43 protein-coding genes and 1 tRNA gene are annotated in these 50936 nt (G+C 43.1%); 38 read left to right on the top strand and 6 right to left on the bottom strand.

Annotated elements, in window-relative coordinates; genetic code table 11:
- Positions 1-880, bottom strand: an 880-nt coding sequence (locus WC715_05850) for a Clp protease N-terminal domain-containing protein (protein MFA6171940.1), incomplete at its 3' end; no start/stop codon positions are given.
- 430 nt (positions 881-1310) lie between these two features.
- On the opposite strand from WC715_05850, the gene WC715_05845 reads away from it, so the two are divergent.
- From WC715_05845 to WC715_05835, 3 genes are all read left to right on the top strand, one after another.
- Complete coding sequence (locus tag WC715_05845; GenBank protein ID MFA6171939.1) at positions 1311-2501, top strand: WecB/TagA/CpsF family glycosyltransferase; 1191 nt, start codon at positions 1311-1313, stop codon at positions 2499-2501.
- Between the two features lie 15 nt (positions 2502-2516).
- Positions 2517-3677, top strand: coding sequence for a glycosyltransferase family 1 protein (locus WC715_05840; GenBank protein MFA6171938.1), 1161 nt, complete (start codon positions 2517-2519; stop codon positions 3675-3677).
- Between the two features lie 63 nt (positions 3678-3740).
- Positions 3741-4247 carry a hypothetical protein gene (locus WC715_05835; GenBank protein MFA6171937.1) on the top strand — a complete coding sequence of 169 codons (507 nt, stop codon included), beginning with the start codon at positions 3741-3743 and terminating at the stop codon, positions 4245-4247.
- A gap of 39 nt (positions 4248-4286) precedes the next feature.
- Here the strand turns inward: WC715_05835 and prmC are convergent, their stop codons facing one another.
- A complete protein-coding gene (gene prmC / locus WC715_05830) occupies positions 4287-5219 on the bottom strand; it encodes a peptide chain release factor N(5)-glutamine methyltransferase (protein MFA6171936.1) in 933 nt (310 codons plus the stop codon).
- Positions 5220-5294: 75 nt separating this feature from the next.
- Here prmC and WC715_05825 point away from each other — a divergent pair, with 75 nt between their 5' ends.
- The 3 genes from WC715_05825 to WC715_05815 are packed head-to-tail and all read left to right on the top strand — an operon-like array spanning position 5295 to position 6744.
- A complete protein-coding gene (locus WC715_05825; GenBank protein MFA6171935.1) occupies positions 5295-5822 on the top strand; it encodes a hypothetical protein in 528 nt (175 codons plus the stop codon).
- 31 nt (positions 5823-5853) lie between these two features.
- On the top strand, positions 5854-6294 hold the full coding sequence (locus WC715_05820; protein MFA6171934.1) for a hypothetical protein: 441 nt from the start codon (positions 5854-5856) through the stop codon (positions 6292-6294).
- A gap of 30 nt (positions 6295-6324) precedes the next feature.
- Positions 6325-6744 (top strand): hypothetical protein, encoded by a 420-nt coding sequence (locus WC715_05815; GenBank protein ID MFA6171933.1) that lies wholly within the window; start codon positions 6325-6327, stop codon positions 6742-6744.
- Positions 6745-6869: 125 nt separating this feature from the next.
- On the opposite strand, the gene prfA is transcribed toward WC715_05815, so the two are convergent.
- The 3 genes from prfA to WC715_05800 form a co-directional block, all read right to left on the bottom strand.
- On the bottom strand, positions 6870-7904 hold the full coding sequence (gene prfA, locus WC715_05810; GenBank protein ID MFA6171932.1) for a peptide chain release factor 1: 1035 nt from the start codon (positions 7902-7904) through the stop codon (positions 6870-6872).
- 159 nt (positions 7905-8063) lie between these two features.
- Positions 8064-8384: a 50S ribosomal protein L31 gene (gene rpmE, locus WC715_05805; GenBank protein MFA6171931.1), complete on the bottom strand. Its 321-nt coding sequence runs from the start codon at positions 8382-8384 to the stop codon at positions 8064-8066.
- 117 nt (positions 8385-8501) lie between these two features.
- Positions 8502-8846: a helix-turn-helix domain-containing protein gene (locus WC715_05800; protein ID MFA6171930.1), complete on the bottom strand. Its 345-nt coding sequence runs from the start codon at positions 8844-8846 to the stop codon at positions 8502-8504.
- Positions 8847-9483: 637 nt separating this feature from the next.
- Between WC715_05800 and WC715_05795 the strand changes: the two genes are divergently transcribed.
- The 29 genes from WC715_05795 to WC715_05655 all read left to right on the top strand — a co-directional run bounded on the left by WC715_05795 (position 9484) and on the right by WC715_05655 (position 48143).
- Positions 9484-10134, top strand: a complete 651-nt coding sequence (locus WC715_05795; GenBank protein MFA6171929.1) for an RNA polymerase sigma factor — start codon at positions 9484-9486, stop codon at positions 10132-10134.
- A gap of 4 nt (positions 10135-10138) precedes the next feature.
- Positions 10139-11068 (top strand): DUF5667 domain-containing protein, encoded by a 930-nt coding sequence (locus WC715_05790; protein MFA6171928.1) that lies wholly within the window; start codon positions 10139-10141, stop codon positions 11066-11068.
- A gap of 266 nt (positions 11069-11334) precedes the next feature.
- Positions 11335-15033 carry a hypothetical protein gene (locus tag WC715_05785; protein MFA6171927.1) on the top strand — a complete coding sequence of 1233 codons (3699 nt, stop codon included), beginning with the start codon at positions 11335-11337 and terminating at the stop codon, positions 15031-15033.
- Positions 15034-15187: 154 nt separating this feature from the next.
- Positions 15188-17383, top strand: coding sequence for an O-antigen ligase family protein (locus tag WC715_05780; GenBank protein ID MFA6171926.1), 2196 nt, complete (start codon positions 15188-15190; stop codon positions 17381-17383).
- A 31-nt stretch (positions 17384-17414) separates the two neighbouring features.
- A complete protein-coding gene (locus WC715_05775; GenBank protein ID MFA6171925.1) occupies positions 17415-17840 on the top strand; it encodes a M23 family metallopeptidase in 426 nt (141 codons plus the stop codon).
- An 82-nt stretch (positions 17841-17922) separates the two neighbouring features.
- Positions 17923-19308 (top strand): cell envelope integrity protein CreD, encoded by a 1386-nt coding sequence (gene creD / locus WC715_05770; GenBank protein MFA6171924.1) that lies wholly within the window; start codon positions 17923-17925, stop codon positions 19306-19308.
- A 20-nt stretch (positions 19309-19328) separates the two neighbouring features.
- Complete coding sequence (locus tag WC715_05765; GenBank protein MFA6171923.1) at positions 19329-21473, top strand: S1C family serine protease; 2145 nt, start codon at positions 19329-19331, stop codon at positions 21471-21473.
- A gap of 127 nt (positions 21474-21600) precedes the next feature.
- Entirely contained in the window at positions 21601-22200 is a 600-nt protein-coding gene (locus WC715_05760; GenBank protein MFA6171922.1) for a hypothetical protein, read from the top strand.
- Positions 22201-22264: 64 nt separating this feature from the next.
- Positions 22265-24418 carry a CARDB domain-containing protein gene (locus WC715_05755; protein MFA6171921.1) on the top strand — a complete coding sequence of 718 codons (2154 nt, stop codon included), beginning with the start codon at positions 22265-22267 and terminating at the stop codon, positions 24416-24418.
- A 69-nt stretch (positions 24419-24487) separates the two neighbouring features.
- Entirely contained in the window at positions 24488-26758 is a 2271-nt protein-coding gene (locus tag WC715_05750; protein ID MFA6171920.1) for an O-antigen ligase family protein, read from the top strand.
- A 293-nt stretch (positions 26759-27051) separates the two neighbouring features.
- Positions 27052-27417 (top strand): hypothetical protein, encoded by a 366-nt coding sequence (locus WC715_05745; protein ID MFA6171919.1) that lies wholly within the window; start codon positions 27052-27054, stop codon positions 27415-27417.
- A gap of 620 nt (positions 27418-28037) precedes the next feature.
- A complete protein-coding gene (locus WC715_05740; protein MFA6171918.1) occupies positions 28038-28724 on the top strand; it encodes a lysophospholipid acyltransferase family protein in 687 nt (228 codons plus the stop codon).
- A gap of 99 nt (positions 28725-28823) precedes the next feature.
- A complete protein-coding gene (locus WC715_05735) occupies positions 28824-29780 on the top strand; it encodes a class I SAM-dependent methyltransferase (protein ID MFA6171917.1) in 957 nt (318 codons plus the stop codon).
- Positions 29781-29827: 47 nt separating this feature from the next.
- Complete coding sequence (locus WC715_05730; protein MFA6171916.1) at positions 29828-31978, top strand: ATP-binding protein; 2151 nt, start codon at positions 29828-29830, stop codon at positions 31976-31978.
- A 22-nt stretch (positions 31979-32000) separates the two neighbouring features.
- Complete coding sequence (locus tag WC715_05725; protein ID MFA6171915.1) at positions 32001-32381, top strand: response regulator; 381 nt, start codon at positions 32001-32003, stop codon at positions 32379-32381.
- 40 nt (positions 32382-32421) lie between these two features.
- Positions 32422-32745: a ribosome-associated translation inhibitor RaiA gene (gene raiA / locus WC715_05720; protein ID MFA6171914.1), complete on the top strand. Its 324-nt coding sequence runs from the start codon at positions 32422-32424 to the stop codon at positions 32743-32745.
- A gap of 78 nt (positions 32746-32823) precedes the next feature.
- Complete coding sequence (locus WC715_05715; GenBank protein MFA6171913.1) at positions 32824-33588, top strand: alpha/beta fold hydrolase; 765 nt, start codon at positions 32824-32826, stop codon at positions 33586-33588.
- Between the two features lie 130 nt (positions 33589-33718).
- The gene (locus WC715_05710; GenBank protein ID MFA6171912.1) at positions 33719-35545 is read left to right on the top strand and encodes a CAP domain-containing protein; all 1827 of its coding nucleotides are present in this window, start codon (positions 33719-33721) and stop codon (positions 35543-35545) included.
- Between the two features lie 55 nt (positions 35546-35600).
- The gene (locus tag WC715_05705) at positions 35601-36440 is read left to right on the top strand and encodes a Bro-N domain-containing protein (GenBank protein MFA6171911.1); all 840 of its coding nucleotides are present in this window, start codon (positions 35601-35603) and stop codon (positions 36438-36440) included.
- 96 nt (positions 36441-36536) lie between these two features.
- Positions 36537-37694, top strand: a complete 1158-nt coding sequence (locus WC715_05700) for a glycosyltransferase family 4 protein (protein MFA6171910.1) — start codon at positions 36537-36539, stop codon at positions 37692-37694.
- A gap of 28 nt (positions 37695-37722) precedes the next feature.
- The gene (locus WC715_05695) at positions 37723-38844 is read left to right on the top strand and encodes a glycosyltransferase (GenBank protein MFA6171909.1); all 1122 of its coding nucleotides are present in this window, start codon (positions 37723-37725) and stop codon (positions 38842-38844) included.
- A 29-nt stretch (positions 38845-38873) separates the two neighbouring features.
- Positions 38874-41342: a type IV secretory system conjugative DNA transfer family protein gene (locus WC715_05690; protein ID MFA6171908.1), complete on the top strand. Its 2469-nt coding sequence runs from the start codon at positions 38874-38876 to the stop codon at positions 41340-41342.
- 232 nt (positions 41343-41574) lie between these two features.
- Positions 41575-42927: a threonine synthase gene (gene thrC / locus WC715_05685; GenBank protein MFA6171907.1), complete on the top strand. Its 1353-nt coding sequence runs from the start codon at positions 41575-41577 to the stop codon at positions 42925-42927.
- A gap of 202 nt (positions 42928-43129) precedes the next feature.
- A complete protein-coding gene (locus tag WC715_05680) occupies positions 43130-44023 on the top strand; it encodes a hypothetical protein (protein ID MFA6171906.1) in 894 nt (297 codons plus the stop codon).
- A 60-nt stretch (positions 44024-44083) separates the two neighbouring features.
- Positions 44084-45709, top strand: a complete 1626-nt coding sequence (gene dnaX, locus WC715_05675; protein MFA6171905.1) for a DNA polymerase III subunit gamma/tau — start codon at positions 44084-44086, stop codon at positions 45707-45709.
- Positions 45710-45733: 24 nt separating this feature from the next.
- Positions 45734-45804: transfer RNA gene (locus WC715_05670), tRNA-Gln, on the top strand.
- Positions 45805-45829: 25 nt separating this feature from the next.
- Entirely contained in the window at positions 45830-46789 is a 960-nt protein-coding gene (locus tag WC715_05665) for an aminoglycoside phosphotransferase family protein (protein ID MFA6171904.1), read from the top strand.
- Positions 46790-46808: 19 nt separating this feature from the next.
- Positions 46809-47327: an isopentenyl-diphosphate Delta-isomerase gene (gene idi / locus WC715_05660; GenBank protein MFA6171903.1), complete on the top strand. Its 519-nt coding sequence runs from the start codon at positions 46809-46811 to the stop codon at positions 47325-47327.
- A gap of 33 nt (positions 47328-47360) precedes the next feature.
- The gene (locus WC715_05655; protein ID MFA6171902.1) at positions 47361-48143 is read left to right on the top strand and encodes an amidohydrolase family protein; all 783 of its coding nucleotides are present in this window, start codon (positions 47361-47363) and stop codon (positions 48141-48143) included.
- Here the strand turns inward: WC715_05655 and lexA are convergent.
- Positions 48140-48754 carry a transcriptional repressor LexA gene (lexA, locus tag WC715_05650; GenBank protein ID MFA6171901.1) on the bottom strand — a complete coding sequence of 205 codons (615 nt, stop codon included), beginning with the start codon at positions 48752-48754 and terminating at the stop codon, positions 48140-48142. The two genes, WC715_05655 and lexA, sit on opposite strands and share 4 nt — an antisense overlap.
- A gap of 234 nt (positions 48755-48988) precedes the next feature.
- Here lexA and WC715_05645 point away from each other — a divergent pair, with 234 nt between their 5' ends.
- The 3 genes from WC715_05645 (at position 48989) to WC715_05635 (ending at position 50883) form a co-directional block, all read left to right on the top strand.
- Entirely contained in the window at positions 48989-49234 is a 246-nt protein-coding gene (locus WC715_05645; protein ID MFA6171900.1) for a hypothetical protein, read from the top strand.
- Positions 49235-49370: 136 nt separating this feature from the next.
- Positions 49371-50546: a hypothetical protein gene (locus WC715_05640; protein ID MFA6171899.1), complete on the top strand. Its 1176-nt coding sequence runs from the start codon at positions 49371-49373 to the stop codon at positions 50544-50546.
- Positions 50512-50883, top strand: coding sequence for a hypothetical protein (locus tag WC715_05635; GenBank protein ID MFA6171898.1), 372 nt, complete (start codon positions 50512-50514; stop codon positions 50881-50883). Before WC715_05640 ends, WC715_05635 begins: the two co-directional genes overlap by 35 nt.
- Positions 50884-50936: the final 53 nt, after the last annotated feature.

Raw genomic sequence — 50936 nt, 5'->3', positions numbered from 1 at the left:
TCGCCCCTTCCGAGGCCCCGGCGCCGACTAAAGTATGCAGTTCGTCGATAAATAAGATTACCCGGCCCTCCTGGGATTTCACTTCTTTAATTACCGCCTTTAAACGCTCTTCAAATTCTCCCCGGAATTTCGATCCGGCCAAAAGCGAGCCTAAATCCAGGCTTAGAATTTCTTTGTTCTTAATGGTTTCCGGAACATCGCCTTCGACAATGCGCTGGGCCAGCCCTTCAACAATCGCGGTTTTTCCGGTTCCGGCTTCGCCGATCAAAACCGGGTTATTTTTAGTCCGCCGGGACAGAACCTGCATTATCCTCCTTATCTCGTTATCGCGCCCGATTACCGGATCAAGCTTTTTTTCGCGGGCGAGCTTAGTTAAATTATTGGTGTATTTTTCCAAAACCTGGAATTTCGATTCCGGCTCCGGGTCGCTGATACGCGCCGACCCCCGAAGCTCGGACAAAACCTTCAATACTTTTTCATATTCAATGCCGTGGCGCAGTAAAATATCCTGGGCTAAAGACTTGACGCCGATTAAAGACAAAAATAAGTGCTCGGTCGAAATATATTCGTCTTTTATCTGGTCGGCTTCTTTTTTAGCCCGGTCTAAAACTAACGCGACTTCCGAAGTTCCCTGGACCATGCCGATTTTTCCGGCCACCCTTACTTTGGGCAGGCGGTCCAATTCCCGGTCAACATCCGAGATTGCGTCCTGGACGGAAATTTGGAGCTTTTCTAAAATCGGGATAATAATGCTGTCAGTCTGCTCCAGGAGGGCGGAGAGCAGGTGCAAAGCCTCAATATATTGCTGGCCGTTTTCCTGGGCTATAGTCTGGGCGCTTATTATGGCTTCCTGGGATTTGTGGGTAAATTTATCAAACATAGTATTTGGTTAGTTATTATAATTTATCCGAATCTATTTATTATTACGCGGAAATTAAGATTTTTGATTAAGCTTACTGTTTTAGCACTCTCTAAGTTAGACTGCTAATTAATATATCTATTTTTAAACTCGATGTCAAGTATTATCAAAGGTTTCTTTAGGCTGTCAATTCCTATATTATCCCGCGTCATTTAAGACGCAAGAAAAGCCCCGTCCTTTCTCATCATTTTAAGGCTCAAGATTTTCAAAAAATAAACCTGGATTGCCTGTCTATAATTTAGCAAAAAAACCCGGATTTGGAAAGGAAAATTGAAAAAAATAAAAAGATGTATTATAATGAAAATATGCCTAATATTAAATCAAAAAGCCTTTTTATCGCTTTTATCCGCCTAAAAACGCTTTAGGACGCCTAAATTCTTTTATTTGGCCTATGGAAAAGATTAAAATTTTGGGAGTAAACATTTCCAAGTTAACCGGCGATGCGGCAAAAACAATCGGCGGATTATTAGAGGATGGCCGCAAGCATTTGGTTGTTACCGTTAATCCCGAGATGCTGTTAGCCGCCGCCAAAGACGAAGAATTCTATTACATCCTTAACCGGGCCGATTTAGCTTTGGCTGACGGCGTGGGTTTGGTTTTCGCGGCCTGGGCGATGGGAAAAAATATTAAAAGAATTACCGGCGCCGATTTGGTTAAAGATGTATTTAAGCTGGCGGAAGAAAAAAAATTAAAGGTTTCCATCCTGAACTGGGAAAAATCCTTATCCAAAAATAATGATATCGAAAAAACCTTAAAGGACCGCTATGGAAAGCTGGCGTTTGAAGTGATAACCGTAAACCGCGATCATAATAAAATGGACAAGGAAGCGTCCGGCGAAATTATTTTTACCAATCTCGGCGCGCCGTTCCAGGAAAAATTAATTTACCACCACCTAAAAAATTGGAAAAACGCCAGGCTGGCAATCGGCGTTGGCGGCGCTTTGGATTTTTTAACCGGAAAAATAAAAAGGGCGCCGAAAATTATGCGCCTCTTGGGCCTGGAATGGCTTTGGCGGCTCGCAATCGAGCCGAAAGCGCGGTTTAGAAGAATAATTAATGCCGTAATCGTTTTTCCTTTCAGGTTCATTGTCTGGAGATTTGTTAATCCGTTCCGCTACCGGCCTAATGTTGCTTGCCTGGCTTATAAAAAAGAAAATGGCGGTTATAAGATAATAATAGTAGAAAGGACCGGAGAACCCGGGCATTGGCAATTGCCCCAGGGCGGGATAGATAATATGAAGATAGAAAATGCGGCCTTAAAAGAGCTTTATGAAGAGCTGGGTTCGGAAAAATTCAAAGTAAATAAAATCTATAAAAATATTTATCGCTATAAATTCGGCCAACGGAAAGAAGAGCCAAAGGAATATGCTTTAATGTCCCAGAAGCATCGCGGACATAAAGGCCAATCGCAAAGCCTGGCAGTAGCCGAATTTATCGGCTCTGACTCTGACATTAAAATCAACTATTGGGACCATTCGGCCTGGAAGTGGGTAAGCCCGGAAAAACTTGTAAAAGAAGTTTTTATTTCAAGAAGGGAAGCGACCGGGATTTTTTTAGAAAAGTTTAGGGAAACGGCAAAATAAAGCGGGGATAAAAATATGAAAATCGGAATTGATATAAGAACACTAATGGATGAGCGGCCGAGCGGAGTTTCTCTTCATAATTTTAATTTACTTCAGGAACTTTTTAAAATCGATGCAGATAATAAATACCGGCTTTATTATAATTCGTTCAAAGATGTTAAAATGCCGGAATTCGCCGAAGGCAATAGTCTGACGGTTCGCGGCCGCTATCCGAATAAAGTATTAAACTATATCCTGTTTAAAATTTTTAGCTGGCCGAAAATTGATATAAAGCTTGAAGCCAAGGCCTTCCTGATGCCTCATATTAATTTTATCGGTTTGTCGGATTTTAAAAAGCGGCCAGCCGGGCAGGGCAAGCGAGTTTTAGTAATCCACGATTTATCATTTATGCGCTATAAGGAATTTTTTTCCTGGCGAAAAAGGATTTGGCATTACTTCATCAACGTTAAAGAGCTAGTAAAAAATTTTGACGTAATCGCGGCCGTCAGCGAAAGCACAAAGCGCGATATAATGGAATTGTGCGAAGTCCCGGGAGAAAAGGTTAAAGTTATATATCCCGGGCTAGAAAGAGAATACCGCGTGCTTCCAAAGGCTGACGTTGGGCTCGAAAAAATAAAAGAAAAGTACGCCTTGCCGGAAAAGTTTATCCTTTTTTTAGGTACGCTTGAACCGAGAAAAAACATCGAAGGGATAATCCGCGCTTACGACGCCTTAAGAAAACGCGGGGAAATCGGGGAATACCAGCTCATTATCGCCGGGGGAATTGGCTGGAAAGCCAAGGGGATATTTAAGGAATACAAAAGGGCGGAATTTAAAAAAGACATAAGCTTTCTCGGCTACGTTCCGGAAGGGGACAAGGTTTATCTTTACAATCTCGCTTCCCTCTTCGTCTTCCCTTCTTTTTACGAAGGAATCGGCTTTCCGCCGTTGGAAGCTATGGCTTGCGGAGTGCCGGTAATCACGAGCTTTTGCTCCAGCCTGCCGGAGATCGCCGGAGACGCCGGGCTCTTAGTTGACCCCTATAATTCAAGTGATCTAGTTGAAGCCATTAAAAACGCCTTAAACAACCAGGGGCTTAGGGAGGAGCTTATTGAGAAAGGGCTTAAAAAAGCGGCGGGCTTTAGCTGGGAAATTGCCGCCAAAAGATATTTAGAAGTTCTAACCAAAAATTCTTAGTTTGTAAGTTGGCTGTTTGCGCGGCCTCTGGTATAATTACAGGAAAGAAACCCCTAAATAATTATGCTTGAGAGGGTAAATTTGAATAATTTTGATCTGCAAAGGATGGTTGTAATCGTCTTCATAATCTGTTTGACGGTTTTTTCATTTTTCGCGTTTAATAATTCCCGGGAAAAGTCCCGGGACGTAAAAAGAAAAGCCGACCTGCAGGTTTTACTGCTGGCGCTCGATATCTACCACGATAAGCACGGATTTTATCCGGAATCAAAGGATGACGTACAGGGCTGGGACGTAAGCTACGCGGCTGGCGGAAAGGCAGATGATTTTTTGGCGGTCTTAAAAGAGGAGAATTTAATTGACCGGGAAGTGCGCGACCCCTTGAATAATGATAAGTTTTTTTACCGCTATAAAAAATATCCGGCCGGAGTCTTTGGCTGTTCAAAGCCTTTTTACATCCTCCAGATTATAAATTTTGAAACCCAAATTGACGGCCGGGGCATGGGAAAATGCAATAGCTTTGACTGGACCAAGCAGGCTCCCTACGGCTATACTCTGCAAGGCTATGACTAAAGACTTGATAGGAGGTGATGAGGATGCGTAAAAGAAGGTTTATTTAGTAAAATCGCCTAGTTTAATTACGGCCAGCCGGCTATGTCCGCGCAGGTCTTTTTTTATTTGGACTTGGGCGGATGGCAGAATTTTTTTTGCCAGGCGCTGGATAGATATTTTTTGGCCCGGGTCGATTTCACAGAAAACATGGACAGAAGCTCGAGCTTGAATGCCGTTCACTGTTAACATGCTCCTTAGTTGCTGAAATAATTCCCGGTAATATTTTAACCCGTCAATTCCGGCCTCAAGCGCCAATCGCGGTTCATGTTTTATTGAAGGCGAAGTCTTAATCTGCTTCGGAGTTAAGTAGGGAAGATTGGCAGTGATGATTATCTTTTGATTTTGGCTTAGGTGATTGTGATTGGATTTTAGTTTAATTATCGGTTCGAGCAAATTTCCGTGATAAAATTTTATTTTATTTGCTACATTATTATGCTTCGCGTTCTTTTTCGCAATGTTCAAAGCTAGTTTTGAAATGTCGGCGGCAAAAAATTGAATGTCCGCGGTCTTGTTTTTTTCCATTAGCATTTTAGCCAGAGAAATAATAATGCATCCCGAGCCGGTGCCAACGTCAATGATGGCGAATTTTTTATTGCCATGGATATTTTTTTCTTTGGCCAATTCCAAAACTTCGTCTACTATTAGTTCGGTTTCCGGGCGGGGAACTAGCGTGTGTTTATTAACTATGAAATCAAAACCATAAAACTCTTTATGCCCTAAAATATACGCCAAGGACTCCCCTTTTTCGCGGCGTTTTAGCATGGCATCAAGCCTTTTAAGCTGGGTCGGGCTAAGCTTAATTTCCGGATGAGTTAAAACATATTCCCTTGATTTTTTCAAGAGATGTGCTAGTATTAGCTCCAGCTCAAAAGGGGGCAGTTTTTTTGTCCTTTGAAAATATATTATAAATTTTGTTTTTTTATCTATACGCATAGTGTAGGTTTATCTGGAGCGCCCGAGAATAGCTCTCGGGCTAAACGCAACGTTATTGAATTGAAAGGAAAAGAGATGAAAGAAAAGGCAGATGCGCATCTACAGTTGGCCCCCGGTTCAGTGGTTTTTGTCCCGCAATCGCCGAGCCGTGTTTTTCCGATAACGATTCCGGCCATTCTGGGAATCGTTCTGGATGCTCACGGGGTGGCGGAGGCGGGAATAAAATTACCGTCCGCAAAACCTAATACACGCATAATCAGGATTTGCGGACGCAATCCCGGCGCTAATCAGCACTTCTGGACGAATTATGATTTTCTTTTTCCAGGCCAAGGTTTCCGCACGGTCTGGGCTCCGGAAATGAGGGTTTCGGCCCTCAATACTCTTCTTCACAGAATTGGCTTTCATAAGGCCATTCTGGAGAATATCCGAAGCGGCGGAGAAGGCAGTTTTACCCAGGAAAGAGCCCGGGCTTGCGGGTTCGAACTGACGCCCCTCACGGTACACCACTCGCAGAGACAAGGGGAAATGCTTCATCTTCGCGTGAGCGCTAAATACCCTGGCACTGACGCGCTGATCAGGATTTTCGAGAAGTGTATCCCGTAGCCTTTCTGAAATTTTTTTCTAGGAGGGAAAAATGACTTCAAGAAAAAGGATTGCATTTTTTGGCCTTTCGGATAAGACCGCCTCGGCGGTCTTGAATTTGTTTATTAACGCCCGAACCGGCTACATAATTGATCGCTTTGCGGGCAATGAAGCAGAGCTCTTGAAAGCTGAAGACAGGCTGGGGGACTACGATCTGGCCTTGATCAATCCGGAAGTGTCCGGGTGGTACGGACGCGGGCCCGGAAGTTTTAGACTGTGCCACCAAATTATCTCCCGTTGGCGAAAGGCGCGGATAGAAATTCCGATATTCGCCGTCGCCGAAGTTGACGCTGAAGAGGAAGCTGGTCTCATTTGGGCCGGCTTGACAAAGGTTATTGACAATAAACCCTTTGAGATAGTCGATGCCGTAAGGCAATTGTTCCACGACAATGTTGTCAACGGAACAAAGGCCGCGAAACCCCAATCGAATTAAACTCCAATTGCCAACCAACGGAGGAAAATCATGTCTTTCGAAATACTTTGCGCCCTTGATCTTGAAAAATCCTGGGCGGCAGTCATCCAGGAAATGCTTAAGCGGGAGGGATACAAAGTTTTACTCTGCCGCAACTGCGCGGATGAAATATTTGACATCGATCTGGATCAGTTTAATCTCCTTATCATCGATCCGGTGATGACAGGAAGCAGATCTGATGCGCGTTCCGGGGGACTTCCTGTGGGTATTCATGCGGCCAGGTGCCTGCGGGAAAACGGCTGCAGAGTGCCAATCATGGCCTTTGCCGACGTTGGCAGAAAGGCTTTTGAAGAGCTTCTGGATGCCGGAGTTGATACGGTGGTTGATCTTAAGTGCTACCCTGAAACCGTAAACAAATACGTGCTTTCTGCGGTAGAGCGCTTAATAAAGATTGGCTGGGCTCTTCGGTAGAAATAAGCGAGAGTCGGCCGGAGTAAACCAAGCGTAAGCAAAGATATAACGGGCCGCCAACCTTCGGGATGGCGGCTATTTTTTTTGTTAAAAAACTTTCAGACCATCTTATTTTCACCTTGTTTTCAATTCCCTAACTCCTTTTTTAACTCCTCAATAACCGGCAGAAGATCGCCATCCATAATCCGGTCGATTGAGTGCCAGGATTTTTTTATCCGGTGGTCGGTTACCCGGTCCTGGGGAAAATTATAAGTGCGGATTTTTTCCGAGCGGTCGCCGGAGCCGACTTGATCGCGCCGTTCGGCCGCTTCCCGGGCGTGGCGGTCTTCTTCCATTTTTTGCAGAATCCTCGAGCGTAAAACCAGCATAGCCTTATCTTTGTTTTGGCGCTGGGATTTCTGGTCCTGGCACTGAACGACGACTCCGGTCGGGAGATGAGTAATCCTTACGGCCGAGTTGGTGGTATTGACTTTTTGGCCGCCCGGTCCGGAAGCCGCGTAGGTGTCAATCCGCAAATCTTCCGCCTTAATCTGGACGTCAACTTCATCGGCTTCGGCTAGAACCGCGACTGTAACAGCCGAAGTGTGGATCCGCCCGGCTTTTTCGGTTTCCGGAACCCTTTGCACCCGATGCGTACCGGCTTCGAATTTTAAATTGGAATAAACATTTTTTCCTTCAATGGAAAAAGTTATGTCTTTAAATCCGCCAATTCCTATTGGCGACGAATCAAGGATATTTATTTTCCAGCCGCTGCGTTCGGCAAACCGCGAATACAGGCGGTAAAGCTCGGCGGCGAATAAAGCCGACTCGTCGCCGCCGGTGCCGGCCCGGATTTCCATAATAATATTTTTTTTGTCAAAAGGGTGGGCTGGCGATATTTCGCTTTTGATTTGGGCCTCCAATTTCCCTTTTTTTTCTTCCAGTCCGGCCAGTTCATCTTTGGCCATATCAGCCAGTTCGCCTGATTCGCTATTTATTATTTCCCGGCTTTGCGCGATTTGTTCGATAGCGCTATTTAATTCCATTATCAAACCGGCCGCTTCCTTTAGGTCTGAATGTTCCTTGGAAACGGTTTTTAACCTTTCCGGATTAGAGGCGATTTTCGGGTCAGAAAGCTCTTTTTCCAGATTTTTGAATTTTTTCAAAATTTCTTCAAACATATTTTTAGCTGGCTTAAAGCGGAAGACTGATATGGCTATCGAGATTTTAAGGAGATGGGTTTAAGGCAAATGGCCGGCAAGGCGCAAAAAAACTATTCTTTTGCCCCTATACATATTTTACATGTAAAAAGCATTAAAAAGAATAGCCTTTTAGTATTGTTATTTTTTGGTTTTTTTGGCGGCAGTTTTTTCCGGTTTGGCTGAAGAGGCGGCGGATTTTTTCGCCGTACGGGCGGCTTGCTTGACCTTTTTTCCTTTTCGAGAGGGCGAAACTTTGGACTTTGCCGCTACGCGCGCGTGGAATTTTTCTACCCGGCGGGCGGAATCGACGATCTTTTGCTTGCCGGTATAAAAAGGATGGCAGGCCGAACAAACCTCGGTCCTAATCTCCGCCAGGGTCGAGCCGGTTTCAAAAGTATTTCCGCAGGAGCAGATTACCTTTACCTTGTCGTTATATTTTGGATGGATGTCATTTTTCATATGATTCTATCGCTTTGTGGCAGTCTAAAAGAATTATAAAAAGCCAGGCGTCCTGACTAGAATAAATGTAGCATAAGACAATGTTTTTGGCAAGATTAGGGCGTATTCGAAAAAAAACTAGTCTTGGCCAGAGTTAGTAATCTCTTTAGCCATCTGCTCATGTTTGGTTATTGCGCTTCCATGGCGCCAGCTTTCGATGTATTGGCCGAGCCCGTATTCGTTAAATTTATTGGCCAGTTTAGTGCGGCTGTGGATAAAAATTAAAAGGGAAGAGAAGTCTATGAAATATCTTTCGCCGACTATTTTATATTTTATCACTTGTTCGGAAATAGCCCGGCGGATGGTTTTGTTGTTTACGCCAAAAACTTTCGCGGCCTCGGATACGTTAAGCCAAATCGGATGAAGGGCCGCATTTTTTAGTAATAATTCAGAAGGTCTTTTTGGCTTGTCATTCTTGGTCATAAATGATTTTAGCAGAGTAAAGTCCAAGGTGTTGTGGACTTAAAGTAGATAATTGGCTAATAATAATCAAATATACGTTTTAAGTCCAAGGTGTTGTGGACATTGCGTGAAGAATTTGACAAAGATTTGAAAAGATATTTTAGGCCAAATTGTGGATAAGCGGGTGAGTTATGTCCACGCTACTGTGGACTTATCTCATATTTAAGACCATTTTGTCATAGAATTTTTTAAAACGCAAGAGCAAAGAATAGGAACTAAATAACCTGATCGTATATGTGAACTTATACATGAACCTATTATGAGATAATCTCTGCGGACGAACCGGATAATTTGAAGGATGTGAGAATGGTCCAGGTGATTTTCTATTGCCTGCTGGTTTGAAATATGCTAGATTAAAGGTAATATAGGGTATAGAACCCGCATTGAAAAATTGGCCTCATAAATATATTAGAAGATAAGCTAATCTTAGCTTTCTTTAGACTAACTTCAAGGTTAATTGTCAAGCGGGGTAGTGGTGCGAATAACCTTTATACAAGCTTTAAGAAGAAGCTAATTTTTTGGTTTAGACAAAAGATGTTATGATTTAATAAAGCGTACTTATTAGAGGTGTAATCAAGCGCAATAAGTTTCGTATATTATGTCAGGTAAGATAAAGGAAAAATTACTATTTTCAAGACTGGCCAGGAAGAACAAAGACGCATTCCGCGAATTTTATAATCTCTACCTGGACCGGATTTACCAATACATCTATTTCAAGGTCAACAGCAAAGAAGACGCCGAAGATTTGACTTCAGCCTTTTTTTTAAAAATTTGGGGCTGTATCCAGGAAGGAAAAATCAATGACCCAAAAACCTTTAAGCCTTTCCTCTATACTGTCGCCCGGAATCAGGTGATTGACCACTACCGAAAAATGGCCCAGCAAAAAACCGTATCTTTAGATATTCAAATCGGACGGGAACAGGAAGGCGGAAGCGAGAACAATAAGACGATGAAAGATTTGTGCGTTGACGAAAAATGCAACCCGGAAGAGAGCGTAATAAAGGCACTTGAGCTCGGACGGATAAAAGAAAAACTATTTTGCCTGAAAGACGAATACCGGGAAGTGATCGTTTTAAAATATATCGACGGATTAGAACCGAAAGAAATTGCCGCCATCCTCCAAAAGTCAAAAGGCAACGTAAACGTGCTGTCGCACCGGGCCGTAAAAGCGCTGAAGGATTTAATAGATAAGGATTTAGAGAATTTAGAAAAAAAAGGCTTGGAAAAAGAAATAGAGAATTCAAAATAAATCCATGACTGAAAAAGAACTCATCCAAAAATTAAATAGCCTGAAAGTTTCGCCTGATTCAAGCTGGAAAGAAAAGAATCGGGATATTTTGATGTCCCAGCTTTTTCCGGGCGAAGATTCCGGCGAGCGCTCGGGAATGAAAACTATCGAGCGGCTGGATGTCTGGTCCGAGGTTTTTGTCCCTTTTGACCTTATCCATAAAATGATGGCTCGTCCGGTTTTGGTAACTATTATGGTTATGATCGCGCTTTTGGGCGGAGGCGGAGTTGCGAGCCTCAAGGCCGCCAAAAACTCAAAGCCCGGCGATTCATTATATATAGCCAAGATTATAAATGAGAAAGCCCAGCTGGCCTTAACGTTTAATGAGAAGGAAAAAGCCAAGCTAGGAGTTGAATTCGCCGGCAACCGGGCCAAAGAAGCGGTTCAGGTAATGGAAGAAGGAAAAAACGAAGCCGATAAATCCGAGAAAGTCGGAAAGCTGGCCGAAGAATTTAAAAACGAAATCGATAAAGCTAAAGGCCGTTTGGAAAAAATCGGAGTGAAAGACGTAGCGGTTAATAACGGCGAGAAGGATAATGCCAAAGGAAGCGAGGACCAGGATAAATTGTTCGGCGCTAACGCAGGCCGGAACGGAGAAGGAATCCAGATTTCGGGAGAGGGCGGAAAAAAAGAAGAGGCGCCGAAAGTTACTGCCGGCCAAGGCGAGACTAAAGCAACGAGCACGGCCGGGAACGCCAAGACTTTAGAAAAAAAAGCCACCCCGGAAAATATTTTAGATGAGGCCCAGGAGCTGTTTGAAAAGAAAGATTATGGCGGAGCCGCCGATAAGCTCGAAAAAATGTACAAGATAATCGATGATATAAAAGAGGGAGCTTCGATAGATTCGAACGCTACGTCCACCAGCGGTAAAATGGAGATGACTGCGAAGCAATAAAGTAAAAAATAATTAGAAATTGTCCGCCCCGGCAAGATGAAAGCGCGGGGCAAATAAATTCATCTAAATCGAGCTTGGCCGCAAAGGTCGGTTCCGCCTCTAGAGGCGGGATGTCGCGCTCGTTAGAATATTAATAAAAAAAATGTTCTTAGCTAAAAAAGAATTTTCCCGTCGTCCTGCTTGCAAGCGGGGTCGGGGAGGCCCGGTCCCAAGATTTGGGATGCGGGAGAACGAAATTTTAGCGGAACTAACAATCAACCATTTCTATGGAAAGATTTAAAAAACTGTTTGCAGGCGTTGTGATGCTATCAACAGTTTTATCAATGAGCATGGTCGCTGCCCCGACGGTTTCCGCCGCGGCCACAGCCGGCGATTTGATAAAAATGAACGGACTTTCATCCGTTTACTACCTGGCTGGCGACGGCAAACGTTATGTATTCCCGAATGAGTCTTCTTATTTCAGCTGGTACGGCGATTTTTCATCCGTGAAAACTATTGCCCAGTCTGAATTAGAGTCTTATCCTTTGGGAGCTAACGTAACCGTACGGCCTGGTACAAAGTTGGTAAAAATTACAACTAACCCAAAAGTCTACGCGGTAATCGCGGGAGGCAAATTACTTGCTATCCCTGACGAAGCTACTGCCACGACTTTATACGGCGCTAATTGGGCTAAGAGAGTTATCGACGTTTCTGATGCTTTCTTCACCAATTACACCATCGACACAGCTACCGTAAGCGCAACCGCCTATCCGCAAGGATCATTGATTAAGACTGCGGCTGACGCATCAATCTATTACATCAACGCTGACGGTACTGCCAGTAAAATTACAACTGAAGCCGCTTTTAACGCCAACCGCTTTAAATGGGCTGATGTAATTACCACTACCCTAGCTATTCCGACTGCCGGAGCTGATATTACCGGCGGAGTTTCGACCATCACTGACACTTCGTCAGGCGCTGGCGGAACGATCGGAGCTGGAACCGGCTTAACCGCCGCTTTGGCTTCCGACACACCGGCTTCTACTACTATTTTGACCGATAGCACTGCGGTTACGAACGGAGAATATTCACAAGCGTTAATCCCTTTCACTAAGGTTAATTTTACTGCCGCTTCTGACGGTGATGTAAAAGTTACATCTGTAAAATTCAACCGGATCGGTGTTACCAGTGATGGTGACATTGGAAATCTCTATCTTTATGACGGAGATACCAAATTAGCCGAATATACTTCCTTCTCTTCGAAGGTTGCTACTTTCACTGATTCAGTCGGCTTATTCACTGTATCAAAAGGAACAACCAAGACTATCACTTTAAAGGGAGACTTAGCTAAAACCAGTGGAGGAACCGGTGCTGGTGAAACCATCGGCTTTAGCTTAAACGCCGCGGCTGACGTTGTTACCAACGGTGCAGCCGTTTCCGGTTCTTTCCCGATGTCCGGTAATTTAATGTCGACCGCCGCAGTTGATGATCTTGGCCATTTTTACTTTGCCGGAGCCGCTGGTTCGAACGGAACCATTCCGACTACCGTTAAAGCCGACGAAGCCGGAAAAGAATTATGGAGCGTTAACGTGACTGCCGCTTCCCAGAACATGATTATTAAAAGCATCAAGCTAACCATGGTAGGCACTATCGCAACTACTGACATCGACAATATCGTATTAAAACTGGCTGGCGAAAAGATTGCCGGTCCGGCTACGATTGCTTCTGACAAGACCGTTACTTTTGATCTTGGCGCCGGAGTAACTCTAAATTCCGGTCAGACCAAAGCTTTATCCATAGTCGGCGATATGAAGGGCGGTTCCGGAAGAGTATTTAAATTCACTATCCAGAAATCCGCTGATGTTGTAGTTTACGACAACGGTTATGGCGTTTACGCCACTCCGAGCGTAAATACCACCTCAACCGCTTTCGGCGTAGTCCAGCAGACTACCGGAAACGGAACTTCTGTTGATTCCGGAACAATTACTTTAGGCGTTGCGACTGACTCACCGACCGGCAATATTCCCGATGCCGCTACCGGCATTATCCTGGCTAAGTTCAGTTTTGCCGCTGCCGGTGAAGCCGTTAAAGTTGACAACCTTTCAGTAACTTGCAACGGCAGTGATGCTACTGACCTTCTGGCAAACGTGAAATTACTTTTGGATGGAAGCCAGGTAGGAACAACTGATACAAGCTTGCTGTGCGATAACGCTTCCGCTGCTAACGGAACTTCGAGCTTCACTTTCGGCAACACTTTTGTTATTCCAGCCGGAACAACTAAGTATGTAACCGTAGTAGCTGACACTTCCGATACAAGTGTCGCGACTGACGCCACTTACGCGCTTTCTTTGGTAACCGGATCTGCTAACGCCCTTGGCCAGGTTACTATGAGCTCTTTGAGCACAACCGCTCAAACCGCGAGAACTTTAACAGTGAAAGCCGGAACAGCGAACGTTGTCGAAAATACCGCTTTCGCGGATCGTTCAACCACCAACCCGACCGGAACTGTTAACGCGACTGAAGCCCAGATCGCTTCATTTATCATCACTGCCGGATCCGGAGAAGCAATAACCGTTTCCCAGATTGCTTTGGCTGATGACGCGACTTCTCAAGTTGGCGATAACTTCCAAAACTTGAAAATTAAGAACAATGGAGTCCAGATCGGGACAACTATCGCGTCTTGCAATACTACCGACGGAACCTACGCATTTTCTCCGGCTACTCCGATTGAAATCGCGGCTGGAGCCCAGTATGTTGTTGATGTCTTTGCTGATATCAAGAGCTCTCCCGCTGATTCCGGAACTGCCGCCGCCTTACTTTCTCCGGTGATTGAATTCGGAAGCATAACCGCGACCGGAAAGACTACCGGATCAAGCGCGAGCTATGATCCGACTGATTTTGATCTTCAGAACGGATATATTTCCTCGCAAGGCAACTTAACCATTACCTTAGACGGCGCTACCCCGATTGCCCAGCAAATGGTAATGGGCGCGACTGACCAGGAAGTGGCCCGCTTTAAATTAGCGGCTGATGTTTCTGAAAACATTACGATTTCAGAAATCTACATGGCGGCTAACGTAAAAGCTACCGCTACCGGTACCTTCAAAAACATCAAATTGTATGTTGACGGGGTACAGGTCGGATCCGCTTCCAACTTCGGTTCAACTTCTACTTCTACTTATGCTGTTGCTCCGTTCACCGGTTTGGCTTTGACCATCCCGAGGAACTCCAACAAGGTAATAGTAGTTAAAGCTGACGTTTCCGTTTCAGGAGATGCTGACAGCGCTGACACAGCCGCTTTCTCCATCATCCACGATTACGATTCAGGCACAGCCGGAGTCCAAGAACCGATCACAGCTAAAGGAGCTTCTTCCGGACAAAGCATTACTGGAGCTTACCTTGACTTAACTGCTTCACCGGATGTTGACTTTAGCGCCCAGACGATGACTGTTTACGCCTCTAAAGTTACCTTGGCATTTGCCTCTGATACACCTTCAGGCGCCCAGTCAATCGGCAATGACGCGATTGTAGCCAAGATCATAGCTACCAATTCCGCCAACGCGGGCAACTACACTTCGACCATCAAGTACATGAACTTTGACATTTCTCAAAGCGGTACTTCGAAGGCGGCTGGCGCAGCTGTTGAAATCAAGGTTTACAAGAATGGAGCAATTAATTCTTCAAACCTTGTTGCTACGACTTCTTTCGCCGCCGCGGAAAGCCGCAATATCGGCGATACCGAATATACCAACGGAACTTCGAACACCACCAACTTTGTTGACACTGAAATTTCAGCCGGACAATCCATGACTTTCATAGTCACTATGGATACCGACCAGGTAGAAATTTCAGCCGACACGACTGCTGAATCCATTGGTATCGGTTTAGCGTCTGACGACCTTGGATGGAGAGACGGAGTGATCACAACTGATATTGTGACCTGCGATTCTCTACCGTTGTCCTCCAAGACCCTTACCTATAACTAATCTATTTAGTTAAAGGTATTGAATCAAGTAAATACGGTTAGTATTGCTTGACATAGATCTCCGCCCCGTCCCGCATTTGCGGGACGGGGCGGGATTGTTTTTTGGAAAAAATATGGTAAGATTAAATAAATTGCGAATATAAAAAATAATTGCCATGACAGAAAAAATCATTAAAATCGGCGTAGGTTTATCGTTTTTACTGCCTTTAGTTTTCACATCCTGGACAATGTATCCGGCCCATTTCGGGAAAACCATATTTTTTCAGATGTTAATCGCCGTCTTGGGGTTAATCGGATTAGGCTGGATAGCTCTTAAGAAAAAAACTTTATTTAGATTCAAAGCTCTGGATTGGGTGGTACTGGCATTCTTCGGCTCAATGCTGGTTAGCGCAATTTTTGGCAACAATTTTAACCGGAGTTTTTGGGGCGACCAGTCCCGGGTACAAGGAGTATTCACCTGGATCCATTTTATAGTATTTTATTTTTTAATCCGGCAGTTTTTCGCTGTCCGCGAAGACTGGAAAAAAATCCTCGGCGCGGTTCTCGGCATAAGTATTTTATCTTCAATTACTGCCTGGGCCGGGCCGCACATTCCTTTTATCGCCCAATATATTGAAGCCGGACCTAGGCTGGCCGGCCTTATCGGCAACCCGATATTTTTTGCCAACTACTTGATGCTTCCCATGTTTTTGGGAATTTTTTATTACTTTTATTTTAGCGAGAACGCCTGGAAATATCTTGGAGCCACGGCCGCGGTTTTAAGCCTTATAACCATCATGGGCACCCGGACAAGAGGCGCGTTTGTCGGACTGGTTTTTGGCTTTGGCTTGTCATTTTTTTTATATCTCATATTCGGAAAGAGTAAGAAAATTAGAATAAGCCTGGCCGCGGCAGCTATTTTGGCAGCTGCCGTTTTAGGAAGCGGATTTGTTTTTAGCGGCGTAAAAAAAGCTATGCCGTCCCAGGTTTCTTTTATCTATAGCATCAGCTTAAATGATACGACCGCGAAAACCCGGCTTATGGCCTGGCAAATCGCCTTAAAAGGCTTTCGCGGCGCGCCGATTATCGGAAACGGGCCCGAGAGCTACCAGTATATTTTTGACAAATATTATAATCCGAAATTTTTGGAATTTTCTTTTTCCGAGACCGTCTGGGACCAGCCGCACAATTTCGTTTTGGAAATTATGAGCGCTATGGGGCTTTTGGGCCTTGCCGCCTACTTAAGCCTTATAGGGATTATATTTTTCCAGCTGATAAAAAAAATTAAAGGCGGGGAGAATTCTAATGCGAGCCTGGCCGCAATATTTTTAGCCGGCGGGGTCGGCGCGTATGTTGTCCAATTGCTTTTTTCTTTTGAGACTTCCAATTCGCTCCAGGTATGGTTTTTAGCTTTGCCGCTTGTTGGCTGGCTGGCGTTAAAGGAAAACAGGGAAGAAGTCCCGGTTCGGGACCGGTACCTTAATCCGGCCATTATCATATACCTGGTTTTTTTAATTGTTTCTTTTACCATGGGCGTTCGAATGCTGAAAGCCTCTTATTACACGAGCCTGGCCCGCGACGCGCGCTTTATTGATTCAAAATATCTATGGGAAAAAAATGCGGACTTGGCGATTAGCGCGCCAGTGCCGTTTAGATGGGAGCAGGCGATTAACCTCACTATGGATTTAGCCAATATGGACGGCGGGGGAAAGCTGGACCAGGAGACTTTTGACGCAGTCGCGCCGAAACTGGAAACAGCCTATTTAGACGCGATAAAAAAATATCCGGATACCTATATCTATAAATTCTGGCTCGGCCAGTTATATTCTTTCATGGGCGAATACATTAACCGCGATTATTATCCTAAAGCCGAAGCCGTATTGCTTGATGCCGGAAAGATTAATGAAGACCGCCAGCAGATCCCGCTTCTTTTGGGAAAATTATATTTTCTATGGGGCGATGACAAAAAATCCGAGGAGGTTTTAGGGAAGTTGGCGGAAAAAAATCCGGACTACCCCGAGCCCCATTGGTTTTACGGCCTGGCTTTGATGAAAAACAATAAAACTAAAGAGGGAATTGCCGAGCTGGAGAAAGGCCTTTCTTATGCCCAGACTTCGAAAGGCAATTTATCATATATAATCGATATTTACGCCCGGGAAAAAATGTTTGAAAAAATCGTTCCGATTTATGAAAGAATGATCGCCGGCAACCCGGGCGACGCGTCAAATTACGCCCGGCTTTCAGCAACCTATATGGCTATGGGCAATAAAGAAAAGGCAGTGGAATACATGCAAAAGGCCGTCGAAATAAACCCGGCTCTGCAGGAAGAAGCGATTAAATTCTTAAAGGATAATGGAGTTACGGTTAAATAAAGTGCATGGTAATTATTAATCAGCCAGAGTTATGATTTTTCCTCTCAAGAACTGGGAAAAAGCGAAAAGGGGATACAGGTTCGGAGAAAAGACATTTTATTCCCCGCGCCATTTAGGCGTCGACCATGTTGTGCCGGCCGGGACGGAAATTTTCGCGCCCGCGGACTGTGAGGTTATTTTTTCCGGCTGCGGAGCGCAGGGCGGAAATACAGCCTGGGCTTCTTTTCGCGATAAAGAATATGGGACTCTTGTTATCCGGTTTATGCACCTGAAGCGCTTAAGCCGAAAGGGAAAATATAAAGCGGGCGAAATTATCGGCTATACAGGAAACACCGGGAAAGCTACAACCTGCCCGCACCTCCATACGGATATAAGCAGGGGAAAAGTGAATATTAGAAAGTTCAGTAATTTTATCGACCCGGAAAAATATTTTTCAAAAAGGGCGGAATGCGCCTAATTGGCTTAATATTTGACTAAATTCGGCGGAAAGCATAGGATAAATATAGATGAGATGAGAAAATAGCCTTTTTAATATGTCTATGGCGGAAAAAATAAAAAGATCAATTATCGCGCGAATCGTGATTATCGGCGTACTGGTTTTAATTTTACTGATTCCGACGGCAATGATAAGGGAGATGATTAATGAGCGGGAAGCGCGGAGAAATGAGGCCATGAAAGAGGCCGGATCAAAGTGGGGCGATCCCCAGCTTCTGGCCGGACCGATTCTTATGGTTCCATATAAAATAATCACCGAGCAGGAAAAAGGCAAGAAGCCGCTGGAGGAAATTAAATCGGCGTATTTTCTGCCCCAAAGCCTGAATATATCCGGCTCTGTTTCTCCTCATGTTCTGCGGCGGGGAATTTACGAAGTAGTGGCTTACGGCACTGATCTTAAGTTTGAAGGAAAGTTCAATACCCCGGATTTTAAGAATCTGAATATATCAGACGCTAATGTTTTATGGGATCGGGCGGAGATTGCCATCGGCCTGGCCGATATGAGAGGAGTAAATAATGATTTAAAGATAAAATGGAACGGCGGCGAGCACCAATTGAAAACCGGGACTATCAGCGGTCTGGCTATCGATGAAAGCGAAGAATCAAATCGAATTAAAGAGAATGTTTTTGAGGAAAAAATTATTCCGGTTAATGAGCTAAAATCGGGAGTAAGCGCGAAAGTTCCCCTTGACATAAAGACCAAAGATAAAACATATAATTATTCATTCGGCATAAATATTAACGGGAGCGATAATCTTACTTTCTTGCCGCTGGGCAGTGAAACCAATGTTGAATTAACATCTGACTGGAAAACCCCGAGCTTTGACGGGGCATTTTTGCCGGACGAGAGGGAAATTACCGGCAAAGGCTTTAAGGCTAAGTGGAAGGTGCTTCAGCTAAACCGGAGCTTTCCTGAAAGCTGGACTGAAGCGAGGAACATAGCTAATTCAACCTTCGGAGTGAGGCTATTGGTGCCGGTTGACGAATACCAGAAAAACACCCGCTCGATTAAATATTCGATAATGCTTATCGCGCTCACCTTTTTAATTTTTTTCTTTATCGAAGTATTTAACAGGGTAAAAATCCATCCCATCCAGTATCTATTAACCGGCTTGGCTTTGGTTTTGTTTTATTCGCTTCTTCTTTCAATTTCCGAACATTTGAATTTCGACAAGTCCTATCTAATCGCCAGCGCCTCAACAATACTAATGGTAACCTTGTATTCCAAAACCATTTTTAAAAGCATAAAACTGGCCTTAGTCCAGGGAGGCCTGCTCCTCATCATGTATTCTTTCATCTATACCATCCTCCAGCTCGAAGATTATTCTTTATTGATCGGCAATGCCGGGCTATTTCTGGTATTAGCTATTGTTATGTATTTATCGAGGAATATCGACTGGTATAATTTAATGGATAAAGAGGTTAAATAATTTAATTTTTTTAAGCATTTATGAACAGAGCAAAAATCGCGGCCAGTTTATTACTTTTGTCGAGCTTTTTTATTTTTATCTGCGCCGACAAAGCGGAAGCATTCGGCGGCCCAGAGGACTCCCGGGCGGTAGTCAAAATTTTTGCCTACCATGAAGATGAAAATTATTATCTAACAACTAGCAGTTACGGCTCCGGGGTTTTTATTGATGAAGATGGAACCATAATAACAAATAACCACGTCGTTACGGTTGAGGATGACAATAAAAATGAATTGCCGGCGGCGTATAAGGTTTGTGTTGTGAACGACAACTCGGGGATTCCTGATTGCAGTTTTGCCGCCGATTTGATTGCCAAAGATAAAAGTAAAGATATCGCGATATTGAAAATCAGGGACTTGGGAATAAAAGGCCAAACAAAGTTTAATTATTTAAAGAGAAATAATCTTGATAACTTCGCCGAAGGCAATTTAGTTGAAGCCGCGGGCTTTCCTGGTTCCGGAGGCGATTCAATTACCGTTACTTACGGTACCATTACCGGAAAAACTGAAAAATACGGGATTGAATGGATAAAAACCGGCGCTTTGGTATATTTTGGATCTTCCGGAGGCGCCTTAATTGACGAAAACAGCAACTTAATTGGCATTACCACTAAAATATATTCGGACGTGGATGCCACTCAAGGATTTGCCATATCCATAGCGTCTATTAACGACTGGATAGAGGCGAATAAAGGAAGCGCGCTTCAAGTATCTCCTCTCCAAAAAAGACTGGACAATCTTGTAATAAAAAATTCAGGATTAGGCAATGTTACCACGTTCAGTAACTTTCCTCCTAATGTGGAAATAACAAAGGAAAGCGGCTGGGAGTTTGGCTTAGCGAGCGAGAATGTTTTGTTTGTCGCTAGCAACAATAATGAAGATAGCGGCTATATAATAATTTACTGGAAACCAACCGATACCTTATTTGATCCTATGCTGGATGTGTCGGTCAAAGCCAATGAAATCGGAGGCAAGTGCTATTCCGCCGGGAATTTTACAGCCGGAGAAAAGAAAGGCCGGAAGCTTATATGCGGGGACAGCGACAGCGAGACGAGCGTATTGCTCTTCGGCGCCAAAAACTATGTTATTCAGGCGATGTACTATTATGGCGATAATAATGCTAATAAAGAAGTTATTGATAAGATGATTAGCAGTCTTTCGATCAAGGAAAAAGGGATTGTTTTTAGCGAGAAAAGAAGTTATGAAAACAAGGCTCCCTTCTTTAAAGTCAATTTGCCATCCGATTGGAGTTTAATGAAATTAAATTCTTCAAAACACATACTCTTGGGGCAGAGAGCGAAAGAGCCGGAAGTCGGTTTTGACGTATATGTGGAGACGCTAAACGATGATATGAAAAAGATGTCAAAAAAAGAATACTTTAACGCTGTTAAGAGTAATGATGTGGTTAAAGAAGATGATGAAGGAAATGGCCTGAAAAGCAGCCGATACTTCGAATCCACTGGCTACAAAATCAACAACGAGCTAACCAGTGAAATTTTTTATAAATACCGATTTAAAGATGAAAAGGATAATGATAAGGTAAAGGCATTTGCCGCTGGATATAGGATTATTGATAAAGATAAAGTCATAGTAATTGGGTTTAACTATTTCGGGGAGAATGAAAAAAAATTTGAAGCCACGTTGGAAAATTTTAGAAAGACGGTTTTGTCCAAGTTTACTTTAGGCAGAAAGATAACTGGAGCGGATAAATCATCCGGCACATCGGGCAAAGCGGCTTCCGGCAAAGCGGTAGTTTCGGCCGCTAACAAGCTAAAAGGAAAGATTCTTCTTCAGGTCCAGTCCAAGGGCGAGGCCTGGTATGTTTGCCCGAAAGACGGGAAGAGATATTACATGAAAAACGGCGAAGAAGCCTTTAAAATTATGAGAAGCCTCGGAGAAGGAATAACAAATGCCAACCTGGAGAAAATGAAAAAATCAAAAACTTTAGCCAAGAAATATAGCGGAAAAATATTTTTACAGGTTGAGGACAAGGGTCAGGCGTATTACGTTGATTTTAACGGCAACTTAAACTACTTAAAAGACGGGAACGCGGCCTATTCAGTATTGAGAAGCCTGGGATTAGGAATAAGCAACGCTGATCTGGATAAAATCTCCGCAAGTGAATAAAACAGGATATTAATAAGCGGGAACAGGGGGCGATAATGCCCCCTGTTTTTTTCGGGAAGTAATTTTGACTAAAATTAACAAAAAGATTATAATTTTATTATAAATCTTAATTTTTTTTTCACGCTTTATGAATAAAAAAACTATTATATTAATTGGTTTGGCGCTGGTTATTATCGCGGCCGGAGCTTTCGCGTACTTTTACAAATTTAAGCCGGCTGAATCAGAGATGGCTTTGGGCGGATTAAAAAAAGACCACCCGGAATTAAGCGCCTTAGCTGATGACGTAATCACCGAACAGGAAAAGATGAAAAAAGATCCGGGAAATGTTATAAACTACAACTCTTTGGGCATGGCCTGGAAAACTTTAGCCGAAAAAGCCCATGACATAAAATTGGAAAACTACAAGGAATATTATAATGAGGCTTTGAAAGTTTATGATAAGGGAATTGAAGTAAGCCAAAGAAAAAATACCGTATTGATCGTGAACGCCGGGAACATGGCCAAATATTTGGAAAATTATCCCTTGGCTGAAGAATATTACAAGGAAGCTATTTCGGTTTCGCCCGGCGACGCGACTTATTACATCTACCTGGCCGAACTTTACGAATACCAGATGAAAAAATCCAAGGACGACATAATCGGCATTTATGAGCAGGGAAAGAAGCGGATTTTGAATCCTGATTTCCTGCAGGCCCGGATTGACGAGTATTTGGGCAGGACTAAATAATTTTTTACATAGTTTATCTTTATTCGCTTTGGAAAATGGCTTAGCCGTTTCCTCCCCATGCAATATGCGGAAATATCTCATCTTCCCGCTTTTAGGAATTTTTATTTTAGCTTTAGGAGTTTTTAGGGCTGGTGCCGTAACCGGAGGGGACATCGCGGTTACATCAATAACCGTAAGCCCATCAAGCCCCGAATACAACCAAACAGCGGTAATTACCGTTAGGGCGAAGAATATTGGGCCGGGCGAGGCCTTGGAGCAGTTTTTCCGGGCCTTTAGCTATACTTTTCCCGACTTTACCGTTGACACGAAAAGCTATACTTTTCCGGCCGTTAGCCTGGCGGTGAATGAAGAGCAGACCTATACCTTTACCGGGAAATTTACGACGATTAAGTCGCGCAGTCTGTCATTTGCCATTGATACCTCGAATATTTTGGAAGAGCCGGACGAAAATAATAATACATTGTCGCAAAGCGTAATTGTCCAGGGCGATGATTTGATGGTTGAAGATATTATAACGGTGCCGGAAAAAATCGCGGCCGGCCAGACTTGCGAAGTGAAAATAAAAATAAAGAATAACGGCACCAGGAATATATATACCCCGCTTGGACTTTCCCAGTACGAAAAGATCATTCCTGATTTTGAAATCGAGAGCACTTCCATTCCGGCGCCGACGCTGGAAAATTATATTTTGCCGGACGGCAGCTTCTATTATGTTTTTAAAGGAAAATTCACTTCCGCCGGAGAGAAAAAAGCTTCCTTTGCAGTCGACATGGATGACGAAGTTTATGAAGCTGATGAAAAAAACAATAATAAAAAGGAAAAAACCATAACGATTGTACCGGCCGACCAGGTGGATTTGTCGCTTGACGAGGTTGATGTAAGCCCGGAAGACCCGCTGGTCGATGCGCCGGCGGTTATCACCTATTGGGTTAAAAATACCGGAAACGTCGGAATAACCGACAATACTGCTTTGCATGAAGACAATATTGCCTACAGCTTCTACGGATTTGATATGGGTTCGAAACAGCATGACGCTTACCCGAGCTTAGCCGATCCGTTAGAGCCGGGCGAGCGGTTTTCTTATAGCTATTCGGGAAAATTTTCAAAGTCCGGAAGAAATCTTTTAAGCTTTTCTTTTGATAAAGTGAGCCGGCTTAAGGAGTTAAATGAATATAATAACGCCACATCGACTTACGCTAACGTCTATCTTAACGAAGCGGAAAGGTCAAGTTTTTTAATGACTTTGCCTGTTGTAACGCTTATTAGCTCGACTTCGGTACAGATTGAATGGGAGACGACGCGCTCGGCCTCGGGAGTAGTCGAATATGATGAAAATCCTCCAGTATCCCCGACGGCGGCGGCGGAAAGCGCCAGCGCCGTAAAACACAGCGTCAAACTTTCTGACCTAAGGCCGGGAAAAACCTATACTTACCGCGCCATATCGGCTTTAAATAATATAATTAAGGAAACGGCCTATTCAGCTTTTACCACGCCGCTAAAAGACCCGGTTATCGCGCCTGGCCAGACGACGGAAGAATCGCCTAGCGCTTCGGGCGCCGCGTCCGGAACTGCGTCCAATTCCTCCGGCTCTTCTTCGGCCGCGAGCGGTTCTAACAGTTCTACTGCCAGCGGCGCCAGTCCTTCAACATCCGGCGGTTCGGCAATTTCCATAAAAAATAAAAAATTATACTCCAGCCTAAAGGGAAAAATCATCCTAAAAGTCCAGGCCGGAGGCGAAGCCTATTACCTTGATCCCAAGAGCGAAAAAATGTATTATTTGGGAAGGCCCCAAGACGCTTTTAACGTAATGCGGGCGCAAGGGACAGGAATAAAAACCTCGCTTCTCGAAAAAATTCCGGTTGGGTTAAATTCTTTGTCCGGGGCTGATACTGACGCGGACGGTTTGCCGGATATTTTTGAAGACGCGATCGGGACTGACAAAAATAAAAAAGATACGGACGGCGACGGGTTCGAAGACAAAAGCGAGCTTTCGACCGGCTATTCACCCGTAAAAACCAAAGAGAAAATTTCATTGGACGCTACCCTGGCCTCCTCGCTAAAAGGGAAGATTCTTCTCCAGGTTGAAGGAAAAGGCGAAGCCTGGTATGTTAATCCTAAAGACGGCAAAAGATATTTTCTTGGCCGCCCGGCCGACGCCTTTAGCGTAATGCGCGGCCTGGGATTGGGGATTTCCAATAATGACTTTAGTTCGCTTTAAGAAGCTTAATAATTCATTCGCGCTTCGATTTTTATCTAGGCTCTAATTAAGCCAAAAATTAATCATTTTATGCCGGCCAAATACTATAAAAACATCCTTATCGGCGGAGTCTGCCTGGCGTTCATATCGCTGATTTTAGTTTTTGAAAATCTCCTTTTTCCCTATATAACCTCCAAGCAGATTTACTTTAATATCCTTTTGGAAATATTGGGCGTAATTTGGATTTTCTTTATTCTGCAATACCCCGAAGCCCGGCCGAAAAAAAGCCTGGTTACTTACGGGATTGGCGCGTTTTTTTTGGCGCTCCTTATTTCGACAATTTTCAGCGTTGATTTTAATCTAAGCTTTTGGGGGGATATTGAAAGGATGCTCGGGTGGTTTCACTTAGCGCATTTCCTTTTATTTTACCTAATTATTATTACCGTGTTCCGGCGATGGAAAGACTGGAAACTGCTTTTTATCGCCTTTACCCTTATTTCGGTAATAGTGAGCATTGTCGGCATCGGCCAGCGCTACGGGATTTTTAATAGCCCCTGGGGAACCGACCGGGTAATTTCAACGATCGGCAACGCGGCTTACGTCGGCGCCTTCGCGATTTTCAGCCTTTACTTCATCGCCATATTAATGCTGAAGGAAAAAAACCGGCTGATCAACGCTTTATACGCGGCGGCCGGACTTTTAGCTTTTATCGCCTTAATTTTTTCCGGAACCCGCGGCGCTTACCTCGGCTTTGGCATAGGAGTAATAATCTTCCTTTTGCTTTACGTATTTTTAGGAGAAAACAAAAAAGCCAAAAAAATTAGCGGCGCTTTGATATTTTTAGCTATTGTTTCGGTTGTATTGATATTTGCCTATAAAGACGCGGGGCTGGTAAAAAATTCAGCCTTTTTAAGGAGAATTACAACTAGTAAATTAACGGACGCGACCCTGCAAACCCGGCTTATATCCTGGAAAACAGCGGCCAAAGATTTCCCCTCGCATCCGATTTTAGGCACCGGCTACGGAAATTTTGCCATTACGTTTGACAAATATTTTGACCCGAATTTTTATAACTATACTTCCTCGGAAACTTATTTTGACCGGGCCCATAATAATTTAGTCGATATTGCCTCAACTGCCGGGGGATTGGGGGCCTTAACTTATTTAGCCGTTTTCGCGATTTGCTTTTACCTCTTAATCCGCGGCTACCGGGCCGGGCGGCTGGACCTAACCCAATTCGGACTTTTAACCACCCTGATTATCGCCTATTTTTTGCAGAACCTTTTTGTTTTTGACGCCCTGGCGACCTACATTCCCCTGATGATCCTTTTAGCTTATATTCATTGGCTGGCCGGCGGCGCCCCGGGCGAAGACAGAGAAGAGGAGGAAGATGAATGGGAAGAAATAATTGATTTAGAAAGGCAAATTAAAGCAAACGGGCTGGCTATTGGAACCGTCGCCGGGATTGTTATGCTAATAGTTGTTTATCAGTACAATATTAAGCCGATAGAAATGCTCTCCGCAACGATTGACGGCCAGATGGAATTCAGCGTTAACCGGGATATTATAAAAGCGACCGAAGCGTACAAAAAAGCCTTAAGCTATAATACTCCCTTAGATCGCGATTCGCGGAATACCTTTGTCGTTTCCCTTACAAAAAACAGCCCCCTGCTTTTCTCGCTCGCGCCGGATAAAGGGGAAGAAATTATTAAATACGGAGTTGAGCTGGCGGAAAAAAACGCAAAATTGAATCCGGCCGACAGCATGTACGAACTGGTCTTGGGGCAGATGTATTACCTGGCCTCGGCCTATTTTTCCAATTCGGATAAATTTTATTATTATTCGAAATTAGCCGAAGAGGCGATTGACAAGGCGATCGCGTCGAGCCCGGGAAGGGTGCCGGTTTACTTTGAGCGGGCCCAGGTTTTTTTAAGCCGGGGAGAAATTGACAAGGCGATTGAAGTTTTGCAATACGCGCAAAAACTTAATCCAAAATACGCGGAAACTTACTGCCATTTATCGCGGATTTACTATTTTAAGAAAGACGAGGCCAAAGCCTACGAGCTCTCCGGGCAGTGCCTTGATTTAGGCGGCGTGTCGTCAATTACTTCGGCTGATTACGTTAAAGTGCTATTTGCATATTATCAGCCGAAAAACGAATGGGAAAGAATGAAAAATTTAATGGGCCGGCTGGCCGAGATGGAGCCGAATAATCCCCAGCATTGGGTGGATTTGGCTAAAATCCAATTACAGCTGGGCGATAAGGAGTCGGCCAAGGCATCGGCCGCCAAAGTCGGGGAAATCGACCCCAGCCTAAAATCAGCCGCCCTGCAGTTTATTAAGCAAATTGAGGCGAAGTAGGCTGGCGGACGCGCTGGAATAGGGGTGAACCGATGAAAATTGACCGGGAAATGCAAAAGAGCTATAATGATCAAACAAGAAAAAAATATATGGCAACTATTACAAAATGCGATAAATGCAATAGAACACTTAAAAAAGAACATGTAAGGATTAGTTTGAATGACACTTATGGGGTAGCTATAAGCAGATGTTTTCTCGAATACTTAGATTTATGTACTGATTGCGCGAAAGAATCTATAAAAATTTTAGGAAAAGTATTTCCAAAATTATTATTAAGAATTAAATAAGGGGGTATGACAACTATTTTAACGCCAAATCAAGAAAGAGAACCTATTACCAAAGGGTTTCTTAGGCAGGAATTAGATCAGAGATTTGAGGAGTTTGGAAAAAAAATAGATGAGAAAACGGATCAGAGATTTGAGGAGTTTGGAAAAAAAATGTTTAAGACTTTTGCCACAAAGGAAGACTTTAAGGATTTACCGACCAAGGACGATATGTTTCAATGGAAGAGCGAAATATTAAATTCCGTAGATAAGCTGACCAAAAGCTTTGAAGATCACAAAGAAGAGCATGATACGAACTTATTGGCCCACGACCGTTTTGAAAAGAGAATCAGAAAGTTAGAGGGAAAGCCGGTTGAAGCGGTTGAGATTGCGTAGTTTTATTTTAAACTAATTTCAAAATAAAAGAAGAAAACCCGCGATCTCCTGAACGCGGGTTTTTGTTTGGCCAAGAAAAAGAATCTTGGCGAGTAAGGATCATGGAGTTACGGGCCTTTGTTCGTCGTCAACGGGGACCATTGACCCGATGAACGCGCCAACACCTGCGCCAGCGGCGGCACCAACCCAGGTTCCGAACGCAGACCCCCCTTCGCCAGCCAGGGCTCCTCCTAGAAATCCTAGCACCGCTCCAGTCGGAGCTCCGATGGCGGCGCCGGTTGCCATGTTTGCGGCCCGTTGGCCGCTGGATGAGGCGCATCCGGAGAGAGTGGCGACAACGAGAAAAATACAAACGACGATGCGAATATTCATGTCCTTCCCCCACGTTTTAAAAAGTGCACTGCTTTTTTAGTGTTCGCCCAATAAATGGCCAACACTAGCCCTTGTTATTTGTGTTGATATTTCAATAAAGTTGTGATTTTTTAAAATATACGTGGTTTATACGGCAATATTAGCATAATAACTAAATAAAAACAATGTTCAGCTATGTTTAATAGTCTAAATACGCAAAAATAAAAATTTGAAGAAATAAAAAATATAGTGTAAAATTAGGTAAGACTATGAGTAAACAATTCTCCATTGGCAAAGAAAATACGATTAGAGGCAAGCTTTTATATGCAATACTTCGGCTTCTTATGCCTTTGGTCCGGCTAATCTGGATAAAAGAAATAAAGGGAAAGGAAAATTTACCTAAAAAAGGCCCTTACATAATTGCCGCCAACCACCAAAGCTACATGGATATTATCTGCCTGATGAGCGCTTTGCCGGATGTTAGACTGACTTTTTTAGCGGCCGAAAGAATGTTTAGCGCTCCATGCCTGAAGCAATTAATGATTTACACCGGCCAGATAAAAGTTGACCGCAAGGCTCCGGATAAAAACGAAGTGATTGCCGCCGGCCTGGAAGCTCTTAAAAACAATAAAATCCTGGCAATTTTCCCTCAAGGCACCCGAAGCCGGAACGGAAAGATCGAAAAAGCCTTTACCGGAGTAGCTCGCTTTGCGCTGGAGTCCGGAGTGCCGGTCATACCAGTCGGAATAAAAAATACATACGAAATATTACCGCATTATAAAATATTGCCCGCTATGAAGAAGATTGTTAAAATCGAAATTGGACAAGCCATAAATTTGAGCCGCTTTTCAAATAATTTGGACTTAAAGAATAATTATCGGCTGGCAACTAATGTAATTATGAAGGGGATTGCCCGGTTGGCGGAAATGGAATACAAGACCAGCCCGAACGCCTAAGCGGATTTTATTGCGGTACCGTTCCTGATTATGGTAGAATTATTACAGGAGGAGCGAAAGAGAATTTAAAACAAATTCAGATAGGAAAGCTCTAAAATTATGTTTAATTTAGCGTTTTTGAAAAATAAGAAGAAAACTTCTCTTGATTTTAGTTTTGACCGTTCGCTGTATTCTAAGGAGCTGGTTCATTGCTTAAAGCAAAGGATTTTGGAAACTGAAGAAGCAAGATATTTACTAAGCACTTTCCCGCCCGATATCCAAGTTAAATTTAAGGAATGTTTATTTGAACCAGACAACCCTTTAACCAAGGATATTCTTGATTTTATGCTCAAAAATTCCGAAACAGCAAAAATTATTAAGAGATTTCCCGGTTCGGCCGAAGCCTTTGAATATTTATATCTGGCTTACGAACAAGACAAAGTACCGCCGGTTGACCAATATTATTTAAAGAGCAAGGCTGGAACCCAGATTCACCGCCGGCTGATTGCTTTAAGGGATAATATTCCGTTATGGCTGGAGAAAATTTATAAGGGAGAGAGACTGTTAATCGACAATGTCGCTTCCGGGCCAGGGAGGGATATGGTTGAAGTATTAAAAAAATATCCTGAATGGAAGAAGAAGGTGCAGATAAGGAATATTGATATTGATCCGGCCGCAGTCAACATAGGAAAAAAATTAGTGAAAGAAAACGGCATGGAGGAGTGTTTTAGCTTTGAATGCAAAAAATATTCCCAAGCCGATCTGCGACAGGCTGACTTAATAATTCTGGTCGGGGTGCTGTGCCCGCTACCGATGGACGTTAGCAAAAGAGTGATGAAAAGCATGAGGCTGTTCTCAAAACCCGGTGGGCTCGTTATCTGCAGTACCGCCCAGAAAGAACTCATATATGATGATCCCCTGACTGATTTTTTGATGAAAGTTACCGGCTGGTATATGGATTACAAAACAAACCAGGATGTATTGGATATTCTTGAAGCTACCGGCTGGAAACCGATCGGCGAATTTTATGATGAACCTTTGCATCACCACAAAATGACCGTAGCCCGGCTCGAATAATACTTTAGCAAGCTAACTCGTTTATATCTTATTTCCAGGCGCTAATTATGCTGGATCTAAACTTTTTCATTGTAAGCCATTTTGTAATTGCCGTTGTCGCGGTACTTTTAGGGTTTTCGGTTCTGCGTAAAGATATAAAAAATCCAGTCAATCGGTCTTTTGGATTCCTGTCGCTTGGAGTAGTAATATGGAGTTTTTCATACGGAGTCTGGCTTTTATGCAAGAGCCAGGAGGCCGCCCTTTTTTGGTCAAGAACCTTAAACATGGGAGCAACGCTAATCCCGGTTTTTTATATAAACTGGATTTTAAACGTTCTTGGAAAGAAAAGAAAGAAAACTTTGATTTTTTATTATCTTATTACTTCGGTATTCCTGCTATTTAGTTATAGTAAGCACTATATAAGCGGGACTAAGGAAATATTTTATTTTATTTTCTTCCCCCAAGCCGGCTGGCTCTACATAACTTTTCTTGTAGTCGGGTGGCTAAGTCTGATATTGTACGGAATAATTTTATTGCTAAAGGAATTGCGCCACGCGACTGGCGTTTATCGCGAACAAATTAAGTACGTTTTGTTCGGTTCCATACTTGGTTTCTTGGGAGGTTCGACGAATTTTCCGCTGATGATGGGTAAGGACTGGTTTCCTCCTCTGGGAAGTCCATTAGTCGTCGCTTACTCCGTTGTCTTCGGCTATTCAATTATCGTCCACCATCTCATGGATATTAGGTTAGTGCTCCGTAAATGGACGGTATTTATATTGACCTTATTCTCCGCTTTAGGCATAGCTTTTGGCGTTAGATTCGTTTTTAATAAATTTTTTGTCGGGCACGAATTATTCTCTGAATTCACTATACTTGCCGTTGTTATATTCTTACTTCCCAATATAAAAGATTATTTTCAAAACGTTTCTAACCGATACTTTTTTACATCACTTTATGACAGCAACGCGCTGATTACCGGGTTAGGCGACAAGCTAAAATCAACTTTGGATCCGAACAAGATTTATAATATAATTTTTAGCACAATAAACGACGCTTTTCATGTAAAATCGATGCTAACATTGGTGAAAGACAGGGATAACGATTTCATTGTCGAGGACAATTTTAACAGTAAAATTGACTGTAAAAAATTATTTTTTGCCACCAGAAGCCTCTATCGCCAGAACGGAAAAGATTTAGTTCCGGTTATTGTTGAGGAATTAAAAAGGGAAAATTCGCCTAAAAAAATAAAATCAATACAGCTTTTGGAAAGCTACAAAATTGCCGCATTATCTCCCTTGGGCGTTGAGGGCCAAGTTACCGGGCTCATTGCCTTAGGGGAAAAGGAATCGGGCGACATGTATAATGATGAGGATATCAACGTACTGAATATAGTCGGTACGCAGGCTACAATTGCCATCGAAAACGCGTTGTTGTATAAAGAAATCGGTGAAATGAATAAGAACCTGCAGAAGAAAGTTGAGGAAAAGACGGGTGAATTAAGGAAGCAGAACGAATATCTGGAAAAACTCTTAATCATGCGGTCGGAATTTTTAGACATTGCCTCGCACCAGCTCCGAACCCCGGTGTCGGTAATTAAGGGGATGATTTCGATGATTTTAGAAGGCGGACTGGCGAAAGAAAAAGTGGACGAATTTTTAAAAGCCGTGCTATTCAAATCCAACAAGCTGGCGGAAATAATTAATGATATATTGCGCGCCTCGGAAATGGATACCGAAAACGTGCTTTTGAAGTTTTCCAAAGTCGACCTAAACGTCCTTTTGACAAAATTAATCGAAGACAAGCAAATCCAGATAAAAAATTCCGGCATCAAGCTGTCTCTAAACCTGCCGGCTAAGCCTTTACCTATTCTTAATGCGGATGATCGATACTTGGAACAGGCCATCGGCAATTTAGTTAACAATTCGATCCAATATACGCCCAAGGGCGGAAAAATCGACGTAGATGCCAAGGTAAACGGCAAAAATGTCGAGATTAGGGTGATTGATACCGGAATTGGCATCCCTAAAGAGGATATGCCGAAATTGTTTTCCAAATTTTCCCGGGCTAAAAACGCAATCGCCATGTATACCGACGGCACCGGCCTCGGCCTCTTTATCGTCAAAAAAATAGTTGAAGGCCACATAGGCGGAAAAATCTGCATCGAGAAAACCGAAGAAGGGAAGGGATCTACCTTTTTAATTACTTTGGCCGGGAGCTAAAGCATAGGATAAAGGAAAAATTATGACTGACAAAAAAAAGATTCTATTGATTGAAGACGATCCGGATCAGGTTCTTATGTATGAGGTGGAATTAACTAAGGCTGGGTATTTGGTTTTTACCGCCAAGAACAAAGCCGCCGCCTTTGAAACAATTAAAGAAGAGCATCCGGATTTGGTTTTCCTTGATCTTTTGCTCGGACCGGAAAAGGGAAGGGATATATTAAAGGCGATTAAGAGCGATCCGGAAATAAAAAACACCAAGGTGGTGATTCTGTCTAATTTTAACCAAAAAGATTTACCGGCGATGGTAAAAAAGGAAGGAGCCCTTGATTTTATGAATAAAAGCGAATTTATTCCCAGGGAGGTAGCGGAAAGGGCGAAAGAATATTTAAAAATAAATTAACAATTAACAATTATCAATTTAAAATTGATAATTGAATATCATGCAAATACAAATTAAAGCGACGAAAATCAAACTGACTCCGGAAATTAAAGAGTACATCCAAAAAAAGATGGATATGCTGGAAAAATACATGGGAAGCTTTCGGCCGACCAATTGCAATGTCGAAGTAGGGCTCGCTGTCGGCGGGCAGTCTTCGGGAAAAATTTACCGGACTGAAGTTAATTTGAGCCTGCCGGGAGAACTTTTAAGGGTAGAGAAAACCGAAAAGGATATTTACAAGGCGATTGACAAGGTAAAAGACCATCTGCGAATTGCCATACAAAAATATAAGGATAAGAAAACAGTTAGCCGGAGGAAGAAATAATTGCCAAATAATTGACAAATTATTACTTTTGTGATATTATTCATTAGTTAACAAATATGAGCTAGATTAACTATAAATATGGCTAATATTGAAGGAAAAAGTAAAGTACAAGCCAGTGAAAAGGGGGCTATTCTTTTTTTTCACGGCCTGGGCGGCAAGCTGGAAGGGGCTGATTTTTTGTTTAAATATTTAGAAAACAAAGGATACGCCATCTACTCTCCGGTGCTAAAAGGGCATGAAGACGATTTTAAGGATATAAACAGTTATTATCCTGAACATTGGTTTATGCAGGCCGAGGACGAATTGAATAAGATTTTGCGGAATCACAATAATGTTTATCTGGTGGGAGCGTCTTTTGGCGGAAATATCTGCCTTAGCCTGGCCGCCAAGCATCCGGACAAGGTTAAAGGCGTGGTAACTTTAGAAACTCCGGTCTTTTTTAATTTTAAGCTCTGGGTGTCTTTAAGAGTCGCCCAGCCGATTTTAGAACTTCTTGGCATAGAAAAAGTTAGTAAGAGCGGAGCTTTTTACCGGAGCGGTTATCAGTCTGACGGACATAGCTATGAGTATGTTCCGGTGAAGACGGCCGGAAAGATTTTCGAATATATCAATTCGCGCACCAAAAACGAAGTGATGAAAATCGTATCGCCGATTTTTATCCTACAGGCGGAAAAAAGCGATTTAATAAAAAAGAAAAGCGCTAATTATATCTTTGATAACGTAAAATCCCAAATAAAAAGGGTTGAATATTTGCCTCTGGACAACCATGACCTTGACCTGTTTGACGAGAAGGAGAAAATCCTTACTATGGAAAAGGTTTACGAATTTTTGAGTAAAATATAAAAGATTGCGGATCTTTCGCGGATTAGGTAATTATTTCTTATAATAGCGGCCCAAACCGGGCGGCTATTTTGTTTTGGCCGGGAAAATTTGCTATAATAAAGATAGCTTTAATCCGATTTAGGCCATTTAAATGCGAAAAAAAGGAAAAAAAATCAACTTTATCCAGGTAAGGAATCTGCGCCAGCCGGAAAAAATCAAGGCCCCGAAAAAAGATGAGGGCGTCGGTACGGAAGAAGAATCTGCCTTAAAAGATTCGGACGCCGACGGATTGCCGGATGCTTTGGAGATTCTGCTGGGGACTGACCCTCTAAATAAGGATTCGGATAATGACGGGTTGGGCGATTATGAAGAACTGTATGTGTATGGGACTGATCCCAATAACCCCGACACGGACGGCGACGGAATAACGGACGGCGACGAAGTGAGGATGGGATTGAATCCGACGGGTTCAGGCCGGTTAAAAGACTTTTTTATACCCCACGAGGGTAATAATTATCTTCCGCACGCTCTGCGTCCGAAGCGGCTTTATTTTTATACGGCCGGGTCAATCGCGATTAAGTTTTTAGTGGTCGGGATATTTTTAGTTATGCCTATGACTGCCTGGCTAACTCCGGACGTAATGGCCGAACAAAGCAGAAAAATTATCGAATTGACTAATAAAATAAGGGATGGACTCCAGCGTCCGCGCCTTGCCGAGGACGCGAAGCTTAATCAGGCGGCTTACAGCAAAGCCCAGGATATGCTTTTAGGCCAGTATTTTTCCCATGTCGGGCCGGACAACAAAAAACTTTCCGATTGGCTGAAAAAAGCCGGATATGATTTCTCCGTAGCCGGTGAAAATTTAGCTATGGGGTTTTCCACCCCCGAAGAAGTGGTTAACGCCTGGGTGGCTTCAAAGACGCATTATGCCAATATTATTGACCCGGATTTTACCGAAATTGGAGTGGGCGCGGTGAGCGGCTTGTATGAAAAGACTGAAACGACTTTAGTCGCCCAATATTTCGGCGCCAAAAAAGAAGAAATAAAAGAAAGCGCTGAAGCCGCTCCTTTGCCGCCAGCCGCTCTGCCGGAAGTAAAGCCAAAAGCCCAGGTGGCGGCAGAAAGCATAAAAGCCAAACCCGAAAAAACCGCACCCGCCGGGGAAATAGTTAAATTAGAGCCCTTGGCCGAACCCGTTATATTGGCGCCCGCGCAAAATTTTCAAAATAAAAAGGAGGTTGCCTTCGAGATTTTTTCTCCCAAATCCGAAAGAGTCCGGCTGATAGATGACGGAAAAGAAATTTACTCGGCGGCTAAACCCGCGGCAGATGATTATTTTAAAATTACGCTAAATTTGGACGAAGGACAGCACAGTCTGCAGGCCATAGCCTCGCGGGGAGAGGAAACTTCCGCTTCGGACGTGAAAAGCTTAATGATCGATACTTCCGCGCCGGCCATTGACCAGGGGCGAACCCAGCTGATTGTCGACGCGCCGGAAGGAAAAAATGAAAGGATTATTCTTGCCGGCGCATATTTAAGCCCGGATACGGCGGAGGCAAAAGTTAACTTTGGGAGCTACCAGATCGATTTGAAAAAAGACGATTCTGACCCGAATAAGTGGTCAGGAAGCCTGATAATATTTAAAGAAGGGGCGGAAGAAATTTTCAGTCCGGTCGTTTTGGCCAGCTTAACGGCAGCCGATTATGCCGGCAACGCGGCCACCGCTGATGTCAACTGGAAAAATATCACCCCGGTAAAAAGTTCGCTGTTTGACCAATATTCGTTTCTAAAAACCTATCAGCCGGCGGGGATAAGGCAAATTTTGAATATCAGTTCTATTTATTATATACTCCTTATTATTATCGCTTCAATAGTTTTACTCGTCAACATTCTGGTCAATATAAAAAAACAGCACCCGCATGTAATTTTAAAGACTCTAGGGCTAATCGCATTGTTAGCGGCTTTGATTGTCATATAAATTAGATTTAACCGTATAATAAAGACATCAAATATAGGGTCTTAAAAACTACTATATGAACGATAAAAATAAAATAACTAAAATTGCGATCTTCCAGAAGAAGGAAATTCGCAAAACCATTTACAAGGGTGAATGGTGGTTTTCGATAATTGATATTATCGAGGCATTAACCGGAACTGACAGACCAAGAAAATATTGGAGCGATTTGAAGAAAAAACTGATAAAAGAAGGATTTTTTGAAGTGTCCGAAAAAATCGGACAGTTGAAATTATCCGCTCCAGACGGAAAAATGAGAGAAACAGACTGTGCCAGCACGGAAACAATATTTCGTATTATTCAAGCCGTTCCATCGCCTAATGCCGAACCATTTAAACGTTGGTTGGCCAGGGTTGGTTATGAGCGAATTCAGGAAATTGAAGATCCTGAAATAGCGACAAGAAGAACAAGATCGTTTTATAAAGCAAAAGGTTATTCTGAAGCCTGGATTGAAAAACGCATGCGCGGCATTGAAATACGTGAAACTTTGACAAACGAGTGGAAAAAGCGAGGTTTAAAGGAAAATCCGGAATACGCAATTTTAACTGCCGAAATTTCCAAAGCCACTTTCGGTATGACGCCCGGCCAATACCAAAAATTTAAAGGCTTAAAGAGAGAAAATTTGCGTGATCATATGAATGATTTGGAGTTGATTTTCACTATGCTTGGCGAAGCTTCCACTACAGAGATTGCCAAAAATAAAAATGCTCAAGGATTTTATAGTAACAAATTAACAGCAATAGAAGGCGGAAGCGTAGCCGGCAAAGCGAGAAAGGATTTAGAGCAGAAAAGTGGTAAAAAGGTTTCCACCAAAGATAACTATTTGCAAACACCTGAAAATAAAAATCGGCTGAAATAATTCTCAAAACACCCTAAGGAGTTTTTGATTCTGGGCATTCGCCCCTACCCCTCTGCCCAAAATCAAAAACGGAAAAAGCAAAATTTTATTATAGCTATGAAAATCGCGCAAATAATCAGCACATATCCGCCTTATCGAGGCGGGATGGGGATGGTGGCAAAAAACTATGCCCGGCTTTTGGGTGCGAGGGGAAATGAGGTAAAGACTTTTACCCCGGATTATGTAGGAACTGGCCGAGGTAGTAATATGGAAGCAGGAGGCACTGCTGGCGATGAGTCAGAAAAGAGCGGCGAAACCATAAGATTAAAGCCGGTTTTAAGATACGGAAACGCGGGGTTTTTGCCGCAGATTTTTTTTCGTCTGAAGAATTTTGACGCCGCGATACTTCATTATCCATTCTTTGGAACCGCGGAAGTTGTTTGGCTCGCGCGGATTTTGGGCTTGTTCCGCGGACGGTTGATTATTCAATATCATATGGACGTTGCCGGTCTTTCTTTGCTTGCCTGGATTATGAGCTGGCCTTCGCGGTTGATTCTACCCTCTTTAATTAAGCGGGCTGATCTTGTCCTTTCCTCCAGTTTGGATTATATTTCCGAGTCAGGCATAAAAAAATATTACAAAAAATATCCGGGTAAATTTATCGAATTGCCGTTTGGCGTTGATTTGAGAAAGTTTCAGGCTGGGGCGGCGGTACGCGATAATTCAAGCGTAAAAAACATACTATTCGTCGGCGGCTTGGATAAAGCTCATTATTTTAAAGGCTTGGGCGTGCTTTTAAAATCAATATCCCTTTTAAAAGACAGTAATTATAGCCTGCAAGTTGTCGGCGATGGCGATTTAAGAGAAAGTTATGAAAAAATGGCTAAAGAACTGGGCATTGAAAATAAGGTGGAGTTCATGCGTTCAGTTGATTCATCAAGCTTGCCGGAAATTTTTCGCCGGGCAAATTTATTTATTTTACCCTCAATTGCCAAAGGCGAAGCTTTTGGATTAGTATTAGTTGAAGCTATGGCTTCGGGCGTCCCGGTAATCGCTTCAAATCTACCGGGTGTCCGAACCGTTTTTAATGATGGCGCGGAAGGGTATCTCTCCCGGCCGGGAGATTCGGATGATTTGGCCGAAAAAATAAAATTAATTTTAACTAATGATGATTTAGCTAAAAAGATGGGCGAGGCGGGAAGAAAATTGGCCGAAGAAAAATATGACTGGGAAAAAATCGGCGGCCGATTGAATGATTTAATTGCCGGTAAATAGTTTTCGCGATTTTTAGCCAGAAGGAGTTATGAAAATCTGCCTGATAAGTAACCTATATAAGCCTTATAACCGCGGCGGCGCCGAAAGGATTGTTGATCTTATGGCGAGTGATTACGCGAGCCAGGGACACGAAGTTTTTATAGTGAGTACCAGGCCCTGGTTTAAAAAGCAGACTGCGTACGGCGCGAGAAATAATAGCGAGAGCGGGCAAAGTAAAAATGCGCCGCGAGTTTTTTTTATTCCCGGGTTATATTTTAATCTGGCCCGCCTGCCATTAATATTACGAGTGCCGTGGCATCTAATTGATATGTTTGATGCCGTCTCATGCTTTCGGGTCAGAAAAATTTTAAAAAAAGAAAAACCCGATTTGGTTATTACCCATAACTTAAAAGGCATAAGCTATCTCGTCCCGCGGCTTTTAAAAAATTTAGGCATTAAACATACTCATTACTTGCATGACATCCAGCTCGTTTTTCCTTCAGGCATTCTTTATTACGGCGAGGAAAAAAAACTCGACAGCCTATCGGCAAGAATTTATCAGCGCCTCTTGATCCGGCTTTTTAATTCGCCCGAAACAGTATTATCTCCATCAAAGTGGCTTTTGGATCTGCATACTTGGCGCGGTTTTTTTAAAGATTCAAAAAAGGAAGCGCGGGACAATTCGGTTTTGATTAACGCGTTAAATAGCGGGCCGCCGGAAACAAAAGACGGTACGGGCAAAGAATTTAAATTTTTATTTGCCGGACAGATTGAAAAGCAAAAAGGGATTGAGGTTTTAATTAAAGCTTTTTTCGGCCTGGCTGGCGCGTGCCTTACAATCGCCGGAGACGGAGGGCTCATGGAAAAAATTAAACAGGAATCCGGAAATGGCGGACGGATATTTGTTCTAGGCAAGAAAAGCCCTAAAGAAGTTTTGCGCCTTATGGCCCAATCAGACTGCCTCGTCGTCCCTTCGCTATGTTATGAAAATTCGCCGTCGGTAATTTACGAAGCGATAGCGCAAAAACTGCCAATCATCGCCTCAAATATCGGCGGAATCCCGGAGCTCATAAAGAAGTACGGCGGAAAATTATTTATTCCGGGCAGCGCGGAAGATTTGAAAAAGAAGATGGAAGAGGCAATTGATGAAGCCCGGAGAAAAGTGGTATAATACCGCATATGAACTCCCAACTATTTTTTATGGCAATTACCATCGCCTGGCTGGGGCTGGCGATAGTTTTTGTATGGGCTTTCCGGACGGTTGTTAAGTTCCTAGTAAAGAATTCCAGTTATTTTGACCATGTGATTTACCGGGTGCGCCTGCCTAAAGAAAAGCCGGGCGAGGATCAGAAGGAAATGAATTACCAGCGGGTGCAAAAACTGCACGAAGAAATAGCCAAATGCGAGACTTTGTTCGCGGCTATCGGAGGGCTTCGGGCCCAGAGGTGGCTAATGGCGTGGCTTTTTGGAAGAAACGACCATTTTTCCTTTGAGATCGTAGCCCATAAAAAAATTATATCTTTTTATATGGCCGCGCCGAGACAGCTGGGGCCTTTTTTAGAACAGCAAATCCAGGCGCATTTTCCCGAGGCGATAATGGAGCCGGTCGAGGATTATAATATTTTTTCACCCAACTCCAAAATTATCGCCGGATACTTGCGGGTAAAAAAAGAATATATTTTCCCCTTGAAGACCTACAAGAAGATGGAAGTTGATCCATTGAATACGATTACCAATACCTTGTCCAAGCTTGAGGCAGAGGAAGGAATCGCAATTCAATTTATCGTCCGGAGCGCCCATTCGCGCTGGCATAAACGGGCGCGGAAAGTAATAAGGAAAGTGATGTCCGGAAAAACGATTTACGAAGCCCTGCATTTTAGTTTGTTCGGGAGTATTTTGTCTTTTGCCGGCGATTTGGCGCACGCTTCCAAACCGAAAATAAATGAAGAAAACCGGCCCAAGCGCAATTCGGCCATGGAAGAGGAAATCTTGAAAGTAATTGAGGAAAAAAATTCCAAATCCGGGCTGGACGCGAATATCCGGGTTATTATCAGTTCGGACAGCCTTTCGCACGCCAAAATCCATTTGACTGATATTGGCGCGGCTTTTTCCCAGTACAATTTTTACGAATACGGGAATTACTTTGATAATAAGGTTTTGAAATGGTGGCAGGCTAACGCCTGGCTCCAAAACCAGCTGATCCGCGATTTTATTTTCCGGCGCTTTTCCGACCGGGTCAGAATTTTACTGAATTCCGAAGAATTGACTTCGCTTTTTCATCTGCCTTTGCGCTGGAATGATACGCCGAATATCATGTGGCTTCTGGCCAAGCACGCGCCGGCGCCGGCTAATCTGCCCGAAGAGGGAATAGTTGTCGGCAATAATGTTTTCAGGAGCCAGACCAGGCAAATCCATCTAAAGCGCGATGACCGCCGGCGGCATATGTACGTTATCGGAAAATCCGGCGTTGGTAAATCGCAGTTTCTAGCCGGACTCGCGATCCAGGACATTATTAACGGCGAAGGGGTCGGCGTAATCGATCCGCACGGCGATTTGGTTCAGGATATCCTGGCTCGCATACCTCCCGAGCGCGTTGAAGACGTTATTTTATTCGCCCCTTCGGACATAAAAAGGCCTTTGGCATTGAACCTCATGGAATACGACCCGCGCTACCCGGAGCAAAAAACTTTTGTCATTAACGAGATGATCCGGATTTTTGACAAGCTTTATGATTTAAAAGCTACCGGCGGGCCGATTTTCGAGCAGTACATGAGGAACGCGATGCTCTTGGTCATGGGCGACCCGGAATCAGGATCGACTTTAATGGAAATTCCGAAGGTTTTAGCCGATTCGGTTTTCCGGAAAAAGAAACTGGAGCGCTGTTCGGATCCGACGGTTGTTGATTTTTGGAAAAAAGAAGCGGAGAAGGCGGGCGGGGACGCGGCTTTAGCGAATATCGTCCCTTATGTCACTTCTAAGCTTACGTCCTTTATTTCGAACGACATGATGCGGCCGATTATCGGCCAGCAAAAAAGCTCATTCAACCTGCGCGACGTTATGGACCGGCGGAAGATTTTATTGGTTGATTTGTCTAAGGGCCAGATCGGGGAAATGAATTCATTCCTCTTGGGCATGATTTTAGTCGGAAAAATTCTAATGTCCGCCTTGTCGCGCGGCGACTTGCCTAACGAAGAAAGAAAAGATTTTTATTTGTATATTGATGAGTTTCATAACTTTACTACCGATTCGGTCGCGACTATTTTATCAGAAGCGAGAAAATACCGCCTAAATCTTATCATGGCCCATCAATACCTGGGACAGCTGGTGCATAAAAATGAAACCGTAATTAAAGACGCGGTATTCGGCAATGCCGGCTCCTGGTTTGTCTTTAAAGTCGGCTCCGAAGACGCGGAAAAATTGGTTAAAGAATTCGAACCAGTCTTTAACCAGTATGACCTTATAAATGTCGATAAATACACTTGCTATTCAAAAATGCTGGTAGACAACACTCCCACCCGGCCTTTTTCCCTAAAGCCTTTGTGGCCGCTTCCGGGCATCGAGAGAAAGGATTTAGCCGGGAAAATAAAAGCCCTTTCCCGCCTGAAATACGGCCAAGACCGGCATATTATCGAGGCGGAAATAATCCGCCGGGTGAAGATCGGGGCTTAGAAGAAATAAATTTATTAAAAAATTGAAAAAACCTCCATAATTACGAGGTTTTTTTGAAACAAAAATTTTTACATACAATATTGCTTTTGATTGATTTTTTATCATAGATGTGGTTAAATTAAGCCTGCTGTTTTAAGCTAAGGTTTGTGCCGTTTTTTTGGCACTGGTGAATGTTTTATTGATAAAAACGCGCAAAAAAGAGGAGAAGAGTTTGAGAAAAAAAGCGTTTAGCATGAAACAAACCTGGCTGGAGTGCATAGGATGCGGCAGGATTCAAGATCTTCTTGCCGAGCGGAAATTTCGCTGTCCCAAATGCAACGACCTTTTCGAAATTAAACACAATTTTAGCCCCTTCATTGACGCATACACGGGCAAAGGATTGAAAAGCGAATTTGAAGGCCGGAAGGGTATTTTTCGCAGTACTTTTGAGCCCTGGGAAATGTCCGGGGTGTGGAGATATCGAGAACTTATTATGCCGTATCTCCCGACCGAGTACATCGTTTCCCTGGGTGAAGGCAACGTACCAATTCTCCCGGCTGGAAAAAAACTCATGCGATGGCTCGGAACCGACCAGATTAAAGTCTGGATAATCCTTGAGGGCATGACTCCGACCGGGTCGTTCAAAGATTTTGGCGGGACGGTTATGATATCTACAGCAAAAGCCGCCGGAGTGGAAGTAGTGGTTTGCGCTTCAACTGGTGATACCTCGGCCATGGCGGCCGCCTACGCTGCTCCCGCGGGAATGAAATGCACCGTGATATTGCCTGAAGGGAAAGTAACGGCTGTGCAGCTGGCTCAACCTTTTGTGCATGGCGCTAAAGTTATTACCCTCCCGGGGAGTTTTGACGACTGTATGAGAGTCGTCCAAGATCTTGTTTTGAATCACGGCGCCTATCCGGCCAACAGCCTGAACCCGGCTCGCATAGAGGGCCATCAGGCAACCGCCTTCCAGATTGCCCAATTTTTCAACTGGAAAATGCCCGACTGGATTGCAGTGCCGGTCGGAAATGGATCAAACAGTTCATCCATCGGTAAAGGAATGCGGCTAATGCATGGCTTGGGGATTACCGAGGAATGCTCAAGAATACTCGGCTGCCAGTCAATGGCCGCTAACCCGCTTTCCAGTTCATGGAACAGGGCGCAAACCGGCATGTCGATTTTTGAGGATGCCGGGCATGCTAATCTCTCTTTGGAACATTGGCGGAATAATTATCAGCCTGTACAGGTCGGCGAGACTACGGCAACAGCAGCCAGGATCGGCAACCCGGTATCGCGGGAAAAAGTAATGCGTGAGGTCGTTAATTCCAAAGGCGCCATGAAGACGGTTTCCGAGCTTGACCTCAATGAAGCGGTCGCCGTATGTGGCCAGGACGGTATATTCGTCTGCCCGCAAACTGGCACGGCTTTGGCTGGAGTCAGGGACGCCATAGCGGATGGAAAGATTCAACCCGGACAAACTGTGGTCGTTGTTTCAACGGCAACAGGACTTAAGTTCACGGATTCCGCGGCCCGATACCTGAAAAAGGAAATTATTAAGGCTCCGGACTGCGAAACTGACACAGTCCGGAGGATTATCGGCATGTAAGCTCACTTAAAAAAGAGAAGGAGGCGCGCCCCGGCAAAAAATAGCCGGGGCATTTTATTCGCAAAATTCATAAAAACCTCAATTTTATTGATAATTTAACTAAAAATTTGGCTTGTCAAAACTGAAAAATTTGTATATAGTAAAGAAACATAGATAGCTGTAAAAGGCCTGATTAGAGAGCGAGAGATAAAACAAAAATCTTATGCATGACGACCAAAACAAAAAAAATTTAGATGATTTGGATCTGAATATCGACGGCAATAATATTATAATGGGAGAATTTTCTGATAACTTTGGAAACGGCAATAATCAAAACGAATCGCAAAATAGAGACGATCTGGAGATAATTTCTCCGCAAGTTAATGAATTGTCTTTTAAAGAAAAACGACAGGAAACAGAAAGAATTTTTCAGGAGCAAATAGATGGCAAGATTGCGGAAAAAGACCAAAACAAATCAGAGAAAATTCAAAATGAAAAATTGCCTGCGAAAAAAGAAGAGGTAAAAGAAGAAAATGTAATTCTTCCGAAAACGAAAATCGCTCTCATAAAAAAGTTGATCTCAAATATCAAAGAAAATAACGAACAGCTTTCAAGGCTTCTGGCGCCGTTTTTCGAAAACGAGGATGAAGCCCGGGTTGCTATTGGCCAAATGGCGGATGACAGCTTTTCGTCCGGCGAGAAGGCTTTGAAAACCGAAGAAAAAATCATTGAAGGGGTTTTTGACGGCGAAAAAATGATTGGCCCGGACGGAAAACAATACAGCGTCCCGGCTAATTACGCTTCCAAGTCAAAACTGGTTGAGGGCGATATGATGAAATTGACTATAACCGGAAACGGAACTTTTCTATACAAGCAAATCGGACCGGTTGAGCGCGGAAGAATTATTGGAATGCTTGAGAAAGACGCGGCCGGGGCATATTACGTCGCTAAAGACGATAAGCGCTACCGGATTTTAACGGCGAGCGTTACGTATTTCCGGGGAGAAGCCGGAGATGAAGCAATAATTCTAGTCCCAAAATACGGCGTATCGTCCTGGGCCGCCGTGGAAAATATAATCAAGCCGGAGGCGCGAACTTTGTTCGCCCAGGCTGGCTGATTGTCATGCGGCGCATGCGCCATGCTCTCGCCCCAGCTTTTACGAATTTAATAATGAAAAATGACTACACTATATAGAAAACACCGCCCTAATAATTTTTCCGAAGTCGTGAATCAAAATCACGTAAAGCTTACGCTTACGCACGAAATCGCTTCAGGCAAGATCGCCCAGGCGTATCTTTTTTGCGGTCCGCGGGGAATCGGCAAGACGACCCTAGCGCGGGTTTTTGCCAAGGCGATAAACTGTGAAACCCGGAAAGAAGGAAAATTCGAGCCCTGCAACAAATGCCCGTCCTGCGATGAAATAAATGAATTCCGCAGTTTTGATATTGCTGAAATTGACGCGGCCTCGCACACTGGCGTCGATAACGTCCGGGAAAATATAATCGCTTCTTCGCGCGTTGCTCCCAGCCGCTTAAAGTATAAAGTTTTTATTATCGACGAAGTGCATATGCTTTCAACCTCGTCTTTTAACGCGCTTTTAAAAACGATTGAAGAGCCGCCGCCGCACATTGTCTTTATTTTATGCACAACCGAAATTCATAAAGTTCCGACTACGATAATTTCCCGTTGCCAGCGCTTTGATTTAAAAAAAATTAGCGTTCCGGATATCGTCCGAAAGCTCCAATACATCGCCAAAGCCGAGGATTTGAAAATTTCCGATAATATTTTAGAAGAAATCGCCCGGCGCTCGGAAGGCCATATGCGGGACGCCGAGAGCCTTTTAGGCCAGCTCTTGGCGGTCGGCGGAAAGGAAATAACCGAAGAAGAGGCCGGCCTCGTAATTCCAAGAAGCGATATTAACGAAATAATCAGCCTGGTCGCATTTTTAAATAAAAGAGACTCGGTCGGCGCTATCCGCCTTATAAACAGGCTGGCGGAAGAAGGAGTGGAATTGAAAAATTTTGCCGCTAATTTGATTGAAATTTTGAGAAGGCTGATGCTTGCTAAAATTAATCCGGCTTTAGTCGAGAATTTGAGCCTGGAGTTGGGCGAACAAGTTGAAATCGAGCTTACGGCCGCGGGAAAAGATTTGGCTATTGAACGGATTATATTTATGATCGAGGAATTGGTTTTAGCCCGAAATGAGATAAAAAATTCGTTTATCACCCAGCTGCCGCTTGAACTGGCCGTTGTCCGGATCGGGCTTTATTCCGGCGCCAAGGATTCGCCAGCTCCGGCCAGCCCTTCTTTTTCCAATCGTACAGACGCCTATCCGTCTCCCAAACCCCAGGACGCCGCGAGAGGCGCCGGCCCGAGGCCATCCGCGCCTTCCGCCATTGCCATTGATAAGGTGATGGAGAAATGGAACGAGGTTTTAGCCCGGGTAAAAAAATACAACCATTCGCTGTCTTTTGTATTAAAAGTCTGCGAACCCAGGAGCGTTTCCGAAAACAGCTTATGTCTGGCCTTTAAATACAAATTCCATAAAGACCGGATCGATAATCCGTCTATAAAATCAATAGTTGAAAAAACTTTAAAAGAGGTATATAATCTACCGTTAAGGGTTGAAGTGATAATTGACGAATCAATGGAAATAGGCCAAGAGTCGGACCGGCGGGAAGGGGAAAAGGAGTCTAATGGAGGCCAGGCAGGCAAGAGCGCCAAAGATGCCGGCGCCGGGGCGGCCGGGAATGACATGATGGCTAACCTCCTAAAGACTTTTGGCGGAAAAATAATCGAATAGCATACTTTTTTATAATCAAAATATTCGGAGGTCGTCTAACGGCAGGACCTCAGGCTCTGAACCTGAGTATCTTGGTTCGAATCCAAGCCTCCGAGCAATTTTAGGCATAGTTAAAGCCTTATGGAAATTTGCTACTACGACAAGAAAACCGACGGAAAAATAATCCAGGCGGTAAAAAGCGTACTCAAAACCGGGGTAATAAGCTGCGTTAAGATGAAGAATGGGGATGTAAACCACGTCTTTAAAATTACCACCGCTAAAGGCGAAGTAATCGCCAGGATTTTTAAGTTCGAGAATTGGCCGGAAGACGGGAAATTAGAATGGATTGAAAGGCGCCTGGCAAAAAATAAAATTCCCCATGCCAAGCTCCTCTTTTTCACCCGGGACAAAAGATATTTTCCCCACGGCTTCATGATTTCGGAGTTTATAGAAGGGGAAGACGGCTTTGATGCGATAAAAAACGGCTGCTGCACGATTGCGCAGTCGTATTTTGAAAAGGGAAAAATCCTGAAAAAAGTCCACCAGATAAAAGTAAAAAAGTTCGGTCCGATTAACGAAGGAAAGGGAAAATCATTAAACTTTTTGAATTATAAACTGGAGCGGGCCAACCGCTTTTTAAACCGGCTGGCGGCCGATAAAATGATAAAAACGGAAGTCATCGGCATTTTTAATGAAAAGGTGGAAAAAATCCTGGGCCCCTATAATAAGGACTTTAAGCCGGTATTAATCCACGGCGACGCGACGAGGAAAAATACCATTTGGTCGAAAAAAAACGGTTTAATGCTTATTGACTGGGATAATGCCTGGTCAGGAATCTGGCTTTGGGATTTTATTGAGCTTTCCTGGTGGTGGCGGCATCTTAAATCGTGGAAAGACAAAGGAAAAAGAAAAACTGCCCGGGCCGCGTTTTTTAGAGGCTATGGCAAAACCGCCTGCTCTTCAAGGCAGATCGACAAGATTGAGCGCGGTTTGCATCTCATTAAGTCCGTGGAAAGGCTTCATTATTTTTATTATGACCGCGAAAACCCCCGTTTTCTTAGATTAGTAAAAAAGTTTTTTTTAGAAGAGCTTTATAAATAATTTTTAAATCAAAACGGGCATGGAAGAAAAAGTGATTTTAGTTAACGAAAAAGACAAAGAAATCGGTCGCGAAGAAAAACTAAAAGCCCATAAGCTGGGATTGCTCCACCGGTGCTTTTCCATCCTGGTATTTAACTCTAAAGGCGAGCTTCTGCTCCAAAAACGGGCGGTAGGAAAATACCACTCCGGCGGGCTCTGGAGTAATACCTGCTGCGGCCACCCGCGGCCGGGCGAAGATGTAATAGCGGCCGCAGAGAGGCGCCTTAAAGAAGAGATGGGTTTTGAATGCGAGTTAAAGGAAGTAATGAGCTTTAGCTATAAAACAGAACTGGATCATGGTTTAATAGAAAATGAATTTGACCATGTATTAATTGGGAAATATGACAAAGACCCGGTATTAAATCCGGAAGAAGCCGAAGACTGGCGTTTTGTCAGCCTGGAAAAATTGGAAAAAGTGATAGAGGAAAATCCCGCCAGGTTCACGGTTTGGCTGAAAATTATCCTCTTAAAGCTGAAAGAGGCCGGAATTGAAATTTAAATTTTTATCATGCCTTTTAACCAGCAAAACAATATGATTATTGACGCCCACACCCATATTTATAACGAAAAGATGTACCAGGATTATACGGCCCGGCTCGGAAGTAAAGATTTTAAAGCTATAGTAATGGCTTGGGAAAGCGTTGGCAATGAGCAAGTGTTAAGATTTACTGAAACCAAGGGTAATTTGTATTTTATCGGCACGGTAATAATGGATAAGAATATAGCGAGCCAGCTTAAGATTTTGGAAAAATGGTTCAAGGCCGGAAAGATGCGCGGAATTAAATTATATCCGGGCTACAAATATTTTTACCCGTCAGACAAAATTGTTTATCCAATCGCGAGGTTGTGCCAAAAATATAATAAGCCTTTAATTTTCCATTTCGGCGATGTTTTTGACGAAAAGGGTAATGCCATTTTAAAGTATTCAAATCCTTCGCACGTCGACGAGCTGGCCGTAAAATTCCCTAAATGTAGAATTATTATTTCTCATTTCGGGTTTCCTTATTTTCTGGAAACAGCCAACGTAGTTAGTAAAAATAAGAACGTCTATACGGATATTTCCGGGACGATTGACGAGTGCGGCAACGCTTGGGATATGAATAATCTGGTCCGCCAATACGCGGCGGATTTAAAGAGAGCCTTCGCTTACTTTCCGGAGGCGAAAAAGAAAACCATGTTTGGGACGGATTTTTTCGGCGTAGATACGCCGTTAAACCAGGTTAGGCCTTATTTAAAAATCGCCAAAAGCGTTTTTACCAAAAAAGAACAGGAAAGCCTGTTCTTTAAATTGGCAAACAAATTATTTTTCTCTTAATCAAATTTCCTTATCACCCCTTTGACGATTCCCTGGATTAAGGGATCGCGGACGTAGATCGGCTTCATTTTAGGATTAGCCGGCTGTAAACGGATTCTATCGGCTTCCCGGTAGAATTTTTTTAATGTGGCGTAAGCGTTATGTAAAAGCGCGACCACTACGTCGCCGTTTCTGGGCGATGGATTACGCTCCACTATAACATAATCGCCATCCATAATTCCTTCATCAATCATTGACTCGCCTTTGACTTTTAAGACATAGCTATTGAAGCGGTCAATTTTAAATTCAGCCGGGATGGCTATCATATCCTGCTGTTCCATCACCTCAATCGGTTCGCCGGCCGCGATATAGCCGACTAAAGGCAGTTCAATATTCTTGTTAACGTCAAAATCAGCCGCTTCCACCAATTCAATTGACCGGGCTTCATTATAAGAGGTTTTTAAAAAGCCTTTCTTTTTTAAACCTTGGATATGGTCATGGATCGTTGCCGGGGAACGGAGTTCAAAGTATTCGCCGATTTCCCGGTAGCTCGGCGCGAAGTTATTTTTTTTGGTAAAATCGTTTATAAAGTCTAAAATCTGCCTTTGGCGTTTGGTAATTTGAGTTCCCATAGTAAATTGCCAATTTTTAATTAACAATGATCAATTAATAATTGTACATTGATAATTGAAAATTGAATTATAGTTATCCACAGCTATATTCATTATACCCGAACAAAAAGCGAAAGTCAAATATTCAATTGACATGTTAATAGCTAATATTGGCTAAAATAAAATTAAGTTTACTGTTCGTCTTTTGTTCGGTATAATTTATACACAGGCTGGTAATTACTTAAATAAAAAAATATGCATGAAAAAATCAATGAATCAGTAGAGGTCTTAGTAAAGTTTGATAAGCAGAGAGTGATGCCGACTTTTTTTAAGTGGCGCAGTAAAACTTATAAGATCGAAAAACTCAATCTGGTGCATAAAGAAAAACTGGGCGGCGACAAAATCTATTACTTCAGCGTTTCCGACAGCCTTAACTTTTTCCGCCTGGCCTTTTTTACCCGCGATCTTTCCTGGAAGCTGGAGGAGGTTTATTGCGAGTAATTTATAAATAAAAAATGTATGATTAAAAATCCAAAACCTAAAAGAGATAATTAAATATTTTAGGTCAAATATATTTGAATCTCTTTCAGCTTATAACGCCTGGAAAATGATTTTGGCTCTATAATTTTATTTCTATATGAATTTTTGCTATAATGAAGACATGACAGCGGCAGCAAAAAAGCGCAATTTAGGCCAGTTTTTTACTACCAATTCGGATTCAATTCTGGAAAGGTTCGGCGTATTTGTCCAGAATAAAGAAGTGACCGATCCCTTTGCAGGTAACCAGGATTTGCTCAACTGGGCCAAAAACAACAAATGTAAAAGATTTGTCGGTTTTGACTGCGACAAACGGTATATTGACGGCAAGAAAGTCTTCTTCAGCGATTCCATAAATTCTCCAAAAAATTACAAATTTGTCTGCACTAATCCGCCCTACCTCAATAAAAACAAAGCTTCTGGAAAGGTCAAGGAAAAATTTTTTTCCGGTGCTAATTCTAATTTCGAAGACTTATACCAAATTTCAATTTTCTCTATCTTGAATTGCGAAGAAGGAATACTTATTGTGCCCCTTAATTTTTTATGCGCGGAAAATTCAAGTAGGATCCGGGGGCTGTTTTTTGAAAAGTTCGAAATTGTAAGATTGAATATTTTTTCCGAGCAGGTTTTTGAAGATACGACCTACAATGTTATTTCATTCTATTTCAGAAAAAAGAAAGGGGGGAGTGAAAAGAATATCATAGATGCAGTAATTTATCCGGAAAATAAAAAAATAAAATTGACGCTAGAAAAAAGATGGGGCTGGCAGTTCGGCGGCGATTTTATTCATAAGATAAAGAATACTAAAAATAGTCTAGGCGTTTTCCGGCTCACCGAAGATTATATGAAGTCAGGCGAATATAGTGTCGAAATAGCATTGCAGAATATTAAGGATAAAAGAATTTTGAGAATCAGTGATGACATCAAAAATTTGCTTGAGAGAAATATTCTTTTTTTGCGGGCGATAGACTCCAAGAACGGAAAAAAAATTCAGCTGGAAGACATAAGAAAATATAAAATTTCCGGGTTAGTCGGCAAAAATACTTCGCGCAATATGGCCCATTTGATTTTCAAGAAGAGCATATCTGTCAACGAACAGCTTGAATTAATGAGAAAATTTAATAGTGAATTAGATCATAACCGTAGCAAGTATTCTTCATTCTTCTTGACCAATTTTAGAGATAACAATCGTAAAAGAATTTCATTCGATATGGCTTATAAATTTTTAAATCTTATTTACCATGAGCAAACTTCGGGACAACCAGTATTATTTTGAAATATCAAAAAAGCGCAAGGAAGATTCTTTGGACGAATTTTATGTATTTGACATAAGACATCCTGATCTGAATAAATATCTTCAAAACACAAAAGAAATAAAAAATATTTTGATTACCATTAAGACTTTGCAGGATAAGAAAGAAAACCCCAGGGTAATCGACAAATACTTTTTAGAATTGTCAGGAGTTATAGGTAAGTTTTCCAATTGTTCGGAATTTGCTTGTTTTGTAAACGCTTGCGACAATATTATTGACGAAATTATGGAATGCACCCATTTCGTCGGACACGTTTGTCCACAGAAATCAACCTTTGGCGGCAATGGCATAATACTTTGACGGCGGCATCCTGAGATCACCCTGAATCCTAATATTATTGTAATAATATATCT

It is taken from the genome of Patescibacteria group bacterium (assembly GCA_041661505.1).
Lineage (GTDB): Bacteria > Patescibacteriota > Patescibacteriia > Patescibacteriales > JBAZCA01 > JBAZCA01.
This window is presented reverse-complemented; position numbering and strand designations above follow the sequence as displayed.

What these genes read in the sequence shown, in the direction of transcription:
- WC715_05845 (MFA6171939.1), top strand. Translation starts at nt 1,311, where the DNA reads ATGGAAAAGATTAAAATTTTGGGAGTAAACATTTCCAAGTTAACCGGC.
- WC715_05840 (MFA6171938.1), top strand. Translation starts at nt 2,517, where the DNA reads ATGAAAATCGGAATTGATATAAGAACACTAATGGATGAGCGGCCGAGC.
- WC715_05835 (MFA6171937.1), top strand. Translation starts at nt 3,741, where the DNA reads ATGCTTGAGAGGGTAAATTTGAATAATTTTGATCTGCAAAGGATGGTT.
- prmC (MFA6171936.1), bottom strand. Translation starts at nt 5,219, where the DNA reads ATGCGTATAGATAAAAAAACAAAATTTATAATATATTTTCAAAGGACA.
- WC715_05825 (MFA6171935.1), top strand. Translation starts at nt 5,295, where the DNA reads ATGAAAGAAAAGGCAGATGCGCATCTACAGTTGGCCCCCGGTTCAGTG.
- WC715_05820 (MFA6171934.1), top strand. Translation starts at nt 5,854, where the DNA reads ATGACTTCAAGAAAAAGGATTGCATTTTTTGGCCTTTCGGATAAGACC.
- WC715_05815 (MFA6171933.1), top strand. Translation starts at nt 6,325, where the DNA reads ATGTCTTTCGAAATACTTTGCGCCCTTGATCTTGAAAAATCCTGGGCG.
- prfA (MFA6171932.1), bottom strand. Translation starts at nt 7,904, where the DNA reads ATGTTTGAAGAAATTTTGAAAAAATTCAAAAATCTGGAAAAAGAGCTT.
- rpmE (MFA6171931.1), bottom strand. Translation starts at nt 8,384, where the DNA reads ATGAAAAATGACATCCATCCAAAATATAACGACAAGGTAAAGGTAATC.
- WC715_05800 (MFA6171930.1), bottom strand. Translation starts at nt 8,846, where the DNA reads ATGACCAAGAATGACAAGCCAAAAAGACCTTCTGAATTATTACTAAAA.
- WC715_05795 (MFA6171929.1), top strand. Translation starts at nt 9,484, where the DNA reads ATGTCAGGTAAGATAAAGGAAAAATTACTATTTTCAAGACTGGCCAGG.
- WC715_05790 (MFA6171928.1), top strand. Translation starts at nt 10,139, where the DNA reads ATGACTGAAAAAGAACTCATCCAAAAATTAAATAGCCTGAAAGTTTCG.
- WC715_05785 (MFA6171927.1), top strand. Translation starts at nt 11,335, where the DNA reads ATGGAAAGATTTAAAAAACTGTTTGCAGGCGTTGTGATGCTATCAACA.
- WC715_05780 (MFA6171926.1), top strand. Translation starts at nt 15,188, where the DNA reads ATGACAGAAAAAATCATTAAAATCGGCGTAGGTTTATCGTTTTTACTG.
- WC715_05775 (MFA6171925.1), top strand. Translation starts at nt 17,415, where the DNA reads ATGATTTTTCCTCTCAAGAACTGGGAAAAAGCGAAAAGGGGATACAGG.
- creD (MFA6171924.1), top strand. Translation starts at nt 17,923, where the DNA reads ATGGCGGAAAAAATAAAAAGATCAATTATCGCGCGAATCGTGATTATC.
- WC715_05765 (MFA6171923.1), top strand. Translation starts at nt 19,329, where the DNA reads ATGAACAGAGCAAAAATCGCGGCCAGTTTATTACTTTTGTCGAGCTTT.
- WC715_05760 (MFA6171922.1), top strand. Translation starts at nt 21,601, where the DNA reads ATGAATAAAAAAACTATTATATTAATTGGTTTGGCGCTGGTTATTATC.
- WC715_05755 (MFA6171921.1), top strand. Translation starts at nt 22,265, where the DNA reads ATGCGGAAATATCTCATCTTCCCGCTTTTAGGAATTTTTATTTTAGCT.
- WC715_05750 (MFA6171920.1), top strand. Translation starts at nt 24,488, where the DNA reads ATGCCGGCCAAATACTATAAAAACATCCTTATCGGCGGAGTCTGCCTG.
- WC715_05745 (MFA6171919.1), top strand. Translation starts at nt 27,052, where the DNA reads ATGACAACTATTTTAACGCCAAATCAAGAAAGAGAACCTATTACCAAA.
- WC715_05740 (MFA6171918.1), top strand. Translation starts at nt 28,038, where the DNA reads ATGAGTAAACAATTCTCCATTGGCAAAGAAAATACGATTAGAGGCAAG.
- WC715_05735 (MFA6171917.1), top strand. Translation starts at nt 28,824, where the DNA reads ATGTTTAATTTAGCGTTTTTGAAAAATAAGAAGAAAACTTCTCTTGAT.
- WC715_05730 (MFA6171916.1), top strand. Translation starts at nt 29,828, where the DNA reads ATGCTGGATCTAAACTTTTTCATTGTAAGCCATTTTGTAATTGCCGTT.
- WC715_05725 (MFA6171915.1), top strand. Translation starts at nt 32,001, where the DNA reads ATGACTGACAAAAAAAAGATTCTATTGATTGAAGACGATCCGGATCAG.
- raiA (MFA6171914.1), top strand. Translation starts at nt 32,422, where the DNA reads ATGCAAATACAAATTAAAGCGACGAAAATCAAACTGACTCCGGAAATT.
- WC715_05715 (MFA6171913.1), top strand. Translation starts at nt 32,824, where the DNA reads ATGGCTAATATTGAAGGAAAAAGTAAAGTACAAGCCAGTGAAAAGGGG.
- WC715_05710 (MFA6171912.1), top strand. Translation starts at nt 33,719, where the DNA reads ATGCGAAAAAAAGGAAAAAAAATCAACTTTATCCAGGTAAGGAATCTG.
- WC715_05705 (MFA6171911.1), top strand. Translation starts at nt 35,601, where the DNA reads ATGAACGATAAAAATAAAATAACTAAAATTGCGATCTTCCAGAAGAAG.
- WC715_05700 (MFA6171910.1), top strand. Translation starts at nt 36,537, where the DNA reads ATGAAAATCGCGCAAATAATCAGCACATATCCGCCTTATCGAGGCGGG.
- WC715_05695 (MFA6171909.1), top strand. Translation starts at nt 37,723, where the DNA reads ATGAAAATCTGCCTGATAAGTAACCTATATAAGCCTTATAACCGCGGC.
- WC715_05690 (MFA6171908.1), top strand. Translation starts at nt 38,874, where the DNA reads ATGGCAATTACCATCGCCTGGCTGGGGCTGGCGATAGTTTTTGTATGG.
- thrC (MFA6171907.1), top strand. Translation starts at nt 41,575, where the DNA reads ATGAAACAAACCTGGCTGGAGTGCATAGGATGCGGCAGGATTCAAGAT.
- WC715_05680 (MFA6171906.1), top strand. Translation starts at nt 43,130, where the DNA reads ATGCATGACGACCAAAACAAAAAAAATTTAGATGATTTGGATCTGAAT.
- dnaX (MFA6171905.1), top strand. Translation starts at nt 44,084, where the DNA reads ATGACTACACTATATAGAAAACACCGCCCTAATAATTTTTCCGAAGTC.
- WC715_05665 (MFA6171904.1), top strand. Translation starts at nt 45,830, where the DNA reads ATGGAAATTTGCTACTACGACAAGAAAACCGACGGAAAAATAATCCAG.
- idi (MFA6171903.1), top strand. Translation starts at nt 46,809, where the DNA reads ATGGAAGAAAAAGTGATTTTAGTTAACGAAAAAGACAAAGAAATCGGT.
- WC715_05655 (MFA6171902.1), top strand. Translation starts at nt 47,361, where the DNA reads ATGATTATTGACGCCCACACCCATATTTATAACGAAAAGATGTACCAG.
- lexA (MFA6171901.1), bottom strand. Translation starts at nt 48,754, where the DNA reads ATGGGAACTCAAATTACCAAACGCCAAAGGCAGATTTTAGACTTTATA.
- WC715_05645 (MFA6171900.1), top strand. Translation starts at nt 48,989, where the DNA reads ATGCATGAAAAAATCAATGAATCAGTAGAGGTCTTAGTAAAGTTTGAT.
- WC715_05640 (MFA6171899.1), top strand. Translation starts at nt 49,371, where the DNA reads ATGAATTTTTGCTATAATGAAGACATGACAGCGGCAGCAAAAAAGCGC.
- WC715_05635 (MFA6171898.1), top strand. Translation starts at nt 50,512, where the DNA reads ATGAGCAAACTTCGGGACAACCAGTATTATTTTGAAATATCAAAAAAG.